The organism is Pedobacter sp. MC2016-05 (assembly GCF_026239735.1).
Taxonomy (GTDB): domain Bacteria; phylum Bacteroidota; class Bacteroidia; order Sphingobacteriales; family Sphingobacteriaceae; genus Pedobacter.
In genome coordinates this window covers 115,343-173,013 of sequence record NZ_JAPIVT010000007.1, presented here as the reverse complement: position 1 = coordinate 173,013, position 57,671 = coordinate 115,343, and the positions used below count along the sequence as shown (strand labels likewise).

The 57,671-nt window shown below is 39.1% G+C and carries 47 protein-coding genes (2 of these 47 running past the window's edge); 11 read left to right on the top strand and 36 right to left on the bottom strand.

All coding sequences use genetic code 11. The features are described 5' to 3' along the window. From OQZ33_RS11735 to OQZ33_RS11705, 7 genes are all read right to left on the bottom strand, one after another. A protein-coding gene (locus OQZ33_RS11735) for an FAD-binding and (Fe-S)-binding domain-containing protein (protein ID WP_265799217.1) crosses the window boundary here: on the bottom strand, positions 1 to 1,522 show its 5' portion. It extends 1,304 nt beyond the left edge of the window; the window shows 1,522 of its 2,826 coding nt (coding positions 1–1,522); the start codon lies at positions 1,520 to 1,522; its stop codon lies off the left edge, out of view. Positions 1,523 to 1,697: 175 nt separating this feature from the next. Further along, the gene (locus tag OQZ33_RS11730; protein ID WP_265799216.1) at positions 1,698 to 2,234 is read right to left on the bottom strand and encodes a DUF3347 domain-containing protein; all 537 of its coding nucleotides are present in this window, start codon (positions 2,232 to 2,234) and stop codon (positions 1,698 to 1,700) included. 1 nt (position 2,235) lies between these two features. Then, positions 2,236 to 4,683, bottom strand: a complete 2,448-nt coding sequence (locus tag OQZ33_RS11725; RefSeq protein ID WP_265799215.1) for a zinc-dependent metalloprotease — start codon at positions 4,681 to 4,683, stop codon at positions 2,236 to 2,238. Position 4,684: 1 nt separating this feature from the next. After that, complete coding sequence (locus OQZ33_RS11720; RefSeq protein WP_265799214.1) at positions 4,685 to 6,115, bottom strand: RagB/SusD family nutrient uptake outer membrane protein; 1,431 nt, start codon at positions 6,113 to 6,115, stop codon at positions 4,685 to 4,687. Positions 6,116 to 6,119: 4 nt separating this feature from the next. Continuing rightward, positions 6,120 to 9,728: a SusC/RagA family TonB-linked outer membrane protein gene (locus OQZ33_RS11715; protein WP_265799213.1), complete on the bottom strand. Its 3,609-nt coding sequence runs from the start codon at positions 9,726 to 9,728 to the stop codon at positions 6,120 to 6,122. Between the two features lie 43 nt (positions 9,729 to 9,771). Then, entirely contained in the window at positions 9,772 to 10,917 is a 1,146-nt protein-coding gene (locus OQZ33_RS11710; protein WP_265799212.1) for a FecR family protein, read from the bottom strand. A gap of 63 nt (positions 10,918 to 10,980) precedes the next feature. Further along, complete coding sequence (locus OQZ33_RS11705) at positions 10,981 to 11,583, bottom strand: RNA polymerase sigma factor (RefSeq protein WP_265799211.1); 603 nt, start codon at positions 11,581 to 11,583, stop codon at positions 10,981 to 10,983. Between the two features lie 293 nt (positions 11,584 to 11,876). Between OQZ33_RS11705 and OQZ33_RS11700 the strand changes: the two genes are divergently transcribed. Next, positions 11,877 to 12,929 carry an endonuclease/exonuclease/phosphatase family protein gene (locus OQZ33_RS11700; protein WP_265799210.1) on the top strand — a complete coding sequence of 351 codons (1,053 nt, stop codon included), beginning with the start codon at positions 11,877 to 11,879 and terminating at the stop codon, positions 12,927 to 12,929. A gap of 1 nt (position 12,930) precedes the next feature. Here OQZ33_RS11700 and OQZ33_RS11695 read toward each other — a convergent pair whose 3' ends face one another. Continuing rightward, positions 12,931 to 13,695: a hypothetical protein gene (locus OQZ33_RS11695; protein ID WP_265799209.1), complete on the bottom strand. Its 765-nt coding sequence runs from the start codon at positions 13,693 to 13,695 to the stop codon at positions 12,931 to 12,933. 132 nt (positions 13,696 to 13,827) lie between these two features. Between OQZ33_RS11695 and OQZ33_RS11690 the strand changes: the two genes are divergently transcribed. Beyond that, a complete protein-coding gene (locus OQZ33_RS11690; protein WP_265799208.1) occupies positions 13,828 to 14,652 on the top strand; it encodes an SMP-30/gluconolactonase/LRE family protein in 825 nt (274 codons plus the stop codon). Between the two features lie 69 nt (positions 14,653 to 14,721). Here OQZ33_RS11690 and OQZ33_RS11685 read toward each other — a convergent pair whose 3' ends face one another. After that, positions 14,722 to 15,282, bottom strand: coding sequence for a fasciclin domain-containing protein (locus OQZ33_RS11685; protein ID WP_265799207.1), 561 nt, complete (start codon positions 15,280 to 15,282; stop codon positions 14,722 to 14,724). A gap of 217 nt (positions 15,283 to 15,499) precedes the next feature. On the opposite strand from OQZ33_RS11685, the gene OQZ33_RS11680 reads away from it, so the two are divergent. Together OQZ33_RS11680 and OQZ33_RS11675 are read left to right on the top strand one after the other, a co-directional pair. After that, positions 15,500 to 16,114 carry a hypothetical protein gene (locus tag OQZ33_RS11680; protein WP_265799206.1) on the top strand — a complete coding sequence of 205 codons (615 nt, stop codon included), beginning with the start codon at positions 15,500 to 15,502 and terminating at the stop codon, positions 16,112 to 16,114. Between the two features lie 38 nt (positions 16,115 to 16,152). After that, complete coding sequence (locus OQZ33_RS11675) at positions 16,153 to 16,647, top strand: ankyrin repeat domain-containing protein (protein ID WP_265799205.1); 495 nt, start codon at positions 16,153 to 16,155, stop codon at positions 16,645 to 16,647. A 63-nt stretch (positions 16,648 to 16,710) separates the two neighbouring features. Here OQZ33_RS11675 and OQZ33_RS11670 read toward each other — a convergent pair whose 3' ends face one another. The 8 genes from OQZ33_RS11670 to OQZ33_RS11635 all read right to left on the bottom strand — a co-directional run bounded on the left by OQZ33_RS11670 (position 16,711) and on the right by OQZ33_RS11635 (position 23,589). Further along, a complete protein-coding gene (locus OQZ33_RS11670; protein WP_265799204.1) occupies positions 16,711 to 18,903 on the bottom strand; it encodes a catalase in 2,193 nt (730 codons plus the stop codon). 11 nt (positions 18,904 to 18,914) lie between these two features. Beyond that, on the bottom strand, positions 18,915 to 19,517 hold the full coding sequence (locus tag OQZ33_RS11665) for a ferritin-like domain-containing protein (protein ID WP_265799203.1): 603 nt from the start codon (positions 19,515 to 19,517) through the stop codon (positions 18,915 to 18,917). A gap of 442 nt (positions 19,518 to 19,959) precedes the next feature. Then, positions 19,960 to 20,781 carry an alpha/beta fold hydrolase gene (locus OQZ33_RS11660; RefSeq protein WP_265799202.1) on the bottom strand — a complete coding sequence of 274 codons (822 nt, stop codon included), beginning with the start codon at positions 20,779 to 20,781 and terminating at the stop codon, positions 19,960 to 19,962. A 155-nt stretch (positions 20,782 to 20,936) separates the two neighbouring features. Further along, the gene (locus OQZ33_RS11655; protein ID WP_265799201.1) at positions 20,937 to 21,455 is read right to left on the bottom strand and encodes a DsbA family protein; all 519 of its coding nucleotides are present in this window, start codon (positions 21,453 to 21,455) and stop codon (positions 20,937 to 20,939) included. Continuing rightward, on the bottom strand, positions 21,455 to 22,057 hold the full coding sequence (locus tag OQZ33_RS11650; protein WP_265799200.1) for a YoaK family protein: 603 nt from the start codon (positions 22,055 to 22,057) through the stop codon (positions 21,455 to 21,457). The genes OQZ33_RS11655 and OQZ33_RS11650 overlap by 1 nt, the downstream gene beginning before the upstream one ends. 177 nt (positions 22,058 to 22,234) lie before the next feature. Then, positions 22,235 to 22,966 (bottom strand): M17 family peptidase N-terminal domain-containing protein, encoded by a 732-nt coding sequence (locus OQZ33_RS11645; RefSeq protein WP_265799199.1) that lies wholly within the window; start codon positions 22,964 to 22,966, stop codon positions 22,235 to 22,237. 27 nt (positions 22,967 to 22,993) lie between these two features. Beyond that, positions 22,994 to 23,362: a cupin domain-containing protein gene (locus OQZ33_RS11640; protein WP_322975049.1), complete on the bottom strand. Its 369-nt coding sequence runs from the start codon at positions 23,360 to 23,362 to the stop codon at positions 22,994 to 22,996. A gap of 89 nt (positions 23,363 to 23,451) precedes the next feature. Next, the gene (locus OQZ33_RS11635) at positions 23,452 to 23,589 is read right to left on the bottom strand and encodes a winged helix-turn-helix transcriptional regulator (RefSeq protein ID WP_265799198.1); all 138 of its coding nucleotides are present in this window, start codon (positions 23,587 to 23,589) and stop codon (positions 23,452 to 23,454) included. A 7-nt stretch (positions 23,590 to 23,596) separates the two neighbouring features. Here OQZ33_RS11635 and OQZ33_RS11630 point away from each other — a divergent pair, with 7 nt between their 5' ends. From OQZ33_RS11630 to OQZ33_RS11620, 3 genes are read left to right on the top strand one after another with little or no spacing between them, the layout of a single operon-like run. Further along, positions 23,597 to 24,001 (top strand): hypothetical protein, encoded by a 405-nt coding sequence (locus tag OQZ33_RS11630; RefSeq protein WP_265799197.1) that lies wholly within the window; start codon positions 23,597 to 23,599, stop codon positions 23,999 to 24,001. Between the two features lie 22 nt (positions 24,002 to 24,023). Further along, entirely contained in the window at positions 24,024 to 24,671 is a 648-nt protein-coding gene (locus tag OQZ33_RS11625; protein ID WP_265799196.1) for a DUF429 domain-containing protein, read from the top strand. A gap of 51 nt (positions 24,672 to 24,722) precedes the next feature. After that, the gene (locus OQZ33_RS11620) at positions 24,723 to 25,184 is read left to right on the top strand and encodes a DUF1905 domain-containing protein (RefSeq protein WP_265799195.1); all 462 of its coding nucleotides are present in this window, start codon (positions 24,723 to 24,725) and stop codon (positions 25,182 to 25,184) included. 137 nt (positions 25,185 to 25,321) lie between these two features. Here OQZ33_RS11620 and OQZ33_RS11615 read toward each other — a convergent pair whose 3' ends face one another. The 3 genes from OQZ33_RS11615 to OQZ33_RS11605 all read right to left on the bottom strand — a co-directional run bounded on the left by OQZ33_RS11615 (position 25,322) and on the right by OQZ33_RS11605 (position 28,623). Next, on the bottom strand, positions 25,322 to 25,990 hold the full coding sequence (locus tag OQZ33_RS11615) for a YceI family protein (RefSeq protein WP_265799194.1): 669 nt from the start codon (positions 25,988 to 25,990) through the stop codon (positions 25,322 to 25,324). 386 nt (positions 25,991 to 26,376) lie between these two features. Then, on the bottom strand, positions 26,377 to 26,928 hold the full coding sequence (locus OQZ33_RS11610) for a hypothetical protein (RefSeq protein ID WP_265799193.1): 552 nt from the start codon (positions 26,926 to 26,928) through the stop codon (positions 26,377 to 26,379). Positions 26,929 to 26,931: 3 nt separating this feature from the next. Beyond that, on the bottom strand, positions 26,932 to 28,623 hold the full coding sequence (locus OQZ33_RS11605; protein ID WP_265799192.1) for a multicopper oxidase family protein: 1,692 nt from the start codon (positions 28,621 to 28,623) through the stop codon (positions 26,932 to 26,934). A gap of 166 nt (positions 28,624 to 28,789) precedes the next feature. On the opposite strand from OQZ33_RS11605, the gene OQZ33_RS11600 reads away from it, so the two are divergent. Both OQZ33_RS11600 and OQZ33_RS11595 read left to right on the top strand, forming a co-directional pair. Then, on the top strand, positions 28,790 to 29,359 hold the full coding sequence (locus OQZ33_RS11600) for a Crp/Fnr family transcriptional regulator (protein WP_265799191.1): 570 nt from the start codon (positions 28,790 to 28,792) through the stop codon (positions 29,357 to 29,359). Between the two features lie 79 nt (positions 29,360 to 29,438). Further along, entirely contained in the window at positions 29,439 to 30,302 is an 864-nt protein-coding gene (locus tag OQZ33_RS11595; protein WP_265799190.1) for an SDR family oxidoreductase, read from the top strand. 219 nt (positions 30,303 to 30,521) lie between these two features. Here the strand turns inward: OQZ33_RS11595 and OQZ33_RS11590 are convergent, their stop codons facing one another. The 4 genes from OQZ33_RS11590 to OQZ33_RS11575 form a co-directional block, all read right to left on the bottom strand. Beyond that, the gene (locus OQZ33_RS11590; protein ID WP_265799189.1) at positions 30,522 to 30,746 is read right to left on the bottom strand and encodes a heavy-metal-associated domain-containing protein; all 225 of its coding nucleotides are present in this window, start codon (positions 30,744 to 30,746) and stop codon (positions 30,522 to 30,524) included. A gap of 92 nt (positions 30,747 to 30,838) precedes the next feature. Beyond that, positions 30,839 to 33,256 (bottom strand): heavy metal translocating P-type ATPase, encoded by a 2,418-nt coding sequence (locus OQZ33_RS11585; RefSeq protein WP_265799188.1) that lies wholly within the window; start codon positions 33,254 to 33,256, stop codon positions 30,839 to 30,841. A gap of 84 nt (positions 33,257 to 33,340) precedes the next feature. Beyond that, a complete protein-coding gene (locus OQZ33_RS11580; RefSeq protein WP_265799187.1) occupies positions 33,341 to 33,907 on the bottom strand; it encodes a helix-turn-helix domain-containing protein in 567 nt (188 codons plus the stop codon). Between the two features lie 180 nt (positions 33,908 to 34,087). Continuing rightward, positions 34,088 to 34,621, bottom strand: a complete 534-nt coding sequence (locus tag OQZ33_RS11575) for a GNAT family N-acetyltransferase (protein WP_265799186.1) — start codon at positions 34,619 to 34,621, stop codon at positions 34,088 to 34,090. A gap of 72 nt (positions 34,622 to 34,693) precedes the next feature. On the opposite strand from OQZ33_RS11575, the gene OQZ33_RS11570 reads away from it, so the two are divergent. Then, complete coding sequence (locus OQZ33_RS11570) at positions 34,694 to 35,554, top strand: LysR family transcriptional regulator (protein ID WP_265799185.1); 861 nt, start codon at positions 34,694 to 34,696, stop codon at positions 35,552 to 35,554. Between the two features lie 91 nt (positions 35,555 to 35,645). Here OQZ33_RS11570 and OQZ33_RS11565 read toward each other — a convergent pair whose 3' ends face one another. The 9 genes from OQZ33_RS11565 to OQZ33_RS11525 all read right to left on the bottom strand — a co-directional run bounded on the left by OQZ33_RS11565 (position 35,646) and on the right by OQZ33_RS11525 (position 53,765). After that, complete coding sequence (locus OQZ33_RS11565; protein ID WP_265799184.1) at positions 35,646 to 37,289, bottom strand: glycoside hydrolase family 28 protein; 1,644 nt, start codon at positions 37,287 to 37,289, stop codon at positions 35,646 to 35,648. Positions 37,290 to 37,331: 42 nt separating this feature from the next. Then, positions 37,332 to 38,255, bottom strand: a complete 924-nt coding sequence (locus tag OQZ33_RS11560) for an alpha/beta hydrolase (RefSeq protein ID WP_265799183.1) — start codon at positions 38,253 to 38,255, stop codon at positions 37,332 to 37,334. A 1-nt stretch (position 38,256) separates the two neighbouring features. After that, a complete protein-coding gene (locus tag OQZ33_RS11555) occupies positions 38,257 to 39,249 on the bottom strand; it encodes a pectinesterase family protein (protein ID WP_265799182.1) in 993 nt (330 codons plus the stop codon). A gap of 52 nt (positions 39,250 to 39,301) precedes the next feature. Then, positions 39,302 to 39,919, bottom strand: coding sequence for a hypothetical protein (locus tag OQZ33_RS11550; protein WP_265799181.1), 618 nt, complete (start codon positions 39,917 to 39,919; stop codon positions 39,302 to 39,304). 169 nt (positions 39,920 to 40,088) lie between these two features. Further along, on the bottom strand, positions 40,089 to 41,078 hold the full coding sequence (locus tag OQZ33_RS11545) for an alpha/beta hydrolase (RefSeq protein ID WP_265799180.1): 990 nt from the start codon (positions 41,076 to 41,078) through the stop codon (positions 40,089 to 40,091). 161 nt (positions 41,079 to 41,239) lie between these two features. Continuing rightward, positions 41,240 to 43,039, bottom strand: coding sequence for a RagB/SusD family nutrient uptake outer membrane protein (locus tag OQZ33_RS11540; protein ID WP_265799179.1), 1,800 nt, complete (start codon positions 43,037 to 43,039; stop codon positions 41,240 to 41,242). 18 nt (positions 43,040 to 43,057) lie between these two features. After that, positions 43,058 to 46,273 carry a SusC/RagA family TonB-linked outer membrane protein gene (locus OQZ33_RS11535; protein WP_265799178.1) on the bottom strand — a complete coding sequence of 1,072 codons (3,216 nt, stop codon included), beginning with the start codon at positions 46,271 to 46,273 and terminating at the stop codon, positions 43,058 to 43,060. A 491-nt stretch (positions 46,274 to 46,764) separates the two neighbouring features. Beyond that, entirely contained in the window at positions 46,765 to 49,278 is a 2,514-nt protein-coding gene (locus tag OQZ33_RS11530) for a glycoside hydrolase family 95 protein (RefSeq protein WP_265799177.1), read from the bottom strand. Between the two features lie 131 nt (positions 49,279 to 49,409). After that, positions 49,410 to 53,765, bottom strand: coding sequence for a hybrid sensor histidine kinase/response regulator transcription factor (locus OQZ33_RS11525; RefSeq protein WP_265799176.1), 4,356 nt, complete (start codon positions 53,763 to 53,765; stop codon positions 49,410 to 49,412). Positions 53,766 to 54,119: 354 nt separating this feature from the next. Here OQZ33_RS11525 and OQZ33_RS11520 point away from each other — a divergent pair, with 354 nt between their 5' ends. Then, positions 54,120 to 54,587, top strand: coding sequence for a nuclear transport factor 2 family protein (locus OQZ33_RS11520; protein WP_265799175.1), 468 nt, complete (start codon positions 54,120 to 54,122; stop codon positions 54,585 to 54,587). A gap of 133 nt (positions 54,588 to 54,720) precedes the next feature. Here OQZ33_RS11520 and OQZ33_RS11515 read toward each other — a convergent pair whose 3' ends face one another. The 3 genes from OQZ33_RS11515 to OQZ33_RS11505 form a co-directional block, all read right to left on the bottom strand. Further along, positions 54,721 to 54,990: a hypothetical protein gene (locus OQZ33_RS11515; RefSeq protein ID WP_265799174.1), complete on the bottom strand. Its 270-nt coding sequence runs from the start codon at positions 54,988 to 54,990 to the stop codon at positions 54,721 to 54,723. Positions 54,991 to 55,150: 160 nt separating this feature from the next. Next, the gene (locus tag OQZ33_RS11510) at positions 55,151 to 56,551 is read right to left on the bottom strand and encodes a sialate O-acetylesterase (protein WP_265799173.1); all 1,401 of its coding nucleotides are present in this window, start codon (positions 56,549 to 56,551) and stop codon (positions 55,151 to 55,153) included. After that, a protein-coding gene (locus OQZ33_RS11505) for an MFS transporter (protein ID WP_265799172.1) crosses the window boundary here: on the bottom strand, positions 56,551 to 57,671 show its 3' portion. Its footprint extends 109 nt past the window's final position; only the last 1,121 of its 1,230 coding nucleotides appear in the window; its start codon lies beyond the right edge, outside the window; its stop codon occupies positions 56,551 to 56,553. The genes OQZ33_RS11510 and OQZ33_RS11505 overlap by 1 nt, the downstream gene beginning before the upstream one ends.

Below are 57,671 nucleotides of genomic sequence, written 5' to 3'. Positions count from 1 at the left end.
TTAGCAGATTTCGCGGATCAATCAGTTGTTTCAACGCTTTCATTACCTCGTAAATTCCCTCACCCCACTCGGTTGCAACAAAGGGCGCCATGTTCCTTCCCGTTCCATGTTCTGCTTTAAGGGCACCTTTATATTTTTCAGTTACCAGTGTAACCACTTCACGTAAAAAACGATCGTAACGGTCAATTTCAGTCGCTGTTTCAAATGCCTGCGTTACTACAAAATGAATATTTCCATCTTTAGCATGGCCGAAAATAATCGCGTTACTATACTCATACTTACTAAACAGCGCTTGCAAGTCTAAAATAGCATTTCCCAATTCAGCTACAGGCACAGCAATATCTTCCAGAATTACGGTTGTACCGCTGGCCCTAACAGAACCAACAGAGGGGAACATGCCTTTTCTGATCTTCCATAAAAATGCCTGCTCAATAGGATCATTAGTAAACTCTGGTGCCAGCATAAGTTCAAGCGCATCAGCAACGGCAAGAAATTGTGCTAATTTAAAATCAATAGCAGCTTGCGTATGATCCTGATACTCGACCAAAAGTACTGCAGCCTCCTCTGGTAACGACTTGAGAATTGCGGGAACACCTTTAATATCTTCAACAGAGCGGAGTGATGCCCGATCCATCAGCTCCACAGCTTCGGCACCAGAATGCGTTAGTGGAACAATTGCATTACAAGCAGCATAAATATTTGGGAAATACAGTAAAGCTGTGGTTTTCAAAGGATAATCCGGTACCGTATTAAGTACTGCTTCAGCAATAAATCCTAGCGTACCTTCCGCTCCAATCAAAATATGGGCAAGAATATCCAGCGGATGAGCATAGTCGATAAAGGCATTTACCGAATAACCCACCGTATTTTTGGTTTTATATTTATTTCTGATGAGATTGAAAATTTCCTCATCAGATGTGATTTGCTCTTTTAATGCCGAAATGCCCGAACAGATGTCTTTACACTCGTTTTCAAAACGAACATAATCATCCTTCTGCTCCGTTGAATATCGCTTACCATTCGGTAAAACAAAGTTGATATACTTAATGGTGTGGTAAGAATTTTTGCTAACGCCGCAGCACATTCCGCTTGCGTTGTTAGAGAGTATTCCACCCATCATGGCGGAGTTAATACTGGCCGGATCTGGCCCAATTTTTTTAGAGTATTTTTTTAGCTCTGAGTTGACGACTGCGCCAGTCACACCTGGATACACACGAACCTGCTCGCCACTGTTTTCTACCCGAACCAGATTCCAGTATTGACTTAAATCGACCAGAATACCATCAGAAACCGACTGACCTGATAAACTTGTACCCGCAGCACGAAAAGTAATCGGAACGTTATACTGATGGGAAAATCCGAACAACGCGATTACTTCATCTATAGAAATAGGCTGAACAACTGCTTTTGGTCTTAAGTAATAAAATCCGGCATCAGAGGCGTATGAAACCAGATCAATTAACCTGGTTTTGATTCGGTCTTCAGCAATTATTTTGCTAAGCAATTTTCCAATCTCGTTCATCTTTAATTCACAATAGTCTTTCTAAAACAAAGATAGTTTAAACTATCAATCAGGTGCAACAACAAATTCCACGATTGGTAACAATATGAAGAGGAAATCCGAAAACTAAAAAGCTGCAGAAAACATCCGTTATTCTGCAGCAGTCTATCATTAACTATTATTTAAAATCTTTCTGTTATTTCTCCGCAATCACCTCTCCACAAGTCAGCATATTTTTAGGGTAATAAGGATTTGCGATTTTCTTTTCATCGCTCACCCATGTTGTTCCCATCATAGGGCATCTTTGCTGATAAAGAACAGTGTTTGCTGGTATATACTTTTCGATATTCGCCCAAAATTGAGTCGACAGCTTTTCCATCAGCTTTCTCTGCTCGTTGATAGATGGAGCAACAGTGATACTATCTGCAAGTGCTTTAATGCTTTGTCTGGCAACTGTCGCAATGTTCATCTCCTCTAACGTCAGTTTTTTAAACTTAAATAACGTAAGTGAATTAGAGAATTCTTTGGCAAAAGCAGCTGTTTTTTTCTCATCAGAAAGCACGAGGCTATTTTTCATACCCAAATAATTTGCGATCAATTGCTTTTTAAGTAATTCCCTTTTCTCTGCCAGTTCTGGCGTAGCTACTTCTTGTGCCGACGTTTTTACCTGGGCAGTTGCCGAAAAGCCAAAGGCAGCAATAGAAAGCAAACCTGTTAAAATGTATTTTTTCATGTTATGGGTTTATGGTTGTCTTTTTAATAATTTTATCGATTTCGATGCGCATATCCTGCAAATGAAGGTTATTTATACCCGTTGTTTGAGGAATGATTTCTTCTACCTTTCTTCTGATGGCTTTAATGTGCGCCAATGCTTCCAGCCGAACATCGCTCCGCTGAGCACCACTCATCATCTTACCATCTGCAATATCTTTTGGGTTGATGACCATGCCTACTTTTTCTACATACGAACGCTGTAGATTCCTTAAATAGGTATCCTGCTGAATATCGAGTGAAGGTTTTTTCCAAACTGTTACCATTAAATCATTCAGAAATTCGCTTACGGGATATGGATCAGCAGAGGTTAATGCTTTTTGACTTAAGTTATAAAGCATCCCCGGACTAAGAAACATATTTAGCATCTGCGATTGCTGATCGGAAATTTGTTCCATCGGCTTTAAATCGATGTATTTAGCCAAATCAGCCGGGTACATCCAAAGTGGTGCCTCAAAAACCTGGCGACCAACATAGCTCACCACGCTCTTCACTTTCTTTTTAGGAACCTCACTGTAAACCACTCCTTTTTCGTCTACACTTCGGGTAGTTACGTAGCGATTGCCAATGTTTTTCATTACATGGTACAAATAACGACTGTATTGCTTAACAACTTCCTTGTGAAGCTCAGCCAGGTTATTATACTGATCTCCAGGCTCGTATGTCCACTTTTTCAGATTAGCCACTACCCTCTTCAAATTCTTGATTCCATAGTCGCTGGCTACAATGGCATCGTCGCCTAAATCTTCCGATTGGCTACGTGGATCTTCGTCTTTACCTTCACCACCGAACCATAATCTTGGGTTATTGGTGAGTGTATCGGTGGTCATTTTATCTAACAGCTTTTCCTCTGCATATTCATCTTTCTGACCATCAAAATACCGGTAACCCCAGTTTATTGCCCATTTATCGTAGGCACCAATCCGGGCATAAATGCCTTTTGGAGAAATATTGTCTTCAGGCTGCGCCACATAGTTGAAGCGGGCATAATCCATGATCGAAACTGTGTGTCCATTCTTTTCCACCCAGGCCTTATCACGAAGTTTTTCTACCGGAGTTTGGCTGCTTGCACCCATGTTATGCCTTAATCCAAGCGTATGCCCAAGCTCGTGTGAGGAAACAAAGCGGATTAACTGCCCCATCAATTCATCGTCAAACTGCATTTTTTGGGCTCTTTTATCTAGCGGACCAGCTTGAATCATATACCAGTTGTGCACCAGTTTCATCACATTGTGATACCAACCCACGTGGCTTTCCATAATTTCACCACTGCGGGGGTCGCTAATTCGGGGACCATAGGCATTCGGCGTTTCCGAAGCATAATATCTGATCACCGAAAAGCGGGCATCCTCTAGACTCATCGTCGTATCTGCAACAGGCCATTCTTTACCAATGATGGCATTTTTAAAACCCGCCTGCTCAAATGCTTTTTGCCAATCGTTTATGCCCTGGATTAAATAAGGACGCCATTTTTTTGGCGTAGCCGGATCTATATAATATACAATTGTTTTTTTTGGCTCAACCAAAATGCCCTTTTTGTACTTTGCAATATCCTCCTGCTTCGGCTCTAAGCGATAGCGTTGCACCAAATATTTGGTTTGCGTACGTTGATAATCATCATCAAAAAGGATGTATTTGTTATTGAAATATCCAACCCGCTCATCAGAAATACGCTTTCTCATGGGCACTTTAGGCAAAAGAATAAAGGAGGTATTTAAACGCAGGGTAACGGCGCCAGTTAAAGCTCCGGCAGGAATGCCCAAACCAGCACTTGCATATGTTTTAGTGGTTTTAATTTCGGTGTTAATCGGATAGCAAGATATCTTTTCGATAAAAGAACGATCGTCGGCTAAACTATTTAACTTTTTCGTTGATTTTTCATCTGCAGAAATAGAAACCACGGCCACGTCTTTCTTAAAAAAATCGGTAACATCGATTACATAATTTCCCGTAACCGGATTCTTGGCTTTTATATCGAAACTGGCCACAATCGGGCTTTCCTGCGATTGCATCATCGCTTGAAAGATAGGTCCATCGAGGCTTTTAGCTTCCTGGCGATAAACAACACCTTTAAGAAACAAGTTATTGCTATTCCCTTTTTGAAAATATAATGTTTGTTCGTTCACTTTTTCACCACCGAAACTCCCAAATCCTTGAGGAGTGGTCACATATCGGGTAACGGCAAGCAAATATCTGCCGAGCAAACTATCAGGAATCTCAAAAAACCATTTTTGATCAACCTGACGAACATTGAAAAGTCCATCTTGCCCAATAGCACTGGCAGGGATAATTTTGCTGTACTCAACAGGAGCTTTTTTAACTGTGCTATCGGGTTTTGCAACCGGTTTTTGACCAAATGCTGTTAAAGAGAGCGCAAATGAAATCGGAAGTAAAATTTGTTTAAAATTCATCTTAAAACGGAAGTTTTTCGTCGGTATTTAGAGTTAGGTTTGGATTTTTCTTTAGGATGTTAAGTGGAAACGGAATCACATACAATCTTGATGTTGGCAAGAGCGTATAGGTTTGCTGCGGAACAGTTTTGTTCACCACAGGATAGGTACGAACTACTGTCTTTGCATATTCTGTTTCGGTGTTTAATCTTTTTAAATCGAAAAAACGATTAAAGCCTAACACCATCTCTTTCCTCCGCTCATTGATTATAGTTTCCATGGTTTCTTTCCGCGTTGCCGGAACAGGAAGATTGATGGTGCCAGAAAGGATACGCTTCTCCCGCAACTTATTTACAACGGCCATTGCTCCTGCCAAATCATTCTGACGGGCCAAACATTCAGCCTGCATTAAATAGACTTCCGTAGTTTTTAAACCCACTGTTGGATAGAAAAAGCGGGTATAAGCAATACTGTAATAGGCGGCACCAGAACCAATATCCAAAAAGCTTGCGCTTGTAGTATTAAAAAACAGGTTAAAGCGAGCATCATTTGTTCCAAATAAAGCTCTTAACTCAGGACTAATTAACCAGGTGTAACCAAAATTGGTTTCGTTGTACCCCTGAATGTACTGATAACTTAATACTTCAGGATTATTAGTCGCTATAATTGGGGTAACCGCTGGCCCTCCTTGCGTAGTGGTATATTTTACCAAATCGAAAATCTGGTTATTGTAAGAAAGCGACTTCTCGCATGCTTCTTTTGCCTGTGCAATTTCTCTTTTAAACAAATGTATTTTCGCTTTTAGCGCCCAGGCGAAAGCCAAAGATGGATGATATGGATCGCTGGGCTGAACCTGTAAAAACGGAATAGCTTCATCGATATCTTTCTGAATGAAATCGTAAACCTGCGCTACTGTTGATTTGGTAGGTTGTGCCTCTAAATCATATTTATCCATGATGCAAATTCCACCATCGGTAGCTGCAGTAGCCGGATTATAAGCTTTAGCATAAACATTAACCAAAAGAAAATGATCAAAGGCTCTCAATGCTTTAGCTTCAGCTTTGGCTAAATCTTTAACATTTTGTTCGCCCTTACTTGCATCTACTGATGAAATGATGGTGTTCCAGCGATTGATATATAAGTAGGCACGATCGTAAAAGTTAGATGAACTGATCATTGATACCCGATCGATATTTTCGTTGAAACTGAAATGGACGGTATTGATATTTGGAGTAATACCGATGAAATTCGATTCTTTAATCCACATATCATCTACCAGGTATTGAAAATTACTGATGAGATATGCTCTATTTGGAAAAGAAACTAACTCATAATAATCTTGAGCATTCTCTATCACTAGTGATCCTTTTGGCGTTAAATCAGTATATTTTTTACATCCAGAAATTGCGAAGACAATTAGAAAAGATGCAAGTATTGCTATATTTTTTTTCATGACGTTAAAAAGTTAAGTTGATGCCCAATACAAATGATTTCGGATTTTGAAGGGTTCTTGTACCCGAGTTCAGTGAATATGATTCTGGATCAATATCATCTCCGGCAGCACTTGCATACCACAGATTGTTAACCTGTGCAGTAAATTTAGCTGATGGAATATTGAACTTCTTGATAAACTGTTTTGGCAAACTGTAACCAAGAGAAACACTTCTCAGTTTAACGTAATCAGCTTTTACCACATTCACGTCGGCATTTTGCCACATAGATGAAATGGATAATGCTCTGGCTTGCATTGCATCAGAATAATCAACAAGAAGTCTTGGTAATTCTGGCGTGATTCCGTTTTTATAACGCTGTGTAATACCCAAATCGGAGATATCGTTACTTCCAAGTGGCGTAACATCTTTCCGCATTACGTTACCACCAGAGAAGATCAACAAGGCGCTTAAATCAAAATTTTTATAGGTAACGCGTTGAGAAAGTGATCCATTATAAGTTGGTGTAAGTGTACCCATGCTTACTAATGCAGCATAATTATTAATGTCTCTACTGGTAGATACGATCGGAGTTCCCGCCGCATCAAATTCGAGTGTTGCCCTACCATTTTCATCTAAGAAATAAGGATAACCATTAATCATCCCTCCATAACGGTAAGCATACAAAGTATTATAATCTGTGCCCTCTGTATAATAGGTTTGTGGAGAGCCCACATATGAAGGTGCTGTAGCAAGTGCCCTATTTACCTTTCCAATTTTGCTCCTGTTAAACCCGAGCACAAATGTTGAGCTAAGCGTCAGGTCTCCAGATTTTAACCAATCACCACCAACTGTGAATTCAATCCCTTTATTTCTTAGTACTCCATTATTAATTAACAAAGATGCCGATCCTACAGTTGGATCTAGATCTGTTGTTACCATTAAATCAGTACTTTTCCTATCATAAAAGTCAATAGTACCTCTTAAACGATTTCCTAAAAAAGCATAATCAATCCCTACATTATAGGTTTCAGTTTTTTCCCAACGTAATTTTGGATTAGGAATACCAACGATATTCAGGTATTGAAGTGCTGGGAAAAGGTTATCACTTACTCTTCTGGCAGTAAGGAACTTTGTAGCATCAGTATTTTGATTACCGTTAATACCATAAGTTGCACGAAGTTTTAACAAGTTGATCCAAGGTTGGGCTTGCAAAAATTCTTCATTACTGGCATTCCAACCGATGCCTACAGACCATAGTGGTCTATTTTTAAACTCAGGATCTGCACCAAAAAAATCTGCCTGATCTATCCTGAAACTTCCTGTAACATTGTATTTATTTAGGTATGTATAACTTGCATTGGCAAAGCTTGATATGTTTCTATGTTTGGTTTCTTGGAAAGTGCGCCCTGCCACACCTAAAGTCTTATTGCCGCCAAAAATATAACTTGGCAAGCCAGTTTGACTTATAGATTGGTTATTAATTAATGTTGAAGTAAGTGTAACAGGGTCAAAACCGTATCTAATGTCTGTCATTCCAATTGGTAAAAATGTTTGTCGCATTTCCATACCGGCAACTGCTGCAATTGAATGTTTACCACCATCAAAAGATCGATCAAAACTCAATTGGTTTCTGAAAGTGTAGGCATTATTTTGCTGCATACCCTGGCTAATCCTGCCACCTGTAGGCAATCCATAAGTAAAGGCATTTGTAGCAGGTGTAAAACCTACTAGGGCATTATATGCGGCTCTCATTTTATAGGAGTTTACATCATAAATTTGTTCGGTTTTGGTAGTCCCCATTTCATATTGAATCTGACTGGAGAAATTCAGCCCATCCATAATCTTCGCTTGGATATTAGCAAATGCTCTCAGAGAAACTGTGTTAGCATCAATTATCCCTTCATTTAAAGACTCCAAAATATTGAAGCGGTAGGATTTATATTGAGGTGTACTTTGCAAAGCATTCGCTACAGCCCCATTGATTTCGGAACCTGCAAAACCATCAGCCAATTTAACGTAGTTAGCGTAAACCAGACTTCCATCTGGATTTACAATAGACGCATATCTTGGTTGAAGCGCTGTATATGAGCTATAACTACCATCTGTCGATTGGGAAGTAGAATACGCTCCATTAAAACCTATAGTTGTACTAAGCCATTTCTTTATATTATAGGTATTTTTAAAATATAAGGTAATTTTCTGATCGTTATTACCCATAATACGTTGAGCAGAATGGTCATAATTAATGGATGCAAAAGTATTCGATTTAGAACTTGCTGAACTCAAAGACAAGTTGTAGCGTTGTCGAAAAGCATTTTGCCATACATTATCACGATATTGCTCATAGTAATCTGCATTTTTAAATGATGCCAATTGTTGGTTAAACTGATCAATTGTGACTTTGCCCGCATCTCTATCTCTAAATAACTGATATAAGGGACTGTAATATTTGATACTTCCATTAGCAACTGTTCCATAAGCGGCAAACATCGTTTCAGTATTGGCATAACGAGCACGTTCTCTATTATAAACATCTGTTTCAAAATCCACAATATCAGTAGTTGATGCATAATGCATACTTTCGAAAGTCGGTTTTGTATCGATGAAAAAGTCGGTATTTAAAGAAATTTTTAAAGGACTATCACCCTTCTTTGTTGTTAAAATAACAACTCCATTTGCCGATCTTGATCCATATATTGAAGCCGCAGCGCCATCTTTTAAAACAGTAACCGATTCAATATCATAAGGATTAATTTCTTCTAAAGGAGTTTCTGCCGGTAAACCATCAATTACAACTAAAGGATCTCTCGTTAAACCGGTAAATGAAAAAGTTGCTTGGCCTCTTAAAACAGGACGATCAGCACCAATTCCGTTTGCATTTTTAACATAAACCAATCCTGCAACACGACCTTCTAATGCACTTAATATATCAGTGTTGATGTTTTCGTTCAGCATTTTATTATCGATTCTTGCAGCTGCACCAGTACCCCGTGAGGCAGGTAACGACTGAAACCCATTTACAACAACATCATTCAATAATGATGAATTTGCTTTTAGTTTTATTGTTAATATCTGAGAGGTCTTATTCCTATCAATATTTTGAGTTTCTGGCAGGTAACCAACATAATTAATTTCTAATGAAGTGTATTTGCCCGTTAGAGTAATATTGAAATGCCCATTACCATCGGTAAGCGTGTACCTTGTTGTTCCTTTCAATTTTACCGATGCTCCCGGAAGCGGCCCACCAATACTATCGGTAACCATCCCATGAACAATGTACTCTTCCAGATTTTGAGCAATGGCTTTTAGTACAATTGTTTTGTTATTGTTAATTTCGTAAGTAAAATCTTGTCCCTTAACCACCTCATCCATTAATATTCTGATACTAGTGGTACTTAGGCTTAAACTGATTGGCTTAGCTTTTTTCACCAGTTCCGCATCATATACAAATTCATATGAGGTTTTGGTCGAAATTTCCGAAATAACGGTATTCAGCGGTGCTTTAACAAAATTGTATTGGTTGTTTTGCGCCGATACATCTAGCGAAACTAGCATCGCGATGCATAGAAATGCCGACCAGTTTAATAAATAGCCGCATCCCGATCGGACGAAGCGAAAGTAGTGGTTTGTCATAAAATTTAGTTTGGTTGGTTGTTAACTGACGACGACGGGTATCTTACTTCTCTAAAACAATCTTATTCGATTCGATCTCGAATTGGTAACCGGTTGCTTTTGAAATGTTTTCTAAAACCTCATCAATATCCGCCTTGCGGGATATTTTGATGTACAGGTTTTTCTGCGGCATCGCAGCTAAATCGACTTCAACTTTGTACCAGCGCCCAAGTTTTTGCATCACCACATTCAGCGGAACATCGTTAAACAAAAATTCACCTTTGGTCCATGCTGCAAAATCATCGGCCGAAACATTTCTCAACTCTAATTTGCTGTAGCCTGCAGAAACCTGTTGGTTTGGCTTTAAAATAACCTCGCGACCCGCATTTGAAAACTGAATGCTTCCCTCTAACAATGTTGCGGTTGTTTCCCGATCTTCGGGGTAACTGCTCACGTTAAACTGCGTCCCTAAAACCTTAATTTCACTGCCAGCAACGGCAACAATAAATGGTTTTGCGGCATTTTTGGCCACTTTGAAAAAGGCCTCACCTTCTACAGAAACCTTCCTTTCAGTTCCTCTAAAATCTGTTGGAAAAGTTAGCTTCGAGCCAGCGTTGAGCATTACAATTGAGCCGTCGCCCAAAGTAACTTTGTACTCACCACCTTTCGGCGTTTCCAGCGTGTTCAACCTCGAGGCCGTTGCCGAATCAGCATTTACAGCCATGTAAACAATAGTGCCATCGGCTTTTGTACTTACTTGAATGCCTTTTTTCTGATAAATCGTTGTGTCACGTCCTACCCCAAGTCTAGTCTTTTTACCATCAAAACTTAATGTGGCAATTGCAGTTCCTGGAATAATTAGGTGATCCGGATTTAAAAGCCTGTACGCAAGCAAGCCAAATAGTGAAATGATGAGGAGACTTGCAGCAATTTTAAGCAAGCTGCCAGTTCTTACCAAGGTTAAAACTTTACTTCTCTTCTTCTCAAAAAGAAGTTCAGTAAGTTTGGCATGAACCTCATCCAGACGCTTCTGGCTTCCAAGTAGATCAAAGTCTTCGGCTCCACTTTTAATTTCAGCGGCAATTAAGTTTTTCAACTCCAATTCATCAGCAGCTTCAAAATACTGAAAAAGCTGGTTAAGCTCCGCAGCATTGCTCTCATTAGCAATAAATCTTTCGAATAGTTCTGGTTTTATTGAGTTTTTCTCCATCGTTGTCATTATATATTATGCACGAGATGGACAAACACACTATCGCACTTTGATTTTTTTTTGTTATTTTTTTAAGTAAGCCAGAATACAGAGCATAATAAACTCCTGGGAATGAAAAAAAACATATCGTTTTACATATTTCGTTGCACTTACCAGTTGATTACTCACAGTTGAAGGACTTATTGCTAGAATTTCGGCAGCTTCCTGATAACTTTTGCCTTCTAACCTACAAAGGTTGAATATTTCCTTGCGTTGAGCTGGCAATTTATCTATCGCTGAATTTAGTAAGGCGTAACGTTCTTTGTTAAAAATGTAATCTTCGGTTTGATTGTAAAATTCTGCAAAGGTTTCGATCAGGTATTTTTGCATTTTGATGTCTAAGGCCAATTTTCGATAGTAACCATAAACTGTATTTTGCGCAATGGTAAAAATCCAGCCTTTAAAAGATTTAGCTAAGTCGATATCATTCCTGTTTATCCAAACTTTTAGAAAAATATCCTGCAAAAGCTCATCAGCAACTTCATTATTTTTAACCATGCGCTGCAGTTTTGGCAATAGCAGCCGGCTATAAGTGGAATAAATGAAATCAAAACCCTCCCTGCGACCACTTTTTAAGTATTCGAGGTATCTTAATTCGTCGCTATCGTTCAGATTTTCAAGGGACATTTTGTCAAAGCTACAAATTATGCTAATTAAATGTTAAGAAATCCTGAAACCACAACCAATATGAATTAAATTTAAAGAATTTCAGTCATATTTTACATTAAACAGATGCCCTTGAGGATTTTACAATTGAGATTGGCGTTCGCAAATTAGCGAACAAGACTCCTATCAATTAAAAATCCAAGGCTGAATCAAGTATTTCACGCAGTCAAAACAAACAAAGCGGTGTTAAATACGTTCTAAAAATTGTAAACTAAACTTAAAGCGCTCGGTCGCATGCCGAACTTTCCTATTTGATGCATTCAGTTCTATTTTCTCTTAGTTTGTTGATTATCATTTCAACACTGATTCCGTTCATCCGTCACGACTTCTGGATTTTCAGGGTGTTTGAATACCCAAGGTTGCAAAAGCTGGCATTAAACCTGGTGCTGGTTGGGATTATATTTTTATTTGATTTTCCAAAAACCACAGTTGATCTCGTTATTATAGTTGCTTTATTGCTTAACCTTTTTTATTTATTATATCTGATTATTCCCTTCACCATTTTTGGTAAAAAACAGATTATTGATTCTAAAAACAAGGAAACTTCTTCTACCCTAAAATTATTCATCGGAAACGTTTTTCAGGAGAATAGAAAAGCGAATGAATATCTTACAATCATCGCCGAGTGCAAGCCAGATGTGGTTCTATTGGTAGAAACCGATTTATGGTGGCAGCAGGAAATGGATTTTCTAAGCAACGATTATCCACATCAAGTTAAAATTCCGCTGGAAAATACCTACGGAATGCTGTTATACTCTAAATATGAATTAATTGATGGTCAGGTAAATTACCTCGTCAAAAGTGATATTCCCTCTATTGAAACTCTGGTGAAATTACCATCAGGACAGTTGATTAAATTGTTTTGTTTACATCCCGAGCCACCAGTACCGCAAGAAAATCCTCGATCGACAGAGCGGGACAAAGAGATTTTGTTGGTGGCAAACAAAGCAAAAGATGATAAATACCCAGTGATTGTGATGGGCGATTTGAATGATGTCGCCTGGAGTTATACCACTGAATTATTCGGTAAAATTAGCGGATTGCTTGACCCAAGACGCGGCAGAGGATTTTTCAACTCTTTTAATGCCAATTATTTTTTCTTGCGTTTTCCTTTAGATCATATCTTCTGTTCAACAGATTTTACGCTTAACGCTATCAAACGCCTGGAAAATTGTGGCTCCGATCACTTCCCTATGTGCGTGGAATTGCAACATAACCCGAAGGCAGAAAGCCAAAATGAAAAACCGCAAGCCACACAAGAAGATCTTGAACTGGCAGAAGAGAAAGTTAATGCAGAAGTAGAGTAAATTACTTCATTCGATGGTAAACCTTTTTGCTATTGTTGGTAGATAACATCATTCGGGCTGGCTCCGCATAAAAGGTTACCGATGATTGCTTTTTACTTAAAGTATCAACAAAAAATAGACTTTTACCTTGCGTGTACCACTCCATCTTTTGGGCTTTACCATTTCCATTGGCATCAACCATAACATCTTTGGTTCCGCCAGCGCTTTTTCCAGACCAAGCAAAGGCGCTTCCATCCGCATTGAGCGTAAGGAAATAATCGGTAGAAAAAGATGAATAAAACTCTCCACTCCCACTGCTGATGACTTCGGTGTTGCGCCAGGTGCCAAATAATCTCGAATCTCTTTGCTTGGTTAAAATGGCAGTGTTTAGCGCATTGATTTTGGTGAGCTCCATTTTAACCACCTGATTATTATACTCTGGAAAAGTAATCGAAAAGAATAATGTGTTTGATTTTCGTTCTGCATTAAAAGCATAGACTTTACCACTAATATCTTCGATAATTTTCCCACTGGCAATATTTTTTGAAGCAATGCCCGAAATTTTCGCTGATTCTCCATTCATCATTAATGATCCTGAAACCTTAGCTCCATCGGCTTTCAAATTAATTGAAATGGCTTTAGCATTATTGATTCCTTCATAATTGCCTACAAATAATGGCGAAACTTGCTTTACCACAATTGCTTTTTTAACCACTTTTTTGTTTTGTGCATCTGTTTCACCGCAAGGAGAAAGCATCATAACCAGCACTATTATTTGGTGTAACATAACCCTCTTTTATTTTTACTAAAATTGCCACACATCACGGTAGGATGCAATACCTCAAAGGGTGATTTACATAAAAGTTTGTATCGGGATTTTAAATTTTATATTTTGCTAATCATCCTCCAAATTCAAAACATGAAATACATTTTTTCCACTACATTGCTTTTTGTAGCATTATCTTCAAACGCTCAAAGCACCAGTTTGAAAGAGATATGGAAGTCTAAAGATCAGCTTGCCGTACCTGAATCGGTTCTTTATATCCCCCAAAAACAACAAATGTATGTATCGCTGATTGATGGTGCGGCGAATAAGAAAGACGCCGCAGGCAGTATAGCCATTTTAAATCGAGACGGTAGCACTAAAAATTCAACCTGGATTACGGGTTTAAATGCGCCGAAAGGAATGGCAATTTACGGTAGAAAACTTTATGTGGCCGACCTTGATGTGGTACATGAGATCGATACGGCCACTGCTAAAATCACCGCATCAATAAGAGTTCCGGAAGCTGTTTTCCTGAATGATATTGCGATAGATAAACGTGGAATAATTTATGTTTCAGATACGAGAACAAATAAAATTCATCGGATAATTAATAACAAAAGCGAAATCTATTTGAAAAATGTAACAGCTGCTAACGGTTTAAAATTTATTAACAATGAACTTCATGTGTTGTCAGGTACAAAATTATTAAAGTTTGATAATCATAAAGTTGCAACTCAAATAGCTGAAGGTTTGGAAGCTTCTGGCGATGGCCTCGAACCTGATGGAAAGGGGAATTTTATTGTTACCTGTTGGGAAGGAATCATTTACCACATCAAGAAAGATGGCAATAGGCAAAAGCTTTTGGATGTGAGAGGTAAAATGAACACTGCAGATATCGGCTACGATCCGAAAAGCAAAATGCTTTATGTCCCAACTTTTAATGCCAATTCAGTGATCGCCTATAAAATGGAATTTTAGCATTATGCAATAAATAAAAAAACCGCATCGAAACATTTCGATGCGGTTTTAACATTACTATAGGGATGATTATTTTGGCATTAAAACGGTATCGATTACATGGATAACACCATTTTTTTGATACACGTCAGCTATTGTAACGGTACTCATACCACCTTTTTCGTCTTTCAACATTAATTTTTTGCCTTCCATCCAAGCCCAAAGTTTACCACCTTCAACTGTGGTTAATTCAGCTTTTCCTTTACCAGCTTTAATTGCTTTTGCAATTGCTTTGCTATCTAGCTTTCCTGATACCACATGGTAGGTTAAGATTTTGGTTAACGTTGCTTTATTTTCTGGTTTAACCAATGTTTCAACTGTACCTGCTGGTAATTTACCAAAAGCACTGTTTGTTGGTGCAAACACCGTGAACGGGCCTGCTCCTTTTAGCGTTTCTACTAAACCTGCTGCTTTAACTGCTGCAACCAATGTAGTATGGTCTTTTGAGTTCACTGCATTGTCTACAATGTCTTTCGATGGATACATTGCAGCGCCGCCAACCATTTTGGTTTTTTCCTGAGCCTGAACTGATGTGTTTGATGCGATTGCGATAGCTACTATAGCCACTGCCGATAAAAATAATTTTTTCATGGTTTTTTGTTTCTGTTATGACATCATTTACGCAAAAGTGATTAACCCTGGATTTTTAAAAATCAATTTTAAAATCAAACAGTTGATTAACAGAATTTTAAATTGAAATAAATTAATCAGAAGGGGATTTGAAGAGGTAGAAAAAGCCAATTAGCGCTGGATATATAAAGTAAATTAAATACTTTACATCAGTTATCTAAAGTTAACAATACTCTTTATGAAAAAAATTTTATTGATGATCGGCTTCCTGGCAGCATTTAACGCATTTGCTCAAACCGATAGCCTAAAATTAACCGGCCATATTAAATTTACCGCGAACAATAAGTATGTTTTCATTTATGATCTAAACTCAAGAAAGCAATATTTTCAACCGATAAATGGGAAAGATTTCGCGTTTGCATTTAAAAAACCATGTGAAATGGAAAATAAGCAAATCACTATTTTTCTCGGCCCGGATTCGACTAAAACTTATGAAGAAGCCAGAAAGATTTATGCTTTCCTGCCGAGATCTTACCGAATGTTGATTTTTGAAAATAACACCACCATTAACATTGCCGATGAAATTGATAGCGCTCAAGTTAGAGGTGGACAGTTAAATATCGATCTGGATGGTATGAGGGCGACGATCAGGAATAAAAAATACCTGGAGTTTTTCTCATCACATCCTGATGCTGCAATTGCAATTAGCTTTCTAAAAGCACTTTTAAAATTTCGGGGTAACCGAATGTTCACTGAACGTATTGACTATGAAAAGTGCTTTTCGGCTTTGAGCAATAAACTGCAGCAAAGTACGGAAGGGAAAGAATTAAAGATACTTGTGTACGGAAAATAGTTTTTAAAACTTTTAAATCATAGCGAAGTTGTATGAACATGAACGACATAAACTTACTCATTATACCAGCTGCAAGAAAAGGAGAAATTGAAATTTTAAATGAATTGATTCATCGCAATGCAGACTTAAATTTTCAAGATGAAAAGGGATATACGCCTCTGATCATCGCTTGTTATAATAATCAACCGGAAGCAGCCAAATTATTAATTGAGCATGGTGCCGATATTGATGCTGCTGATTTTGGCGGCAATACTGCTTTAATGGGTTCGGCATTCAAGGGTTATATCGGCATTGCTGAATTATTAATTGAGCATGGGGCAAACTTAGATTTGAAACATGGAAACGGAGGAACGGCATTAATGTTTGCAGCGATGTTTGGTAGAAATGACGTTTTGCAATTACTACTGGCTAGCGGTGCTGACGCCAATTTACTTGATAATAGAGGGCAACATGCGTTAGATTTTGCGGCGATGCAGGGGAATGAAAAAGGAATTGAGTTGCTGGAAGCACACCTGGCAAAAATAGCAGGATAACATTAACTATTTACAAAACCTTAAAACAAAAAAATGGCGCCAAATGGCGCCTTTTTTTTATAATTATGCTGGAATTTTCCGTGGATTCTCACGTTCCCAAAAGCGATGTAGGGCAATCATTTCAATAAATGTGCTTGTTAGTTCTTTCACATCTCCCGAAACTATCACCCCTTCTCTCAACACTGTTTCTTTCGAATATTCAGCCGGTAACTTCTTATGGAAATAAGTAGATTCTAACACCTGTATGGCTTCATCACCTGCGGCAATGGCCTTGCAATGCTTAAACGCTTCGTTTAAAAAATGTACGGCGTTAGCTTCTGCTTCTAAAGTGGCTACACTGTTCGCACCACCAGGAACATAAACCGCATCATACAATACCGAAGCTGCTGTAAGGAAACTTTCATCAGGTACAATTTTTTGATCTCCTTTAGAAATGATTTCTCCTAATTTTGGAGCAATGATGTGTACTACAGCTCCTCCTGCTAACAAAGCAGTTTTAACGGTACTTAATGCCTTTTCATCTACACCATCCGCTGCCAGAATTGCGATCTTTCTTGTTTTAATGGTGTCCTTCACTGTTCCGACCATACTCAATGCATCAGATTTTGCCAAATTTCCTTCCGGATTTTCAGAAGCATAATCTGCTCGATCAGCATCTGCTGGAATACTGTTATTTAGATCTTCCAAAGCAATTTCTGGAATATGCAATCCTAGTCCATAAGCAACTTCCGCAGCTAAGCCTTTATCAATTTGCGCCAAAACGGCCAGCATACGCTCACGAATTTCTACCGCTTTAACCTTACCAAGCTCAAAACTTAGCGCATCGATAATGTGGTTTTTCTCTGGATCACTTTGCGAATTAAAAAACAATCTTGCTTGCGAGAAATGATCAAAGAAGCTTCTGCTTCTCGCCCGGATTTTCTTGGCATCGATTCGTTCGTTATAACTCACGAAACCACCATCAGCAGCTTTTACTTGCTGAGGATCTTGATTGGCGATACCGTTCGGACCGTAACTTGTTTTGCCGCGGTTTATCGTTTGGCGCATATAACCATCTCGTTGATTGTTGTGCACCGGAACTACCGGACGGTTAATTGGAATTTCGTGAAAATTTGGTCCACCTAAACGAATAAGTTGCGTATCAGTGTATGAAAACAACCTGCCTTGCAATAATGGATCATTGGTAAAATCTATCCCAGGCACTACATGACCAACATGGAAGGCCACCTGTTCTGTTTCTGCAAAGAAGTTATCCGGGTTCCGATTTAAGGTCATTTTTCCAATTCTTTGAACAGGAACCAGCTCTTCCGGGATAATTTTCGTTGGATCAAGAATGTCAAATTCGAACTTAAATTCATCAGCCTCTGGAACAATTTGAACGCCTAATTCCCACTCAGGAAATGCACCTGCTTCGATGGCATCCCATAAATCTCTTCTGTGAAAATCCGGATCTTTACCTGAAATGTTCTGGGCTTCATCCCAAGCTACGGCATGAACTCCCAATAAAGGTTTCCAATGGAATTTAACAAAGTTGGAAACGCCTTCTGCATTTACGAAACGAAAAGTATGCACACCAAAACCTTCCATCATCCGGTAACTTCTTGGCAACGCCCTATCGCTCATTGCCCACATAATCATGTGCGCAGACTCCGGTAGCTGTGAAATAAAATCCCAAAAAGTATCGTGAGCAGAAGCTGCCTGAGGCATTTCGTTATCTGGCTCTGGCTTAACAGCATGTATCAAGTCTGGAAACTTAACAGCATCCTGAATAAAAAATACCGGCATATTATTTCCCACAAGGTCAAAATTGCCTTCCTGGGTATAAAATTTCACGGCAAATCCGCGTACGTCCCTTGCAAGATCTGTCGATCCTCTCGAACCTGCTACGGTAGAAAACCGAACAAAAACCGGGGTTTCAGCACCAGGATCGCATAAAAAAGCGGCACGGGTAAGTTCAGACATATCTTCGTACACCTTAAATACACCGTGTGCTGCTGATCCCCGAGCGTGTACAACACGTTCCGGAATTCTCTCGTGATCGAAATGAGTAATCTTTTCCCGAAGGATGAAATCTTCGAGAAGTGTGGCTCCTCTATCTCCTGCCTTTAGTGAATTTTGGTCGTCATTAATTTTAACGCCGTGGTTGGTGGTGAGCTTTTGACCAGTCGAATCGGCCACAAAAGCCTCTAGTTTATTGGTTTTATCATTTTCCTGCTGTGCAGGCGCTGGATTATTTTCAGCATTTTTCTTAGCCATATTTTTAATCTTTATGCCTCCTCAGCCGCGTTGTAATTGATTTCGTTTTCTGCAATATCAGTTAGTTTTGTATCCGCTAACTTTTCCTCTTCAAGCGTTTGCGCCAATACATCAGCAACATCTGTTAAACCCAAAGTAATGGCCAATTGATGAAGGCCGCCATAACTGGCAATTTCATAATGCTCTACTTTCTGCGAAGCGAGAATAATACCCACATCTCTTGTTGCAGTTCCAGGTGGCGTTTCTTCAACAATTCCTTCCGCTTCTTTTGTTAAACCTTCCATGGCGTCGCATTTCTTGGCGATAGCCTTTTCGCCCATCAGCTCAAAAACCTGCTCTAGTCTTTTTACATGTGTTTTAGTTTCTTCTAGATGAGAGGTGATCGCTTTCTTAAGCGAATCTGCTGTAGCTGCCGAAATCATTTTTGGCAAGGCCTTAACCAGATGGTTTTCTGCCCAATATAAATCTGCAATTGAATCCTTAAATAAATCGTTTAAGGCCGGAGAATCGTCAACAGTTGTTTTAGATGCGAATTTTGGATCGCTTCCTGTGTCTTTTGTTTTCATGGTATGTTCTGTAGGGTTGCTTTCTTTTACAACCATAGATTTTACCATTAAGTTTTGCTAATTAATTAAATCTGAAAATGGATAAAATTCTTAGAGGCTATCGAAAACTGGAATAGCTATTTACAAACTGAATTTTGGAATGAAAGCCAGTGTCTGCAGCTCGCTAAAGGCTGATTTGCTACTTATGAGTAGTTTCTTAATTGAAATTCGGCAATGAATTTATCAAAGACATATCAATCTGATAGAGAAAAAAACTAAATAAGAATGGTAGTAAAGGGCTATATACCGCAATAGCTACAATAGGTAAATTTACAATGTCAAATTAGGAGCATCTAGTTTAACACGGGACGATCTATGCCTGGATAGGATAGAAAGATAGATTGCAAACCATACCATCTATAATATGGTTTGTTTCAGATAAAGCCTTTCAGAAATGAAAGGCTTTATTTTTATATAAGTAATTGGTAATGAAGTTACCAAAATTTTGTGACTATGCTTCAATAAACTCCAAAAGATCTTTATTTATTGTCGCTGCTTCAGTTGTTGGCATTCCATGAGGGAAACCAGGATACGTTTTTATGGTACCGTTTTTCAATAATTTAATTGATTTTAAAGCGGCATTTTGATAAGGTACAATCTGATCATCTTCGCCATGCAAAACCAACACAGGAATATCCACTGCTTTTAAATCTTCTCTGAAATCGGTTTCAGAAAATGCTTTGATTCCTTCATAGTGCGCCACAATTCCGCCCATCATGCCTTGTTTCCACCAGTTTCTCTGTACGCCTTCTTTCACATTAGCACCTTCTCGGTTATAGCCGTAAAAAGGAAAAGTCAAATCGATATAAAATTGCTGTCTGTTGTTCAAAGTCTGTTCTCTGATACCGTCAAAAACCGATATCGGAACTCCATCAGGATTGCTATCGTTAGCTACCATTATTGGTGAAACTGCACTGATTAAAACTGCTTTTTTGGCTCTGCCATTGGCATATTTGTTCACATAGCGAATCACTTCGCCGCCGCCTGTTGAGTGCCCGATGTGGATCACATCTTTCAGATCAAGAAACGCTACCAGTTCAGCTGCATCAGACGCGTATTGCTCGATGGTATGGCCATAAATATCCTGACTAGAGCGACCATGTCCTCTCCTGTCGTGAGTGACTACGCGATAACCTTTCTGTAAGAAAAATATCACTTGCGCATCCCAATCATCTGATGATAGCGGCCATCCGTGGTGAAACATTAAAGTTTGTCCTTTACCTTGGTCTTTGTAAAAAATCTCTGTTCCGTCTTTTAATTTTAGTGTACTCATGGTTTCTAAGTTTTAAGTTTATGATCAATATTTATAGGGTTTTTTAATTACTTCTAGTACAAATGTAGCTTTGAGAATTTCAGATCAAATTGATCTATGATAAAAATCCATCGCTTTCGGCATTAATTTTAAATATCGCAGCTGTTGTACCAATGCTATTCTTCTTCGGCGCTAATCAGTTGCAGTAAATCTTCTGCACCACCATCGAATTTTTTTCCGTTTACGTAAAACGATGGGGTACCATTTACGCCGCTCATCACCCCGCTTTCAAAGTCTGAATCGACTTTTTCTCCCACCTTTTGACTTTGTATGTCTTCCTCAAATTGAGAAATGTTGAGTTTTAATTTTTCAGCTAGCTTCATCAGTAACATTTCGTTTAGCGCTCGCTGGTTTACGTAAATAGCATCATGCATCTCCCAAAATTTACCTTGCAAACCAGCGGCTTCTGCAGCCAGCGCCGCAGCTCTGGCATATTGATGCATTTCTGAAAGTGGAAAATTCCTGAACACAAATTTGATTTGATCTCCAAATTGACTCATTAATTTTTTAAGGATAGGATACGCTGCTCCGCAGTATGGACATTGATAATCGCCATATTCTACAATAACAAGGTCTGCATCCATATTGCCTTGTGCATGGTCAGCATTGCTGACGATTGGTTTTAGTGACATCATTATTTAGTTTTAAGGGTTTCTAAAGTTTCCAGAATTCCATCAGCACCGGGATTAATTGCGGTTGGTTTATAAAACAGTGAGCAAATAAGCAATACCGATGCAGGCAATAGCAAGATCCAGGCACCAAAAATAATTAAGGCATAATGCGCCATAAATGCACCGGATAAAAAGCCAAGCCAAACCAGTAAAAGGTGTGTGGCGTTTGATTTATACTTTGTATTTTCTAATTCGTCATTGCTCATGGTAAGCATTGCCGTATTCCTGGCGAGACTATTCAATGTCCCAGTTACAAAATCGGTATTCACATTCTGGTTGCCAACGGTGGTTACGATTGTGTTCATTAATCCCATCGCAAATCCAATAATGGCAACAGATGGAATAGCTGGTATCGCAAAAATATTGGCGGCCGCGGTGTAAACGATTAACATTCCAGAAACGAGATAAAATGTTAAAGCTTTCGTTTTGTTAAGTTTCGATAATGATAAGCAGGTTCCCAAGTAAATGCCGCATACAAAACAGCCGATAACAGTAAGCGATATGATCATCGTTCCGAATTGATCCGAAGAAATCGCTGATCCTAACTGCGTGGTATTTCCACTCATAACGATACGTAAGTTTTCCACTTAATCAGTCCCGTTGCATCAACAAATCCGGCAACTACAGCCAGGCATATGGCTAACTTTTCTTGTAAGGCTATCTGTGCCGGCAGTAAGGAGCTATTAACTGAAGAAACCATTGGCTGTTGCATTTTAGAATTTAACTTTATAACCGACTCTCAATTATTTTAAAGCTGTAATGGCCTGGCTAATACCTTCTCCAGCAGTTGTAAAGTAAGCTGGGCCAGCCAATAACGTTATTTTTTGAATCGGTTTAAAGTTTGCCATCTTCTTCGTTTTCAAAAACACCTGGGTTCTGTAGGCATTAACAGCACCAGTTACACCATAACCCGCAACTTCCGCTGTAGGAGAATCAATTCCCGCATCTTTGAGGTCGCTTGCGAATGCATATTGAGTAACTCCTAATCGCAATGCTTCCTCCATACCTACGCTAGCCACTTGCTTCATTAACTCGGGTGTAAATTTATTTCGATCGCCTAAACCGATTAGCAATAGTTTTTTTGCTCCGATAGTTCCGGCTGGTGGCGTAATTAAAAAGGTTTCTAAAGAATGGCCCGCAAATTTGCCTGACTTACGGATTTCAGTGATCAAACCATTCAGACTTTTATCAAGATGCACCATTCCATTTACCGCTTCGGGCAATGCTGGTGGAGAGTTGAAAATATCGCCTTCGTTATATTCAAAAACGCAGGCAATTTGTAGCGGCGTAACTTCGGTAGAAGGACCTTGAACCATCCCTTCGATGGCAATTCCATCTACAGCACCCCAAATTTTTGAGGTATTGGCCTTTACAGTCGGTACTGAAGTTTGAGCCAGAGAAAATTGTACCGAGCCCAAAAGCATCACTAAAAATAAGCTGATGCGGGCTGTAATTTTGATTTGTGTCGTTTTCATAATCAATAGTTTAAATGAGGTTTGAAATTATATTTTAGGTTGAATAAAGATTTTTTCAGTCGGAAATTTTGCAATTTCACCGTCTTTTAATCCGAAGTTAGTTACCACTACATCTTTAGGATTTCCAGCCAGCCACTCGCTTAAATCAATAGATTGATAGGTTCCGCTATTGAAGCCAATGAGGATTTTGCAAACTGTATCTCCTGTGTTTTTGATATAATGCCCCGCTCCCATTGGCACATAACCTACATCTCCAGCGTTAAATTGTTCGGTTACCACAGTAGATTCCGCCAGGAAAACCGACATCTCTGCCTGACCAGATATGTAATATTGCCATTCGTCTGCATTTGGGTGCCAATGCATTTCTCTTAGCGCACCAGGTTGCAATTCGATAATAGAACCAGAAGCGGCAAATGGACTTTAATGATCATTTATCAACGAAAATGTGATGCGGTACGGCGAACTAAAAAGAGCCGTTACAGGCATCAAGCGTAAGGCGTCCATTTGTAGGTAATATTTACGGGATAATCATTGGTGACAATCCGCTCTATTAATTTGTGCTGCTCCAGCTCTTTCAGTTCTTTGGCCAGCGCTTTTGGTAGACCTGTTGTAAAGGCTTTCAACAACTTGTTGGCGGAAACACTGGAAAATGGCAGAAAAGAACCCGATACAAAAGACAGAATTGCAATGGCAGTTGCAGGAGATGACGCCTCATCAAAAAAAGTGCTTGCAGAATTGATTAATGATGCGGGTTTTGATACAGTTGATGCAGGAAATCTTTCGGAATCCTGGCGACATCAGCCTGGAACACCTGCGTATTGCACAGAACTTAATTCAGAAGAATTAGAACAGGCCTTAGCTGACGGCGTGAGAGAAGAAGCTCCGGTGAAAAGAGAAGAAGCGATTGCCGGACTTTCTGCAATAAAACCTTATCCTTCTCATCCTGAAGTTGTTGGGTTAACCAGGCTTTGTTTGAGAAAAATCCTAAATTTGGATAAGAAAACTGAGTTGGAAATGAGCACCAGCCTTTCGTAATTCAAGCTAATATCAAAACGAATTGGAAACGATTGAACTCCTAAAATCATCCGGAAGTATTACAGTGGGAATTGATCTGACAGGTTCTGAAATAAAACCTTCAGGCTGGGCAGTTTTCCAAAATGGCGTGGTGGAAACAAAAAGAATCCGATCTGACAAGGAATTAATTGAGCAAACTATCGCAAGAAATCCACAGGTGATTTGTATAGATGCACCTTTAACTCTGCCACAAGGAAGAATTTCTGTTTTTGATGAGGATCCCGGACGGCAGGAATTTGGGATAACCCGATTATGTGAACGGTTACTGTTGAAACGAGGCATCAGATCCTATCCACCGCTTATCAAAAGTATGCAAAAACTTACGCTGAGAGGTATTGTACTTAGCTCAAAATTCAGGCAGCTGGGATTTAATGTTGTAGAAACTTTCCCCGGCGGATGTCAGGATATTCTTGGCCTGACGCGGAAACAGAAAGGTTTACCAGAATTAATTGCGGGAATTAGCCGTTTGGGTCTACAGGGAAACTATCTGAAAACCAAAATCAGTCACGATGAAGCTGATGCCATTACCGCCGCACTCGCCGGATTGTTTTATTTAAACGGACAATATGAATCCATTGGCGATACTGACGAAGGCGTGATTATACTTCCGAAATTGAATAGTCAGAATTAGGCTTTGTATGATTGTATTCAATGTTAAGATTCAATTTAGATATTTGATGTGATGAAAGCATTATTAGAAAATAAGAAACTTAAGATTCAGCACGAACCCGGAAAAGGCGCCTGGACTTATCATTTAGTAATTCCGGGAACTAAAGACATTAGAGGCAGATGGGGTTTTATGAAAGTTTCAGGCACCATAGATGGTTACGAATTCAAAGACATGAATTTAGCTCCGTTAAAAAATAAAGATAAACGGATTTCGATAAACGGTACGATTCGGAAAGCGATTAATAAAAGTGGCGGCGATGAAGTAACCGTTACCATGATCAAGACCTCTGATGATAGATTTACCAATGGACAGGAGATAAAAGATTGCCTGAAAGATGCAGATGTTTACCAAAAATTTAAAGGCCTGGACGAAAGTGAACAAACTGCCATCATCGAAGATATTATTTCACAAAAAACGGAAGATGCACAGGAGAAAAAAATTATTTCATCTATTAATAAACTCGCTTCCCATTAATAGAAACATCATCAAAAAAAAGGCGTACATTTCTGCATTTGAAACCACAAAAAAGCGCCCAACACTTAATGTATCGGGCGCCGAAATTCTGTATCGCTTTTAAGCTTGACCAAAAAGATCAAAAAAATTTTGAAGGGTTACTTTTTAGCTTTTAGGTTTAAACCAATTTCTACATCTTTCGATATCATCCAGTTTTCCGGACTACCTTCGGCTTTATAATTGATTCCCCAGGCACTTCTATCAATTACAAACTTAGCAGTTGCAGTAACGCCCGAAGCGGAAACTTCTACCTTTGATGGGAAAGTGATATTCAAAGTACTGTCTTTTAAAGTCAGATTACCGCTGATCAAATAATTAGGATTTTTCAACAGATTAGATGTTTGAGTTCCAGAAAATGGCTCAACTTTAGTAATCACAAATTTAGCAGTCGGATATTTAGCTACATCAAAGAAATCAGGACTTTTCAAATGTCCTTCTAAATCACTTGCTTTTTTATCTTTTTCAGTAACTGAAGCAGGATCAACTTTCAACGAACCTAAATTAATAACGAATTCTCCACCACTTAACGAATCTTTATCAACTGAGATGGATCCAGAGTCTACACTGATTTTCCCCCAACGTGGCGCTAAACCACCTTTGTGTGCCGCTTTCCAATCAACTGAAGTGCCAGCAGTATCCAGCATTAAAGTTTCACCTTTTTGCGCTGCAGCGGTTTGCTCAGTCGTTGTTTTTGCATTATCAGTTGAAGATCCTCCGCAAGATGCGAGTAAAAATAGCGCCGGAAGCGCAAAAAATAATTTTCTCATGGTTTGAAATTTAAATTAATTATAAGTTTGATTTCTTGAACGACTCATTCGTCAAAAGTAGTGCCCAAATTTCATTCTTCAATTGATGTATGATAATAAATGCCTGCACACAATGACTTACCTTGATACATAAATGAAATTTTTGAAATCCATCAGGACAAATCTAGCCTTTTTGATTGCTATCATTGGGTATAAGACAACCATACCAAGCCCACTTCATTCTAATTTCAGTTTCCAAAATATTATCAATTATTAATGAAATTCTCGCTCCGGTAGTTTACCAAAACTTCTACAATTAGAGGCATGGGGGCGGATTCGAACCGACATGAAAGGTTTGCAGACCCTTGACTAACCCCTAAGTCATCCTGTTTTTCTGCGTTGCGGTTTTAATAATTCAACGACAGCCCAACACCAAAGCCCATATCGCTATCATAATGGGTACGAATCGCGATATTTTTAGTGATGATGTATTTTAAATCACCCATAAATTCTTTGTCGGTATTGACCATAAATCCAGCCCTCAATCTTTTTGAAATGGGAATGTCTTCCCGCATTAATGAAAGGCGAACAATTCCATCATGATAGACTTCTGCCTGGAAATTAACCAACATTGGCAAAGTGTACATAAATCCTAAACTAACGGCTCTACGGATGTCTTTTTTGTTTGTTTGTCCGAATAAATTGGTTTCTTGTTCGTCCATTCCCATCTTTCTATATCGATAATCAAAACCGATGAATGGCATAAACCATTGCATTTTTCCGATGTATCTTCCCAGGTGGGTTTCAACTTCATAACCATGCATGTCGCTATAGCCTAAACGCCATTCCGTACCCAAACTCCATCTGGCATTTTGAAGCATTGCTTCTCCATCATTTCCGTTGGTTGCGAAATCATTTTGAGCCATAAAGTGAGGCATATTGCTTTCGTGTTGCAACATTTTTTACGCTTTTTCTTTGTCTGGAAGTAATGGATTTTTGTAATCGCCCACTGCGAAAACCCTGTCCATACCAGCCATCATGTGGTAAAGGATATGACAGTGGAAAAACCAATCGCCTTCTTCGTTTGCCAGAAATTCTATGGTATCAGTTTCCATTGGCATAATGTCCAACACATTTTTGAGCGGTGATTTTTCGCCCTTGCCATTGATTACCCTAAAATCAAATCCGTGTAAGTGCATCGGGTGTCGCATCATCGAATTATTGTAAATGGTGATGCGCAATACTTCTCCTTTTTTTACAGGTATTTTATCCACTTCAGAAAGGACTTTATTATCCATACTCCATACATAGCGATTCATGTTTCCGGTAAGAGTAAAGGTTATTTTTTTTACAGGAGCATCTTTGGGAAGTTCAGTATTGTGAGGTGATGAAAGCATGGCATAATTCAGCGTTTTAATTTTGCCTAAAGCGTTTGAACGATTTTCATCCTCCATATTGTGTTTGTTATGGCCTTCTTTTTGTTCGATTTCACCCGTTATTTCAGGATACATCACCACATTCATATCCATTTTATTTAGGCTCATTTTCATTCCCATATCATCCAAATCGCCATTCATCTTCATCATATCGTTCATCATCTTCATCCCTTCAAAATATTTCAATTTCGGAAGCGGGGCAATCAGCTTTTTAACGCCGTTACCTATAAAATAGCTTGAAGAATTGGTGCGGTCTTCGGTAGTGGCCATAAACTCGTATGCATTGCCGTCTTCGGGAATGGTGACTACCACATCATAGGTTTCAGAAACAGCAATGATTAATCGATCCACTTCCACCGGTGTTACGTCGTTGCCATCATTGGCTACTACGGTAATTTTTCCACCGGCATATCGCAACCAAAAATAAGAGGAAGCACCACCGTTTGAAATTCTTAACCTCACTTTATCGCCCGCTTTAAGTGTTTTGCCATCGATATTTTTTAAATCTGTGGAAGTATTACCATTCATTAAAATTTTGTCATAGTACACATCGCTTACGTCCATTGCCAACATCCGTTTCCATTCGTTGTTGATTTTTGTTTTGAAATGCCCTGCCCGAATGGCTTCTGCATACGACTGTGTGGCTCCTTTTTTTATCGCCGACCAATCGTTTGCGTTATGCAACATCCGGTGTACGTTATTCGGATTTAAATTGGTCCATTCGCTCAAAACAATGGGTACAGTCGGCAAATCATCTATCCCTTCTCTAAAAGTTTTATCACCAGCTTTCTTCAGAAATACAAGGTTGCCATACATCCCGATTTGCTCCTGTAAACCCGAATGCGAGTGATACCAGTGCGTACCATTCTGAATAACGGGAAAACGATACTTACGCGTAGTTCCAGGTGAGATTTGAGGTTGCGTAAGATAAGGCACGCCGTCTTCTTTATTGGGTAAAAACACGCCGTGCCAATGCAGTGAGGTGCCTTCTTTCAATTGGTTATGCACTACAATTTCTGCCGTGTCGCCTTCTGTAAAAGTGAGTGTGGGCATTGGTATTTGTCCGTTTACGGCGATGGCTCTTTTTTCTTTTCCGGCGTAATTTACCAGCGTGTCTTTAACGTACAAATCGTATCGCACTGCTTTTTGGGCAAATGCGGAGGAAGCCGTTAACAACAAAACTGCCGTTAGAAGTAAGGAGTTATTTTTCGCTTTCATTGTTCTGATATTTAGATACAAAATTGGAATTAAACCGTATGATAATCGTTGTGGTATTTTGGTTAATATTTGTAAGATTTACGTCATCGTTGGTCAAATAGAAAGCTCCATGACTTTTTACCAAATGGTAAATCTCTAATTAAAGCCATTTGCTACCTTTACCACAATGGAAAAATTAATTGAATATATACTGCGTTTCGGCAATTTGAACCAACAGCAAATCGACTTTATCAAGAGCAAGACAACGGAACTGGAACTGAAAAAAGATGATTATTTTTCCGAAGCAGGAAAAATCCCAAAATACATTGGTTTTGTTTTAGAAGGTGTTTTTCGGTGTTGCTATTACAATAACAAAGGTGAAGAGATAACCAATTACTTTATTGACGAATACAGCTTTGTTTCAGACCAGCAAAAATTTGAGGCACAGGCAACAGCAACAGATTATATTCAGGCTGTTACCGATTGCAAATTGCTCGCTTTTACTAAAAAAGATTGGGACGCCCTCTCAAACACAATAGTTGACTGGGACAGGATTGCAGCTAAAATAACCCAAAAATGTTTAACAGATGCGATGGATAGAAGAAGTCCGTTAGTTTCGGAAGATGGCACAACTCGTTACCTCTCATTCCTTGAAAAATATCCAATGCTTATCAATCGTGTTCCGCTATCATTGGTCGCTTCGTACTTGGGCGTTACCCAACAGTCGTTGAGTAGAATTAGAAAAAACATCCTGTAAAAATCTCTTTTTACCAAATGGTAAATGTTTTAATTTTTAAAGCTCGGAACTTTGTACCATTAATTTTAAACAAAATATAATGAACAAAAAAGTTGTATTAATTACAGGAACAAATAGCGGGTTTGGATGGCTTACTGCAAAAAGCGTTGCAGCCTTAGGACATCAAGTTTACGCAACAATGAGAGATACAAACGGTAAAAATTCAGATAAAGCAAAAGCCCTCTCCGAGATAGAAAACATTACCGTTCTGGATGTTGCACTTACGGATGAAAACAGTGTGCAGCAAGCCATAGATACCATCATCGCAAAAGAAGGAACAATAGATGTTTTGGTAAACAATGCGGGTTTTAGCAGAAATGGCGTGGCCGAAAGTTTTACAACCACCGATGTTCAAGAAATGTTCGATATCAATGTCATCGCACCTTGGCGATTGATGAAATTGGTGTTGCCATTTATGCGTAAACAATCCGAAGGTCTCATCATCAATATCACCAGCGGATTTGGTGCCGTTTCGTTTCCTTTTGCAACAATGTACAGTGCTTCAAAATTTGGTTTGGAAGGCATTAGCGAAGGTTTGCATTACGAAGTAAGACCATTAGGTGTTGACGTTGCCATCCTACAACCTGGTGCTTTTCCGACGGAGATGTCACAAAAATTCAATCCCGGTTCCGATGCTTCGGTTAATGATGCTTACGAAGTCATAGCAGATTATCCTAATAAAATGGGTGCGGCTGTTGGCAAGGCATTTGAAACCTTAAATCCTAACCCGCTAGATGTTGCAGATGCAGTGGTAAATTTAATCAGCTTACCCAAAGGTCAGCGTCCGATAAGAACCAATGTTGATCCATTCACAGGGGAATACCTTAAAGCTGCAAATGATGCCGTTCAAGTTCAATATGAGAAAGCGTTGACTGCCTTTGGAATGGGCGGTTTGTTGAAGTAAAAAATTGAAACCATCAAATTTTCATTGCAGCATTAAAAATAAAACCTTCATTCTGTGGAAGGTTTTATTTTTTGGCGACAAGTTCTGATAGAATTTAGAAACTCGTTCAATTGATGTTTGCCAAATGGCAAACGCCCAACTAAAGACAATTTTTAACGCTGTGTAATGGATAATTACAACGATGTTAAATACCGCTGTTGGGTCTCGTATTTTTCTGAATTACTTTATGGGTTCAATTTTGAAACCAGCTTTTTGAACGGTTTCTATTACTTCCTGTTCAGTAATTCCTTCAGATTTTAGGGTGAGAATTTTTTCTCTATTCGTAGTATCTACTTCCCATTGTCCTATACCTTTGGCATCATTTAAAAAAGGGGTTACTTTTGCTACGCAGCTGCTGCAATTGATATTTGTCTTGAATTGTAAATCTTGATTATTATTTTCCATTATGTTATATTTTATTTGATAGTACAAATTTGCGTCAATTAACCCGTTTTGTCGTTGTAGTTTTCTTTATTTGATTTATAATATTTACTGATTTATTTCTTCCATTTCAACCTTAAACTGTTACTCACCACGCTTACGCTACTCAAAGCCATAGCCGCTCCGGCTATCATTGGGTTTAGCAAGAAACCGTTGATCGGAAATAACAATCCGGCAGCCAGGGGTATGCCAATCAGGTTGTAAATAAATGCCCAAAAAAGATTTTGCTTAATGGTAGCCACGGTTTGTTTTGATAAACGTATTGCCTGTGCTATCTTGGCAAGGTCTGATGAGATGATGGTCATTTTGGCTACGTCCATTGCGATGTCGCTGCCTTTTCCCATTGCAATACTTACGTCGGCTGTTGCTAGAGCGGTACTGTCATTAATTCCGTCGCCCACCATGGCTACTATTTTACCTTGCTGCTGCAGTTCTTTTACAAAATCGGCTTTGTGCTGTGGCAATACTTCGGCTTTGTAATGCAGGATGCCTGTTTGCTCGGCAATTGCTTTAGCGGTGGCTTCATTGTCGCCTGTAAGCATATACAATTCGATACCCATTTCCTGCATTTCTTTGATTGCCTGAACCGATGTTTCTTTGATTTTATCTGAAATAGCGATAACAGAAAGTGCCTGTTTGCTGTTTGCAAACCAAATGACTGTTTTAGACTGTTTACCCCAATCATCGGCCTGGGTTTTTAATTGTTCTGCAATCGCAATATTGTTTTCAGCCAGGAGCTTTTTATTTCCTACAAAATAGGTTTCGTTATCGTGTTCTGCCTTAGCACCTTTACCCGTGATACTGTCGAAGTTGGCTAAAGGCGCGGTAGCAACGCCTTCCAAATGTTTCACTACAGCTTCCGCCAATGGATGCTCTGATTGTTTTTCGATGCTCAGTAAAATAGTTTTTGTTGTGTCATTATTGTTCAGCCATTGGATACTTGTTACTTCAGGCCTTCCTTGTGTTATTGTTCCGGTTTTATCCAAAACAATTGCATTCACTTTCTTGGCCAATTCAAGGCTTTCTGCATCTTTAATTAAAATACAATTTTCTGCACCTTTGCCCACTCCGACCATAATTGCCGTTGGTGTAGCCAAGCCCAAAGCACAAGGACAAGCAATCACCAATACCGTAACGGCCGCTAATAAACCTTTTACTAAACCATTTTCGCCACCTAAAATAATCCATAAAATGAAAGTAAGAACGGCAATGCCAATCACCACCGGAACGAAAATGCCGGCAATTTTATCCACCAATTTTTGAACGGGCGCTTTACTGCCTTGTGCATCCTGCACCATTTTAATGATTTGGGCAAGCATAGTTTCCTTACCCACTTTCACTGCTTTGAATTGAAAACTTCCTTTTTGGTTAATGGTTCCGGCAAATACTTTTTCATTTTCTGTTTTTAGTACCGGAACGGGTTCGCCACTCAGCATACTTTCGTCTACATACGAATTACCGGAAGTAACCATTCCATCCACAGCAATTTTTTCGCCGGGCTTTACCAGAATTATGTCATCTACGTTTACGGCTTCAATAGCGGTTTGTTTTTCTGTTCCGTCTGGTGCTATTACCATTACCGTTTTAGGTTGCAAGCCCATCAATTTTTTAATGGCAGTAGAGGTGTTTCCTTTAGCTTTTTCTTCCAATAATTTACCTAAAAGGATAAAGGCGATGACCACTGCAGCTGCTTCAAAATAGACGTGTGCGTGCAATCCTCTCTGGTGCCAGAAATCCATAAAAAGCATATTAAATACGCTGAATATATACGCAATTCCTGTACTCAAAGCGACCAACGTGTCCATATTGGCAGAACGGTGTTTGGCTTGTTTCCACGCGTTGATGAAGAAATCTTTACCCAGCCAAAGTACCACAGGGGTAGAAAAGAACCACATAATTTCGTTTCCATAAGGCATATCCATAAAAAACATACCGATGGTTACCACGGGTAATGATAATATAACCGCCCAGATAGTTTTGTTTTTTAGCTTTTTGAATTTTTCTGCATGGATGGTCTCCAGGGATTCCTGCTGCTTTGCTTCTTCAACGATGAGCAGGTCATAACCAACACCCTGAACCGCTTTTTGCAGTTTGTTAGCGTCCGTCATATTGGGAAGGTACTCAATGGTCAGATTTCCGGTTGCGTAGTTGACAGAAGCTTCAATCACACCCGGCTCATACTTTACGATACTTTCTGCACTTCCCGCACAAGAAGCACAGGTCATTCCCAAAACAGGAAAGGTATTTTTTACGGTTGGAACACCATAGCCTAAGTCTTTAATAGCTGCGACGGCTTTGCCAACTGTCTCATTATTTGTAACGGTAATGGCTGCTCTGCGGTTGTTGAGTTCTACTTTCGGGGATGTTACACCATCAACCTTTGCCAATCCCTTTTCAACGATTAAAGCGCAATGTTCGCTTTCTACATCTTCTAGAGGAATGTAAACCGTTTCGTTATTGTTATTTGTAGCCATAATTCTATTGCTTTATTTACAATACAAAATTGGCAACAATATGGAGAATAGTTATTGTGGAATTATGGAATTGATTTGTAAGATTTACCACACCTGGTCTAATGGTTTCCGTTTCTCTTCTTTTATTTGTTTGAAATGACTTGGCGTTAATCCCGTTACTTTTTTGAATTGGTTACTTAAATAAGCTACGCTTGAATAGTTCAGTCGGAAAGCAATTTCGCTCAATGACAGCTCATCATAAACCAATAGTTCTTTTACCTTTTCAATTTTCTGTGCGATAAAATATTTTTCGATTGTGGTACTTTCCACCTCCGAAAATAAGTTAGAAAGGTAATTGTAATCGTGGTGCAGTTTCTCACTTAAAACATCCGACAAATTGGTTTTAGCATCATTATCCTGATGATGTACCAACTCAATGATTACATTTTTGATTTGTTCTATGATTCTGCTTTTTTTATCGTCTATCAGCTGAAAACCTAATGGTACTAGCGCACCTTCCAAAGCAGTTCTTTCACTAACAGTTGGCTCTTTTTCAAGCGTAACTTCTCCCAGTTTTATATGTTCTACGGCTAATCCAAGCTTATCCATTTCACTTTGAACCACCATAATGCAGCGATTGCAAACCATATTTTTTATAAAGAGTACGCTCATATTTCTAGTCTTGGTAGGTCCAAATGTGTGGTCAAATCTACGATATAATTCAATGAGTAATTAGCGGCAATTAAAAAATTGACCATCCATTGTTTTAAAAGACATTAGAACTAAACAAGATTTCCATAGTTTTAAACTCCAACACCAACGTTAGCACATCAAAATCTCACCGGCAAAACTTTATTCATTCCGCTGAGCTAATGTTAGTTTCATTAAAATGTCGATCTGCCTGTCATCGCCCAATATAAATACATGTTGATCAAATGCTACAAATCCATTTTTTTTATAGAAGGCAATCGCCCTAAAATTTTTCTCCCATACACCTAACCAAACATAATCTGCACTCATTTCCCCGGCTACTTTAATAGCGTGGAGATAAAGCAATTGGCCGACCTTCTTGCCGTGAAATTCCTGCAATACATAAATTCTTTCTATCTCAAGTGCGTTGTCATTTTGGTTCTCTTTTTGCGCTTCAGCTGTATTTAGTTTCATATAGCCGATCACCTCATCATTCAACTTTGCAAAATAAAATAGTGATGACTCATTGTTCAATTCTTCATTCAGCTGATCAATAGAAAAGCTCTCCTCCAGATATTTGGCCATATTTTTTTCGGAATTAATAGCTGAAAATGTTTGAGAGAAAGTCAGTTTGCTGATATCCTGAAGATGCAGCACATCTTTAGCTTCAACCGGAAGTATTTCTATGTTTTCCATATTCCAAATTTACATATTCAACAAATGCAATAAAATGCTATTTGCTCAATTATTAATGATTAAATTGCATTAATGAACATCCAGCAAATCAAATACTTTTTAGCACTTGCGGGCAAGCTCCATTATTGGAATACGGCAGCAGAAATGAACATCACGCAATCTGCTTTAACCCGCCAAATTCAATCGTTGGAAAATGAGTTAGGGCTTTTACTATTTGAGCGTAACAAAAGGAATGTAAAACTAACGCCGGCCGGCAAGTTTTTAAAAGATAAATGGGAAGTGCAGTTGAGCGAAGTTGAGTATATCCATCAATTGGCAAAGCAGATCCATCTTGGAGAAAGTGGTACCATAAAAATTGCGCACCCCGATTCTATTTCCGCTTCTATCATGCCTGATATTTTGGCGAATATTTCTACCGAATACCCCAAATTACAGGTTGAGCTTGTTCAGATATTGTATGAAAACCAACAGGAGTTTTTGAGGAACTATAAGATTGATTTGGCGATAACCAGAGATATCAATACCGTACCTGGCATTAAATCTAAGAAAATCTATACCGATTATTTAGCCTTGGTGATACCAGAAAATCATCCCTACCAAACCTTTGAAAATTTAACAAAGGAAACACTTGAGAAACAAAAATTTATCTTACCAACTATAGATGAAGGAAGTAGTTATGGTTACATTATCCAACAGCTATTTAACTCATTTGATTTTGTACCTGAGGTTTATCTCTATTCTGAATTCGGTTCAACTATCATTGCCTTAGTTCGCAAGGGTTTGGGAATAGCCGTTTTGCCAGATTCTTACTCGTATCATGAAAGTCCGGGTTTGCGATTTATTAAGCTTCCCTTCCAAACTGACCTGTATCTTAATTGGCGAGCCGATGATCATAATCCGATTCTTTCCAATGTATTGAAGTTAATTTTGTAATCGACTGCCATTGAGTTTAACTAAGTTAATACTCAAAAGCAGTCGCTTTTATTCCGAAAAATAATGAGTTTCGCTAGTTGTCATTAGAAGATTATTTGCTCAGCGTGACTTCTTTTTCTGAAGCGCCGTTTTTTAGTTCCAGGTTTTTATTTGCCTTCTTCAAATCTGTATTGGTAATCACAATATCCCTATTTTTATCTCCATCAATTGACAGTAGCAGCGGTGTTCCTGTAGAAAACTTTAACTTGTTCAGATGAACGTTCCTAACCCCTGCAACAGATATCAATGGTGCTTTATTCTGCGTAAACACACCAACATTATCGAAACGAATTCCGGATGCATCTGTAAGTTCGATGCCTTTTTCGGCTACTAAATTCGAGTTGAGTATGGCGATATTCTGAACAGGCATTTCAGATAACCCCCGGATAAATACCGCAACCTTGGCTCCCTGGCAGGTAATATTTTCAAATAACATATTTTTGAAAACTGGTGTACCCTCGTTAACTATCGGAGAATCGTTACGCTTACCATCTGTTGCAAATTTTACAAAATAGAACATGTCGAAGAAAATCGCCTCCTGATGAATATCTTTCATCGTGATGTTTCTGGCATAAATTCGCTCCACCACACCACCTCTTCCACGGGTCGATTTAAAGCGTAGGCCTTTGTCTGTACCGATAAAAGTGCAGTTTTCTATAAAGATATCTCTTGCACCACCACTCATCTCGCTTCCTATTACCACCGCTCCATGTCCGCTATAAACCGTATTTCCACGGATTACCCCTTCGGCACAGGCTACTCCCCTCTTTCTACCTTCTTCATCTTTCCCCGATTTGATACAAATGGCATCATCTCCAACATCCAATACACAGTTCTCAACCAGAAACCGTGTACAGGATTCTATGTCGATGCCGTCGCCATTTTGTGCATAGTGAGGATTTTTGATCGTCACATTTTCGACAGTCAGATCCTCACACAAAAGCGGGTGAATGCACCAGGCCGGAGAATTCTGAAAAGTAACTCCAGCCAGCAATATCTTTTTACAGTTTTTAAGCACCAACAGATTGGGGCGCAGATAATCTTTCATATCATTGAAAGATTCCAGCGGTTTACCAGCCTGAAGCAGCATGCTTTTACCTTCTAAATGTGTCTTTTTAAATTGCTCGCTTGGATACCAGGTCTTTTTGTCATCACTCAACACCCCACCGGAGGCCACTTTCGCAGACCACTGTGAAGCTGTAAGTTGCGATTGCCCTACAGCACGCCATACATCTCCGTTTGCATCAATAATGCCATTCCCGGTGATGGCCACATTTACCAGATCATTTCCGTTAATCGGTGATTCATTTCTGGCAGCCGGTTTCCCCTCATAATCTCCCTCTATCAGCTTATACAATGATTTGTCTTTACTAAAAATCAAATTTGCCCCTCTATCCAGGTGCAGCTCAACATTGCTTTTCAAATATAACGGACCTGTAAGCCAGATACCTTGAGGTATTAACACAGTGCCGCCTCCATTCTTACTGCATTTTGCAATCGCAGCATTGATGATTTCGGTGTTTAAAAATATACCATCGCTTTTAGCGCCCAATTTTGCAATTGAAAGGGTATCAGCCTTAAATGTTGGTCTGCTGATCTTTGGTAGATTTTCCCAGGAAAACGAGCTTGTTTTATTTTGAGCGAATGCCGAACAGGTAAGGTTCAATAATGTGAGCAATAATATCCTTGATTTCATAGTTAAATGTGCTTATGTTTTTAATCGAAAATTTCTGTTATTTTATTTTAGTACTATCGGAATGATATCCATTTCATACATCCATTTCTCGCAAAGTGCTATCCATAGTTCTGCACTTCCCGGGTTGTTTCTCAAAGCGATAGCATGTGCCCCTTGTGGAAACACATGTAGACTGCTCGGTACCTGGTGTTCGAGCAGAGCCTGATAAAATAACAGGCTATTGTGTGGATCTACGGCCTGATCGTTAAATGCGACAGCAATAAAGCTGGATGGAGTTTCTTTGGTTACCAGTAACTGTGGAGAATATTTGGCTTCCAATGTAGCATCTGCTCCTGGTCCGAGCAGGTTCTTTTTGCTGCCTTTATGGGCGTATTTTCCCATATCAATTACCGGGGACACCAAAATCATGAAATTGGGCCGAGCCGATACCTGATCTAAACTATCACCAATTTTCGATATATCGTTTAGGCTGGTTCCTGCCATACTGGCCAGATGCCCTCCGGCCGAAGAACCCTGTATTCCGATTTTGTCGGGCTTGATTCCCCATTTTAAAGCATTGCTTCGAACAACCTTGAGTGCCCGTTGTGCATCCTGTAGCGGTGCCTTCGCATTTTCTATTAAATCGGCATCATTGGGCAAACGGTAATTGAGTACAAACGCCGAAATGCCCATGGTATTGAACCATTTGGCCAATTGTATTCCGCTAATCACATAGGCCAACCGCTCGTAACCACCTCCAGGGCAAATCACTATCGCTGCCCCCTTATTTTCTTGCTTTGAAGGAAAATAACAGTACATCCCAGGATTTGCTACCCGAAATATCCGTTCATTAGCAATACTGTCCTTTCTATCGGTACCCTTCGAATTTGGAATTTTATCTTTGGCATATAGCGGGATGAACTCCTGGGCACTGGCAAAACTTAACCAGGAGGCAACTAAAAACGCAGCTATTTTTATCGAATACATTTTAAAGAGATTTAAAAGTTGGCAACCAGTTACCTAAAATATTTTTGATTGTGTAAGACCCTGCCTCTCTTTTAGAAAGCTGCTTTGACCATGCCACTCTTCCCTGTGATTTAGCTCCTGGCCCAACATTTCCGTACTCCGCATAAAATGCGGTTTTATCTTTATCTGGAAATAACGGATCTCCAGGCCAGGCATGCCATCCTTCAGGAACAATATGCGATCCCATATCACAGCGGATGAAAACGGTTTTTGCAAATGGCCGCCAAGGACGGCCGAGGTAAACTTTTTGAACGCCTGGAGCGGCGATCAGCTGACATTCCAAAAATACGTATCCGAAAGCCTGCTCTTTAGTGGTTGATGCCGCCGTGATATAAGAGTTAGCCAGACTTTTGATCATACACTTGTAAAACACTGCTGTAGCTTCACCAAAAATAAAGTCTGTAGTGCCCTCAATGTAACAGTTTTCAAAATAACACCTCCCATCTTTGGAAGTGTAAAGCGTATCCTGATGACCCAAAATAGAGCAATCTTTGGCACTAAAACGATCGGCTTCAATGGTCAGTGCTACTGCCTGTCCAACCGTACCAGCCGTATTTTCAATGGTCATATTTTCTATACTGCAATCATTTCCCTGTACCAGTACGGTATATGAAGTGTAGGTGCCGTATTTTGGATTGCCAGTAAAGTCTTTGCTGGGAAAAGGTTTCCCCGTATAATCACCATTGGTGATAATTGTTTTTTCCTTGTCCTCTCCTATAAGCATGATATTCTTTTTCCAGGCAGGAATCACCAGTTTTTCGCGATAGGTTCCCGCTTTGACAAAGATTGAAACCTTGAATTGCATGTGATCGCGAACAGCGTTGACGGCTTCTTGAATAGTCTTAAAATCGCCTTTTCCATCCTGCGATACCGTGAATTTAATATCAGGTTGCTTGGCGATAACGGACTGGCTTAGCACTATCAATAAAAAAAGAAATAGTTGAAATTTTCTCATATATCTATTTTGTCTATCTCTAACAGATAGGGTATTTTTTTGGTTGATTTTTTTAAAACACTGACCTGGATTTTACTACAACTTTTTTTCTGATGATATAAACGCTCAAACCACTAATATTTCTAACGAAATTGACAGGCGTAAAAGCCAGATTGTTAGGGCCAGAAACATAATAGCCATCGGTTTGGTTATTCTGTGTAAGTACCGAATCGGCTTGATGAAAGTTAGATAAAATGTCCTCTTCATAAATAAACAGCTTTGCGAAACGGCATTGGTTTAGCAATTGGAGTTGAATCATATCTGGCTTAGTGATGAACAACGCACCATGAGAAGCTACACCTGCAGCAACACGAAAATTGAAGTTGGTATAGGTTCTTATCCTTAAGAATGCAAGTGATTTTCGGATATCTCTTCTGGTCTTTCCTTTTAAGCGTTCAGAAATGGGGCCAAATGCCCTCGAGAAAAAATAGTCATCATTATTGATAAATACCTGGGCTCCAGAAATCCTTAGGTGTTTAACGAACTGATTAAGTGGGGAGTTTGTATCCGATCGGCTTAATTCTGGACAACCTATTGAAGGTATTGCTCCATATAAATTAAGTACAGCCTTCTGAACAAACTCTTTTAGCGACTGCGACTGAAGATCTTGAGATAAAATTTTTGACATCATTTCTCAGTTTTTTAAATGTTTAGTAACTCCGATGAGATCAATTGAAAAACAACGATTGTGTACATGTTAATTAGTAATAGCGAATATTATTCAGCTTTGCAAAAACCTATTTGAAGCTTTTGTAAAACAAGCAGATCGATAATTCTAAATTCCAATCACACATCGAAGATTATTTCATACTGAAAACTTTCTTCATGAAATCGGAGATATAATTAGCGGTTTCATCAGCCCAGGGATGGAATAGCCAAAACGGATGAATCTTTATATTAAACTTGTGCACTTCCTGGTAAATACCCCATTCTTTAAGGCTACCTACCAACTCATCCTGACCAGCATGAAATCGGGAAAAACCGCTATTGATGAACAACATTGGAACGGTAGATTCATTTGCCCAATAACCTGCAGAAGCTTCACGCCATATCTCAGGCTTTTGCTGGAAACTGCCACCGAGCCAGGCAATATCGGGAGAATCTGGTTTCCGATTGAGGTTAAGTGAAGCTGGAGCTATAAAACTAATCACACCATCTATGTCAACAATGGCGTTAACACTACTCGAAGCAATGGAATTAGCCCTATCTCCTTCAAATTGCGGTAAGCCGTTTGTGGTGCCAACAAGCGCTGCAAGCTGACCGCCAGCAGATGTTCCGGAAATTGCAATTTTATTGGTATCAACACCATATTTTTCCCAGTTTGTTTTTAACCAACGAACAGCTGCCTTCAAATTATGAACGGCCGCCGGATACGGCGCTTCCAGAGAGAGCTGATATTCAACCGGCACGGCAACAAAGCCTTGTTTTGCAATCAATTGTGCCAACGGAACTTCCATTGATTTATCTCCAGACCGCCAGCCTCCACCATGAACCATAATCAAAGCCGGCAACAGCTTCTTGGTTTTCGGTCTAAAAATATCTGCGTGTAAATCTCTTTTTCCAAAACGCGTAATAGGCAAAGTAGTGTAAATCACATCCCTGAATTGGCTAACGTTAGCAGGCAATTCATCTTTAACCAATGTGGCGTAAGGATAATCTTTGTGAATTTGACTGTAAACTTTTTGGGCATTGTAAGAGGAGTCTTTTGGTATGGTTGTGCTATTCTGTGCAAAACATACAGTTAAACTAATGGTAGTTACAGCAAAGCCCAACAAAACTTTTAATCTCATATTTTCCTGAATGATGGTTATAGCATGATATATTACCGAAATGATAATGGAATAACCTTTGTCTCCATTGCATTAAGGGTACAAAGCCAGGCCGTCAAATTTCTCAACTTTCAGGCCAGGCATTGTATTTTAATCATTAGCTTTCAGAGGGGATATTGCATTTAATATCCATAATCTTGTTTAAGGTTGGGGTTCAAATCCAAAATACTCCTATGAATAGGTAAAACTTCGGAATGGTTAGATTGAAAAGTACGCCCCAACTTTTCTATTGCGCCACCAGCTGTAGTGGTTAAATTCTGCCTCCAATCTATACGGATATATCCCGTTGGATTCGTGGTGGAATTGTATAATGGCGCAGGTGCTACGGCAGGATCGGGCAGATAATAACCTGTTCCCGGCAGGAATTCGAACTCTTCCCCCACATTTCTGTAATACAAATACCTCGCATATTTCGCTGGCGTATTCACAATCGCCGTCATTTCTGCTTTGGCTTGAGCAAGTTTTGCTCCCAATAAGTTCCATCGTATTAAATCGTATTTCCTGATTCCTTCGCCACCTAACTCCCATGATCTTTCCTGTACGATTGCATTAAAAAAAGCCGTTTTAGAAGTCGGAGTTACACCTACTTTACCAGGATTTGCTGAGAAAGCCCGCCTGCGCACATCTTCATAGGCTTTTATTGCCGAGGCATCAGGTGATCCATTAATTTCGTTTACGGCTTCTGCGTACATCAACAAAATATCAGAATAGCGTAGCATAATCCAGTTAATTCCCAGGGTTTGGGTAGCGCCTGCTATGATAGGTCTCCAGTCTCTACGGTACTTTCCGTCGTTCATTTCCGTTATTCTGGCTGGGCTTTTCAAATTATTCGCATCAATATTATAATGAGCAATCGTCACCTCTTTTCTCGGATCGGATACATCAAAAGAATAAAAATAACTAGCCGTTGGGTTTAATGCGCCACCACCAGGTCCGTAGCGAGATCCATCAGCAATACGAGTACCACTAGCTCTTCCTAGTTTACTGTCATAGTTGGCATTTCCACCAGCCTGCGCCACTTCTAGCATACGTTCGCCATATACGTTATCCAAAGTGAGCTCATTGGCTTTTTTAAATACATCATAAAAACTAGGGTTAAGGGCATGTTGATTCGATTTCATTATCGTATCGCACTCATCTCTCGCCATTGTGTAATATTTTAAATAATCAGGTAAACGCTCCATCACTTTTGACGACCGGCGCAGCTGATATCCGCCTCTGAACAAAGCAATTCTGGCCCTCATTCCACGGGCAGCACCCTGGGTAATCCGCTCATCAATAGTGGTTTCTTTGCGCCAAGGCAACATGCGCTCGGCAACTGCGATATCACCTAAGATCTGATCGTAAATGACATCACTATTGGTTTTACTAAGGTTAAAATCCATTCCTGAAACCGAAGGTTCCAATTGCATGGGCACATCGCCCCAATTTTTAACCAGGTCAAAATAATAAATTGCTCTTAGTACCAAAGCTTCGGCATAAAGTCTTCTCAATTCTTTTTTATCTGAAACAGACCCATTGTTATAAGCTGCCATTTGAGGGATATATTTGATGCATAAGTTGGCACGTTCAATTCCCTGAAACCCTCTGGTGAAAGTAGCGGCAAGCTCACTATTCCCGGCATCAGCACTGTAGCGGGCAAGTCCTCGGGCACCTGCATCAACATCGCCACTTCTTGAAAACTCATCGGTATCGTTTACAAACACCAATGATTGGCGCTGGCCATAACCATCATCTCCGGCTAAAAGCTGATAAACGCCCATGATAGCCGAATTGGCACTGGAAACATTGCTGAAAATATCTTCAGGAGAAAAAGCAGATTCGGGTTTAATTTCCAAATACTTTTTACAAGCGCCTAAGCTGAATATGGCAGAGGCCAACATCGCTCCGAAGGCAAATCTTTTAATATTATTGAATTTCATATGCTGAAATTTTAGTTTTTAAAAAGTTAAGTTAATTCCTAAAAGGATGGTTCTAGATCTTGGATATGCAGAATAATCTACTCCAGGCGTTAATCCTCCATTTGTACGGGTATTTACTTCAGGATCAAAACCTGAATAACCGGTAATGGTAGCCAAATTGTTTACCGTAGCATAGAAACGAAGGCTAGACAACTTGATTTTCTTCGCCAGATCAGTCGGTAGCGTATAACCCAGCGTAATATTGTTGATCCTTAAAAACGATCCGTCTTCTACAGCCCAATCGGTAAACAAATTACTGTTTTCATACGGGCGCCAAGTAGTTGCATTGGCATTGTATTCCTCTAGCTTTGCAGGGTTATTGTAAATCGACTTACCATTTTGATCTATCGTGGTAAATCTGCCATTCACAGATTCTAATAAGTTTACACCGCGTAATCTTGAGTTGGTTAACTCAATTTTATTCGCATTATAAATATCATTTCCTACACTAAAGTTCACGAAAATACTCATGTCCCAGTTCTTGTAAGAAAACTGTTGATTCAAGCCTCCAATAAATTTTGGCGCTGCATTTCCTATCACCGTCCTGTCTTCATCAGTATGAATCGCCGGACTACCGTCAGGATTTTTGATCGAGCCACCCAAATCCAAAAGTTTCATTGTACCTGGTTGAATGGTGCTTCTGGTTACACCAAAAAATGAAGCAACATCTGGCTTGAGGGTGTAAACCCCTGTAGTTGCATTAAAATTAAAATCACTAACTTTATAATAACCGTCTGAGCGGTATCCGTACATCTGGCCAAGTGGCTTTCCAACTTCAACTAAATAGTCGTTTCCTGTATTGCTATCCCAACCTGATGCATAACCTTTACTCGTGATGCCATCATTAAGCTTTTCAACCCTGTTCCGATTGAAAGACATATTATAACTTGCTGAATAGCTGAAATCTTTGGTTTGCACAATCAATCCAGACAATTGAAACTCTATACCACGATTTGATGTTGCCGCAATATTTTGGGTTTGTTGCGTATATCCAGATGTTTGTGGAATAGGATTTTGCAGTAATAAATCTTTGGTACTGTTGTAATAAATATCAGTTGTAAACTGCACTCTGTTTTTGAAAAAACTTAAATCAAGTCCAAGGTTCCTTGATACTGTAGTTTCCCATTTCACATTTGGATTAGCCAACTGTGTGGGTACTACGCCTGGTACAAGTTGCTCATTCAATCCATAATACGTGTTGGAAGAATAAAGCGGTAAGTAACTAAAATCATTGATCCGGTTATTACCTGTAGAACCGTAACTCAATCTCAGCTTGGCATCAGAAACCACAGGTTTGATAGATTGTGCAAATTTCTCATCAGAAATTCTCCAGGCAAGCGCTCCTGAAGGGAAAAACCCCCAGCGTTGCCCATCCATAAACTTAGAACTACCATCGGCCCTGGCCGTTAACGTAAGCAAATATTTTTTGTCTAGCCCATAATTCACACGACCAAAAAACGAAAAGGTTCTGGCCATTACATTGTTCGTTGTAGGACGAGGCTGTGCCTGCCCTGCAGGTGGATTTCCCAAATTCATATTGGATAGTGCCTTTTCCGGACTGATGCCTAAAGGAAAATACCTAGTTTCGGCATTAAACTGCTCATTCCTGGTTTGATAGGATTCCTGACCAATCAATACGTCGATATCATGATGTTTTGCAATATTCTTCTTACTGTAAGTAACAGTATTTGAATTGTTTAGCGAATTTACTACACCCGTTAATATTGAAGCAATTGGCATTGCGGAATAAAGCGAGGCCTGACCAGTAATTTCTGAATAGAAATTGTTTGTTCTGGAATTGTTATTGTCATAACCAACGGTCATTCTTGCGGTGATTTCAGGAGTTAATGCATAACTTAGATAACCCGACAAGTTGTATCTCTTCCCAAAAGTTTTTCGGTAAACCGCGGTGGCATTAATTACCGGGTTTCTCAGGTCGGAAACTGCAAGATATTGAGCATCATAAAAATCGATATCTGTTGGATTTTTACTATCTATCGGGCGATAGGAAAGTGTATTCTTCAGGAAATTATCCCTGGCCAAGCCCGGGCTTGATACGCCGGCACCATTAATTCGTTCATCAGTATATCTTACATTGAAACCAGCTCTGAATTTTTGATTCGGCCTTAACTCCATTTTGAAACCTAAAAGCTTACGGTCGAAGTCTGAATTAATCATCACCCCTTCCTGGCCATTGGTGGTTAAGCTTAGGTTATAGTTAATTTTTTCGTCTCCCCCGTTTAAACTCAAGTTATGCGTTTGCTGCAAAGCAACTTTTCCGAAAACCTCATTTTGCCAGTCGCGGCCTTTATCACGATACACTTCAAGGGTATCAAATGGACCATAATTATTCACGAACGAAGTACTATCAAGCACATTTCCGCGGCTACGCTCATATTGATATTTAAGGTAATCAGTCGCATCCAGCACATCTAACTTACCCAGAATTTTACTTGCCCCTACAAAACCATTGTAGCTAGCGGTCATTTTTCCACGCTTACCGGTTTTAGTGGTAATCAATACTACCCCATTTGCACCTCTCGCACCGTAAATGGCGGTAGAGGCTGCGTCTTTTAGCACATCAATAGATTCTATATCCTGAGGTGACAGTGCTCTAAGCGCATTTTCAACTTGCACTCCGTCAACAATATATAATGGAGAATTATCTTGTGTGATAGAACTCCCACCCCTAATTCTGATCTGTACGTTGGTTCCAGGAGCGCCATCGGTAGCGGTTACCTGCACCCCCGCAAGCCGACCTGCAAGAGCCTGTTCGGCAGAGTTAATTGGAATATCCTTAATCTGATCAGCACGAAGAGAGGAAACAGAACCGGTAAGGGCTTCTCGGGAAACTGTACCATAACCGACGTTTACAATGGTCACTTCCTGGAGGACATTAACATCATCCTGAAGCGTAATTTTAGCAGTCGTACCATCGGCAGCAATATTCACTTCCTTTTTAACATAACCTACAAACTGAACCATTAAAGTGGCCACACCCGATGGCACTGCGATTGAGAATTTACCTTCGCTATCAGTATTAATTCCCCGGTTGGTGCCTTTTAAGGATATGGTTGCGCCTACTATTATACCGCCTTTTTCATCGGTTACCTGCCCTTTAATTGTTCGATTTTGCGCCCATGCAATTTGTGCTGAACACAAAATTAGGGTTATAAAAATGTATATGTATTTCATATTCGATCAGTTGATTGGTGAACAATTAAATAACTGTAAGCAGAAATTATCATGGCTTAGCTCTTTTGGGCTCTTCAATAATCTCACTCGTTGAAAAGCCTCTTTTTTTAAATAGATGTTGTAGTTTTTCCTCATAATTTAATTGGTTAGCTTGGGCTCTCGAAGATGAAAACCCGGGTTTTTACTTTGATAATGATTTCAATGCAAACGGTTGCATAAATAGAATCTAAAATTGGTTATAAATCTGATGTTGTAAAAAAATAAGTTGACTTGTGAATTTATTACTTAAGAAGATTCTCTTAGACGATTAACAATTTGAAAATTTGGTTAGCAATAAAATGTGACAAGGGCGAAGCCTTACTCCATTTTTGATAAACAAATTTAAATTGAGCTACAAAAAATGGGGTAAAAAAATTGACCAAAATAGTCTGTTTTCTGTGCAAATCCACTCTATTACTCTTAAAACCAAATTTTTTGAAGTTTAATTCGGATTAGCGAGCGTTAAAAATATATTTCTCGCCAGCAATGGTATCAAAATCAAACAGGTTAGTTTTCGGAATTGCTATGCCTTTTAATTTTGCTTCTGTAGATAACATCGGACTTTTGATTTTATTTACCTGATAAAACTTATTCGTATTCTCTCCTTTTGACTTTACTAGCTTTGCATTTCCGTTTAAACTTACCTGATCTGAAAGTCTTAACCGGCAGTTTCCGCCGATGGTGGATTGAACAATGAGCTTCTTCAATTTGCCATCTTTCCACTCCATGTCAACCTCGAAGCCTCCCCGAGCTTTAAGCCCTGTTATTTTCCCACTAGCCAAAGCATCGGGTAAAGCTGGCAACAGGTAAATATTGCCATCATAACTCTGTAGCAACATTTCGGTGATACCTGCAGTACAGCCAAAATTACCGTCAATTTGAAACGGCGGGTGTGCATCCAAAAGATTTGGATAAGTACCACCAGACTGGCCTTTGGTTTCCATCGGGGCTGGAGTTAATTGATCGGAAATCAGCTTGTAAGCTTTATTTCCATCCAGCATTCGGGCCCACCAATTCACCTTCCAGCCCATAGACCATCCAGTTGACTTATCTCCACGGTAAATCAGAGAATTCTTGGCAGCTTCCAGCAATTGCGGATTCCGAAACGGGGAAATCTGTCCAGAAGGATACAAGCCATAAAGATGAGAAATGTGTCGATGTTTATCATCGGGCCTATCTAAATCCTGTAACCACTCTTGCAATTGATTGTATTTACCAATTTGCATCGGTGGCATTTTAGCTAATGCGGTCGATACAGAATCAGAGAACGATCCGTCGGTTTTTAAGATTTTCGCAGCATTAATCAGGTTGTTAAACGTATCGAAAATAAGCTGGTTATCCATAGTGGTTCCGGCAGCAACGCCTACGTTTTTTTCATAAGTATTTTCTGGCGACATCGACGGTGCCATTACCAGCCATTTGGTTCTGGGCTCTTCCTTTAATACATCCAGATAAAACATGGCCGCACCCTTTAAAATTGGATAGTTTTCTCTTAAGAATTTGTCATCGCCGGTAAAAAGATAGTGTTGCCACAAATGTTGTGTAAGCCATGCGCCACCCATTGGCCACATGCCGTAAAAACCACCATCCACAATACCGGTAATTCGCCACAGATCGGTATTGTGGTGCATGTTCCAACCCCTTGCATGATACATTTGAGATGCACTTTCCTTACCTGTCGTGGCCAGGTCTTTTAACATGGAAAACAATGGCTCATGCATTTCAGATAAGTTGGTAATTTCAGCAGGCCAGTAATTCATTTCCGTATTGATGTTAACGGTATATTTGCTATCCCAGGGTGGGGAATTTTTATCGTTCCAAATTCCCTGAAGATTTGCTGGCTGACCGCCTGGCTGTGAACTTGAAATTAAAAGGTATCGCCCGAATTGAAAATAAAGCGCCACAAGCTCTGGATCTTTATGGTCGGCAAATTCCCTCACCCGAACATCAGTTGTTTTTTTTGATTGCTCGGAATTTCCCAATTCTAATCTTACGCGATTAAAAAATGACTGGTATTTCTTCTGATGTGTGGCAAGCGCCTCGTCGTATTTTTTAGCAATGGCTTTATTTAAAATCGATTTTGCCTTTATCAATGGCTCAGCGGTCAAATCTTTATAGTTTTTAAAGTTTGTAGCAATGGAGATGTAAAAGATTACCGAATTAGCTTTGCTCACCGTTATTGATGAATCAGTTTTATTAATCAATCCACCTTGTACAACAGGGGCCACTAATGCCTCGAATTTAATTTTTCCCTTTTTATTATCTACACTGCCACTATTGCCCGAGAGCTGAAGATAACTTCCGTCATTTTTAATCTGGTGATCTTTTTGGGTACTGGATAAGCCTAGTGTGAAATTGATGCTATTGGGCTTGTCGGCAGTAATTTTCATCATAATGACATCATCAGTAAAAGACGCGAACACTTTTCTTGTAAATGTGGTGTGGTCTACCTGATAGCTTACTGTTGATGTAGCATTGCTGATATCTAAATCGCGGTAGTAATTGCTATAGTTTTGGTGACCTGGAAAAGTGATCCACAAATCTCCTACGGTTTGATACGGCATACCGTAATTGAGATCAGCGGGCGCCTGGCGGGGAAAGGTTTGATTGGAAAGATTTTGAGCTTGTTGATTTTTACCCTGAAAAAGTAAATTCCTGATTTCATTTATTAGGCTTGAGGTATTCACTGGCACATTGTTTCCAGGTTCACCTGCCCAAACGGTTTCCTCGTTCAACTGTAAATGTTCCCTTTCAGGATTTCCAAAAGCCATTAAACCCAACCGGCCATTGCCAAGCGGTAGTGCTTCGTTCCAATTTTGAGCCGGTTTATCATAGTGCAATTTAAGGAGCTGCTGTGCAACTGCATTAAAGGAGCTGCCCGTAAAGGCTAACAGGAGGAATAGGCCAAAAATAATTTTGCTAGGGTGAATACTGGTTTTTATGCTTCTCATATCTTTCTTATCCATTGCAAATTGATGAATACTGAACACATTCAACAATCTTTATACTTGGTTAGTAATGAAGCAAAAATATCATCAGAAGGATAAAAAGGGGTTTAAAAAATGTGCAAAGGGGTTTGAGTATTAGGCAAAATCAATTACTCACCTATTGATTTCAAATATTCTGAAGGAGACAGTTTGTATTTCTCCTTAAAGCAAGTGCTGAAGTATTTGGCATTGGTGAAGCCCACGGTATAGGCAATTACCGATATACTTTTTTCTCCGCCATCAAGAAATTGTTTTGCTCTCTGCAAACGCATGTGGCGTACAAATTCTACCGGGGCGAAATCTGTCAAACTTTTAAATTTCCGGTAAAAGGTAGATCGCCCCATGCCAATGGCTTCTGCAACAGAATCGATGTTGAAATCGGTGTTTTCCATGTTCTGCTCCACTATTTCAATTACCTTTTCCATAAACAGCTTATCTTTGTCGGTAATCACAATATCCGAAGGTTCAAGCGGCGGCAAATGTTTGTTTTCTACCAACTCGGTAAAAATCCTTTTTCGTTGCTTTATTAAACCAGCAATAGCGGCCATTAAAAACTCGTTATTAAAAGGCTTGGTGATATAATAATCAGCTCCATATTGTAAGCCTTTAATCTGGTCTTCAATTGAAAATTTTGCAGATAACAATACCACAGGGATGTGACTGGTAGAAATATCATTTTTTAATTGGTCAAGCATATCAATACCGCTCATTACCGGCATCATCACATCACTTAAAATTAAATCGGGTATTAATTTCTGGGCTTTTTGCAGACCCTCGGCGCCATCTCCAGCCGTCTCCACCTCATAAAACCGATTAAGTTGGGTAGTCAGAAAGTTTCTTAAATCATCATTGTCCTCCACCAGTAACAGCTTCGCTTTCGGTTGTAAATCATCACTAAGCACTGGGGCTTTCCCCTCTCCTTTCATCGCCTGTTTAACTGGCAGGCTAACCTGTTGGCTTTCTATAAACTCTATATTTTCTCCAACGAAATGAGATTTATCAGTTAGCAAAGCCACTTTTACAGTCAGGCCTCGATCTTCGTTTTGATGTGCAAAAATCTGCCCTTTATGCAGTTCAATTATTTCTTTTGAAAGCGCCAAACCAATGCCCGAGCCTTTTTGATTCATATCATTCTGATGATCGACTTGGTAGTAGAGGTTAAATATCTCTTTAAGTTGATTTGCTGGCACACCAACGCCCTGATCCTCAAGTGAGAGATTAACATACTTCATTGAGGGGTCACTATCAATTTTCACACAAATATTTGAATGATCGGCACTAAATTTAAAAGCATTGGAAAGCAGGTTATAAATTACAATCTCTAATTTGTCCTTATCACCCCAGATATTAAAGGCTAAATCACTTGGTATAAGGCTAAGGCTAATATTGCGTTGCAATGCAGTTTCGCGAAAATAAGTCAATACATCCTTAACCAGCATAGTTAAATCGAAATGAGCGATTTGCAACTTCGCCTTACCACTTTCCAGCTTTCTGAAATCCAAAAGCTGATTGATAAAACGTATCATTCGGTTAGAGTTCTTTTTTACAATTTCAATCTGATTAAATCCCTGAGGACTTAAGGCTTCGTTTTTTCCAATTTCTTCAATGGGATTCAAAATTAACGTGAGTGGGGTGCGTAGTTCATGAGATATATTATTAAAAAAGTTGCTTTTTAATTCTGCCATCTTCCGCTCAACGGTAATCTTGTTTCGAAGGTTGATCATGGTTGAGATAATTCTCCTGGCTCCCTCTATAAGCCCTAAGGCAATTAAAATATAAATGAAGTAAGCCCACCATGTTTTCCAAGGTGGAGGTAAAATGGTAACGGCCAACTGTTTGTATGGGAGATGGATGAAACTTTCGTTATCCAAGCTTTTTACCTCAAATACATATTTACCCGGCGGCAAATTGGTGTAGGTGGCTCTTCGCCTTTCCCTATTAATATTCCAATTTTGTTCAAAGCCCCGTAAACGATAAGCATATAATTGCTTAGCTCCTTTCTTCGAATCCAGTACGGCGTAATCAATGCTTAAAATATTTTGATCATAATTTAGCTCCAGCTTATTTAAATAATTAATATCGGCGTTGATTAAGCCATTCGAATCTGGAAACTGATCAACATTGTTTACCTGCAAATTAGTGAACACCATTTTTGCAGCACTTTTCTTATTCAAAATACTATCCGGATGGAAATGAATATAACCCCGATTGGTGCCAAACACAATAGATTGATCAGCAAAACGCTGGCTTGCCGACTCAGAGAAAGTGACTTTAGGTAAGCCGTTATAAGTACCATAATTGGTAAACTCTTCTTTTACAGGATCAAATTTTGATAGTCCGTTTTGCGTAGCGGCCCAGATATAGCCGTGGCGATCCTCCGTACTGCTTAGTACGTAATCATTCGGAAGCCCTTGCTGGGTAGTATAGTTTTTAAAACTCACTTTTTTAAAAGGATTCTGTACGAATGCCTTATCCAGACCACCACCAGAGGTACTTAACCACATGCTATTCTTACGGTCTCGGAAAATAAATTGGATATCATTATTTCCAATGCTATTTTGCACACCAGGCATTTTAGCATAGTTCGCAAATCGCAAACCTGGAGCACCAGCAGAACCCGCATCCTTAACCACTAAGCCACTTGTAGTTCCAATCCATATATTTCCGGCTCCATCTGATGCTAAGGTTCTAATCTTTTGAAAACCTTCGTGCGGGTAGCCTTTTAAACCGTTTTGCTTATGCAAGAACTTAGTATTACCCCCATTAACAATGGCTACATTTAAACCTTCATCGAAAGTACCGATCCAAATTTTTCCAAATTTATCTTCCAGGAGAGAATAGATTTCATTGCTATTTAAGGAATAGGGCTGTGATTGATTTTTTTTGAAATGAGTGAGTGAATAACTGGTTCTTTCTGCATTTAAGGGCTTAGCCAGATATAAACCATTTGCCTTTGTACCCAACCAAATATTGTTTTTACTATCTTCTAAAATGCAGTATACCGCACCTAAAGCATTCTTTTCGTGATCATCAAATTTAATAGGGACTTGCTTTCCATCCTTTAGCACATAAATGTTCCTACTTTTCTGCCCAAGCCAAAGGCGGTTTTTACGGTCTACCAAAATACCACGCACATCATTATCCGATCTTTGTATCGTTTTTTCTGTCGGAAATTTTTGTTTAAAAAACCCCTCCTGGAGCACTACTTTATTCACTCCCCGATCTACACTGCTAAACCAGATTACGCCGTCACCTTCATAAAATAACGCTGTAACGGCATTTGGCAGATTATCGAATGACGGATTTTTACCGCTATTGAATATTTTAAATTTGGTTTTATCGCCTTCCAGATAACCTAACCCGGCATTTTTCATACTCACCCAAACCCTTCCCTTGTTATCTTCAAAGGCCCTAAAGTATGTTCCATTATAAGTATAGCCATCATCACTTGTTGCCGTTATTTTATTGAAACTATTGGTTTTTGGATTATAGGAGATTACGCCATTATTTTCAGGTTCAATCCAGATTAAGCCTGTTTTATCTTCGAACATCCAAGCCAATTTCTCACCTGCCTGGCTTGTTCGAACAACCTTAAATGGATTAGCAGTTACGGTAATGAGTTCTCCAACAGAGGTTGAAGCATAAATATTTTCACTAAACTTCGACGCTAAAATGCTATTAATTTTGCCTTTAGATATCCGGTTTATAGTTGCTGACAGATTAGATTTATTTACCACGAGTAGATTTCCAGTGGCTGATCCGAAATAAAGGCTGGATTTACTTTCTGCAGAGGAAACAAAATCCTCGCCACTAAAAATGCTGGCATTAAGTTTTAACTGCAAAAAACCTTTATTCCGCTTCATTAAACAAATAAGACCTTTGTCAGTAGAGATCCAAATTTTCTTTTGAGCATCCTCCTGAACAAAATTGACAACGTTAGATGGAAATCTTACCGAAGAGGATGAACTCGTAGAGAAATGTTCATATTTTTCGGGGAATTTCGGATCTGGGATGACAACTAAACCATCATTTTTGGTAATTAAAAATATTTCGCCCCCGTTGCCAACCTTTATCCTATTAAAAAGTACCTTTTTGCCATGTTTAATGCTGAACAGGTTAAATTGTTCTTTAACTTTATCGAAACGGTAGATCTGATTATCATAAGCTTTAATCCACAAATTTGTTCCAAAATCTTCTACAATTTGATCAATCCTATCGTTTTTTAACCTCGAAAGATCTCCTGGAAAAGATTTGAATGATCTGAAATGATGGCCATCAAAGCGGTTAATTCCATTCCAGGTGCCAACCCAAATGAAACCTTCACGATCTTTCATGATGTTTGTCACCGCATCGTGAGAAAGGCCATTTTCTGTTGAATAAAAATCACTTTTGAAAGTCAGTTGGGCGTTTACCTGAATGCATGAGAGTAGAAAGAAAAAAGAAAAGAGAAAAGTTAAGCGGCTCATATCCGGTTTAGGAAACTGTACTTTATTTGGTAAATCTGCAGTGCCGAAAAATCTAATGGACTACGGTTAAATGTAGTGAATAATTCAAAACAATCAATTTTAGTTTCGTTTTAAATTAGCGTCATCTGCTCAATCCCTTTAAGTCTATTTACAAATTTATTTGAAGTGCTAATTTCAATTAAGTCTTTTCTTGTATCCATGAGAATAAGCATCCTGAAAAAGAGGAATGTTAACTGGCATGACATTTAATTTCTATTATTGAGTTAACTTACTAATTGTAAGTATATTAATATCGAAAAAAGATGTTTATTTTTAAATAAATATTAATATCTCAAATTTAAAAACATCCCTACAATGAAAACAATCTTTAGCACGGCTATACTTTTCCTGCTGACCCTTATTGCGCAGGCGCAGGTAGATACAACCAGTTATCCGAAAGAGCGGTTAGAAATAAAACAATTGCTGCGCAGCCAGAAACCCGGTACAGTAATCGATTGTGATGATTTTATTGCAGTTGGGCCAAAAGGTGATATTTCCTTCACCCGCCAGCAATGGATAGAAGCACAGAAAAAAGAAAAAGTTGTCTTTAAATCTGTCATGCCCATTGCCGGACAAGAAATCATTAGGATTTACGAAGGAACGGTGGCAGTTGTGAATGTACTCATCCAAGTTAAGCTAGGAATTGAAGGCAAAGATGTAGATATTAAGGTTAGACGGCTGGAAGTTTATCATAAAAAGCAAGGCAAATGGTGCAGAGTAGCCGGCCAGGGCACCCAGGTAGATGAAAATCTGTTTCCCATAAATGCTACTGGCAAATTATAGTGATTGTTGAGAGTCAAATTTTAAGAAGGAGGCGTTAATTTAGTGTAACTGAGGTATGTTTTTGGTAAAAAAATAACGCATTGAATTTCAAAGCCATATACATTGTCATTTGAATAATCGGAATTGAGTATATCTACTCTAAAATGAATTTGGCTAGGTTTTCGTCATCGCTGACCATTTGGAAACGTTTAGCTTGCCGAAGAAACCCGACTTCCAAAAGCAATAGCAACAGGAAACCGGTCCGTTTAAAATTCAGAATAATCTGCTGGATATAAAAATAAGGTGACGTTTTGGACACATTATGTTCATACTGTGGCAAACCGCTGATCTTTTTATACTCTGGACCGAAAGCTGCCCAATGTGCATCCCGATCAGCCTTCTTAATGAAAGTAGTCAAATACATTAAATTGGGCATTTTGCTGCGGGAAATCACCTGCCCATAAAAAACTAATACAGTAAATGAAAAATATAACGTCGGGCACCAAGCGAACAGCTATAACGATTGAAAAGTGAATTTGAACATCGATATATAATGACTAGGCATCACTTATGCTTAAAGCTATTTATTTATTCCAATTATCTGTACGAAAAGGACCAGCTGGCAATCCTTCTACATTGTAAAGATTTCCGCTTAGGTTATCTCTAAAACAATACCTTACCGCAATTGGTTCTTTCACCCGATCATTGCTCACAACTATAGTTTTACCTACCATGGCTGCATCTGCAGCAACAAAAACTTTATCTGTACCAGCAATTTCAAACCCAACTAACTTTTGATCATAAGCAGTAAGTCCAAGTGGAATTTGATCAAAACTAAGAATTGCCTTATCAGCCGTTATTTTTAGCGAACTATAAACCGGACCCATATAAGCAATACCTTCTTTGTTATAGGTTTTCGCCAGTGCCCAATAAGCTAATCTTTTGGCAATTATTGTTTTATTTGGTGGATGAATTGTCTTTTGGCTACCAGCATCTACACTTACCACCATACCAGAATTATCAATTAGAGACATGGCCCTAGCTTGTGCTTCGTACAATAACGGAATATTATCTTTATAATCTTTATATACATTAGGAGCAATTTGAACATAATAAAATGGCCAATTACCTGCTTTCCAAAGGCTACGCCATTCCTTAACCATTGCTGCCATTTTACGGTCGTAGGTTAAAGGGTTTACCCTATTATTTTCTCCCTGATACCAGATTACACCTTTAATTGTAAAACCAATGATGGGATTTATCATTGCATTAAAAAGTACAGCCGGATCATTTTTTATCATCTTGGCACTATCTGGAGGATTTTTAAAATCATCAAATCCAGCTAAGCTTTTTTTAGTCATCCATGCCTCAATATCAGTACCTCCATAAGCCGTCTGAATAATGCCAACTGGAACTTTTAGCACCTGCTGTAAAAGCCTGGCATATTGATAACCTACTGCACTAAATTCTTTAACTGATTTGGCATCAGTATGTTCCCATTTACTTTGAATAGAAGTTAATGGAGCTCTGCTCATATTTTTCTCTATTCTAAAAAGCCTAACTCCCGGATCTTCCGCTTCCAACAAAATATCATTGGCATTTAAAATTGTCTGGTTATCAAACCCTTTAACTGGCATTTCCATGTTAGATTGACCAGAACACACCCAAACTTCACCAATCAGCACATCAGTTAAAATAATCTTTTGGCCATCATTAAGGGTAATATTAAATGGACCTCCAGCTTGGGGAGTAGTAATCGACGTTTTCCAACTTCCATCTGCTTTTACCTTAACGGTATATGTTTTTTTATTCCACGATGTGGCAATTAATAACGATGCGTTTGGTTTTGCCTTGCCCCAAAAACTCACTGCTTCCTTTTGCTGCAAAACCATACCGTTGCCAAATATTGCTGGCAAAACTACTTCCGCTTTTGCCAACTGGATAAAACAAACAAAAAAAAGTGTAATGATTAAAGACCTTTTCATTAACTGGTTTTTTTAATTTTTATCGCAAACAAACTCCATGTTGCGATTAACATGATGACCGCAGCAACTTGGTAAATGACCGAAAGATCAATTTGTGCATCTTTTAATGCACCGCCCACATAAACCATTGAACCGCCAACAATTGTGCTTAAAAAATTGAGTAAGCCATAACCTGTTGCAATAAAACGACCATCAGCTACTTGTCTTAAAATTGGCATTAGGTTAGCATCATTAAATCCTCTTGCCAATCCAAATATCAGCATGGCTACAATTGCAATGGCAAACACATTTGTTGAAGCCATTAAAAACAAAAACGGAGCACCTAAGGTGAAACCAATAATGAGCATGTATAATCTACCTTTTTCATTTTTACGTGTCCACCGATCTGCTAATATTCCACCTGCTACTACGCCTATAAACGAACCTATTTGAATATAACCTGTTGCAGAAAATCCGGCAGCGCCAAGGTCTAATTTGAAATGATCTTTCAAAAAAGTAGGTAACCAGCCATTAACCAACCAATTTACCATACCTAATACTGCAAAGTAAAACAACAAAATATAAAATGACCGCTCACTAAAAAGCACCTTTAAAGCACCAATCGGAGTGATTTTTTCAGCAATTGGCAATTCATCTGTTTTAGTTATTGGTTCTTTCTGATCTTTTAAAACATATAATAAAATGATGGAGTAAACAATTCCGAATGCACCAAATGCGTGGAAACCGAAACGCCATCCCCAAATAGTTGCTATATAACCGCCCAAACCACCCAATGCCAAGCCAGCGTATAATCCACTCATGTGTAAGCCCGTGGCTAAAGACCGGGTTCGTCCCTTGTGGTAATCTGTAATTAATGCCAAAGCAGCCGGAATGTAACATGCTTCGCTTATTCCCATTAAAAATCTTGTCAGTAACATTTCATGAAATGAAGAGGCATAACCTGTCCACAGTGTAACTAACGACCATACAAATACGCTAAAGACAATTACCTTTCTACGGCTGTATTTATCCGCAATAAATCCTCCAAACGGACTGAATATTCCATAAGACCAAAGAAAAACAGCCGTAAGTAAACCGAACTGCGCATCTGTGAGAGAGAAATCTGCAACAATCGGATCTC

Excerpts from the sequence above, each read along its gene's own strand:
- OQZ33_RS11730 (WP_265799216.1), bottom strand. The coding sequence starts at position 2,234 with ATGAAAAAATACATTTTAACAGGTTTGCTTTCTATTGCTGCCTTTGGC.
- OQZ33_RS11725 (WP_265799215.1), bottom strand. The coding sequence starts at position 4,683 with ATGAATTTTAAACAAATTTTACTTCCGATTTCATTTGCGCTCTCTTTA.
- OQZ33_RS11720 (WP_265799214.1), bottom strand. The coding sequence starts at position 6,115 with ATGAAAAAAAATATAGCAATACTTGCATCTTTTCTAATTGTCTTCGCA.
- OQZ33_RS11715 (WP_265799213.1), bottom strand. The coding sequence starts at position 9,728 with ATGACAAACCACTACTTTCGCTTCGTCCGATCGGGATGCGGCTATTTA.
- OQZ33_RS11710 (WP_265799212.1), bottom strand. The coding sequence starts at position 10,917 with ATGGAGAAAAACTCAATAAAACCAGAACTATTCGAAAGATTTATTGCT.
- OQZ33_RS11705 (WP_265799211.1), bottom strand. The coding sequence starts at position 11,583 with ATGTCCCTTGAAAATCTGAACGATAGCGACGAATTAAGATACCTCGAA.
- OQZ33_RS11700 (WP_265799210.1), top strand. The coding sequence starts at position 11,877 with ATGCATTCAGTTCTATTTTCTCTTAGTTTGTTGATTATCATTTCAACA.
- OQZ33_RS11695 (WP_265799209.1), bottom strand. The coding sequence starts at position 13,695 with ATGTTACACCAAATAATAGTGCTGGTTATGATGCTTTCTCCTTGCGGT.
- OQZ33_RS11690 (WP_265799208.1), top strand. The coding sequence starts at position 13,828 with ATGAAATACATTTTTTCCACTACATTGCTTTTTGTAGCATTATCTTCA.
- OQZ33_RS11685 (WP_265799207.1), bottom strand. The coding sequence starts at position 15,282 with ATGAAAAAATTATTTTTATCGGCAGTGGCTATAGTAGCTATCGCAATC.
- OQZ33_RS11680 (WP_265799206.1), top strand. The coding sequence starts at position 15,500 with ATGAAAAAAATTTTATTGATGATCGGCTTCCTGGCAGCATTTAACGCA.
- OQZ33_RS11675 (WP_265799205.1), top strand. The coding sequence starts at position 16,153 with ATGAACGACATAAACTTACTCATTATACCAGCTGCAAGAAAAGGAGAA.
- OQZ33_RS11670 (WP_265799204.1), bottom strand. The coding sequence starts at position 18,903 with ATGGCTAAGAAAAATGCTGAAAATAATCCAGCGCCTGCACAGCAGGAA.
- OQZ33_RS11665 (WP_265799203.1), bottom strand. The coding sequence starts at position 19,517 with ATGGTAAAATCTATGGTTGTAAAAGAAAGCAACCCTACAGAACATACC.
- OQZ33_RS11660 (WP_265799202.1), bottom strand. The coding sequence starts at position 20,781 with ATGAGTACACTAAAATTAAAAGACGGAACAGAGATTTTTTACAAAGAC.
- OQZ33_RS11655 (WP_265799201.1), bottom strand. The coding sequence starts at position 21,455 with ATGATGTCACTAAAACCAATCGTCAGCAATGCTGACCATGCACAAGGC.
- OQZ33_RS11650 (WP_265799200.1), bottom strand. The coding sequence starts at position 22,057 with ATGAGTGGAAATACCACGCAGTTAGGATCAGCGATTTCTTCGGATCAA.
- OQZ33_RS11645 (WP_265799199.1), bottom strand. The coding sequence starts at position 22,966 with ATGAAAACGACACAAATCAAAATTACAGCCCGCATCAGCTTATTTTTA.
- OQZ33_RS11620 (WP_265799195.1), top strand. The coding sequence starts at position 24,723 with ATGAAAGCATTATTAGAAAATAAGAAACTTAAGATTCAGCACGAACCC.
- OQZ33_RS11615 (WP_265799194.1), bottom strand. The coding sequence starts at position 25,990 with ATGAGAAAATTATTTTTTGCGCTTCCGGCGCTATTTTTACTCGCATCT.
- OQZ33_RS11610 (WP_265799193.1), bottom strand. The coding sequence starts at position 26,928 with ATGTTGCAACACGAAAGCAATATGCCTCACTTTATGGCTCAAAATGAT.
- OQZ33_RS11605 (WP_265799192.1), bottom strand. The coding sequence starts at position 28,623 with ATGAAAGCGAAAAATAACTCCTTACTTCTAACGGCAGTTTTGTTGTTA.
- OQZ33_RS11600 (WP_265799191.1), top strand. The coding sequence starts at position 28,790 with ATGGAAAAATTAATTGAATATATACTGCGTTTCGGCAATTTGAACCAA.
- OQZ33_RS11595 (WP_265799190.1), top strand. The coding sequence starts at position 29,439 with ATGAACAAAAAAGTTGTATTAATTACAGGAACAAATAGCGGGTTTGGA.
- OQZ33_RS11590 (WP_265799189.1), bottom strand. The coding sequence starts at position 30,746 with ATGGAAAATAATAATCAAGATTTACAATTCAAGACAAATATCAATTGC.
- OQZ33_RS11585 (WP_265799188.1), bottom strand. The coding sequence starts at position 33,256 with ATGGCTACAAATAACAATAACGAAACGGTTTACATTCCTCTAGAAGAT.
- OQZ33_RS11580 (WP_265799187.1), bottom strand. The coding sequence starts at position 33,907 with ATGAGCGTACTCTTTATAAAAAATATGGTTTGCAATCGCTGCATTATG.
- OQZ33_RS11575 (WP_265799186.1), bottom strand. The coding sequence starts at position 34,621 with ATGGAAAACATAGAAATACTTCCGGTTGAAGCTAAAGATGTGCTGCAT.
- OQZ33_RS11570 (WP_265799185.1), top strand. The coding sequence starts at position 34,694 with ATGAACATCCAGCAAATCAAATACTTTTTAGCACTTGCGGGCAAGCTC.
- OQZ33_RS11565 (WP_265799184.1), bottom strand. The coding sequence starts at position 37,289 with ATGAAATCAAGGATATTATTGCTCACATTATTGAACCTTACCTGTTCG.
- OQZ33_RS11560 (WP_265799183.1), bottom strand. The coding sequence starts at position 38,255 with ATGTATTCGATAAAAATAGCTGCGTTTTTAGTTGCCTCCTGGTTAAGT.
- OQZ33_RS11555 (WP_265799182.1), bottom strand. The coding sequence starts at position 39,249 with ATGAGAAAATTTCAACTATTTCTTTTTTTATTGATAGTGCTAAGCCAG.
- OQZ33_RS11550 (WP_265799181.1), bottom strand. The coding sequence starts at position 39,919 with ATGATGTCAAAAATTTTATCTCAAGATCTTCAGTCGCAGTCGCTAAAA.
- OQZ33_RS11545 (WP_265799180.1), bottom strand. The coding sequence starts at position 41,078 with ATGAGATTAAAAGTTTTGTTGGGCTTTGCTGTAACTACCATTAGTTTA.
- OQZ33_RS11540 (WP_265799179.1), bottom strand. The coding sequence starts at position 43,039 with ATGAAATTCAATAATATTAAAAGATTTGCCTTCGGAGCGATGTTGGCC.
- OQZ33_RS11535 (WP_265799178.1), bottom strand. The coding sequence starts at position 46,273 with ATGAAATACATATACATTTTTATAACCCTAATTTTGTGTTCAGCACAA.
- OQZ33_RS11530 (WP_265799177.1), bottom strand. The coding sequence starts at position 49,278 with ATGGATAAGAAAGATATGAGAAGCATAAAAACCAGTATTCACCCTAGC.
- OQZ33_RS11525 (WP_265799176.1), bottom strand. The coding sequence starts at position 53,765 with ATGAGCCGCTTAACTTTTCTCTTTTCTTTTTTCTTTCTACTCTCATGC.
- OQZ33_RS11520 (WP_265799175.1), top strand. The coding sequence starts at position 54,120 with ATGAAAACAATCTTTAGCACGGCTATACTTTTCCTGCTGACCCTTATT.
- OQZ33_RS11515 (WP_265799174.1), bottom strand. The coding sequence starts at position 54,990 with ATGTATTTGACTACTTTCATTAAGAAGGCTGATCGGGATGCACATTGG.
- OQZ33_RS11510 (WP_265799173.1), bottom strand. The coding sequence starts at position 56,551 with ATGAAAAGGTCTTTAATCATTACACTTTTTTTTGTTTGTTTTATCCAG.